General features: G+C 72.4%; 48 protein-coding genes. 23 read left to right on the forward strand and 25 right to left on the reverse strand.

The window, feature by feature from the left end; translation table 11 throughout:
• The 3 genes from AB0M52_RS01400 to AB0M52_RS01410 all read left to right on the forward strand — a co-directional run.
• Positions 1-346 (forward strand): DUF5753 domain-containing protein (locus AB0M52_RS01400; RefSeq protein WP_363947279.1); only part of this gene is annotated, 346 nt, incomplete at its 5' end.
• Positions 339-527 carry a DUF397 domain-containing protein gene (locus tag AB0M52_RS01405; RefSeq protein ID WP_363947282.1) on the forward strand — a complete coding sequence of 63 codons (189 nt, stop codon included), beginning with the start codon at positions 339-341 and terminating at the stop codon, positions 525-527. The genes AB0M52_RS01400 and AB0M52_RS01405, both read left to right, overlap by 8 nt.
• A gap of 354 nt (positions 528-881) precedes the next feature.
• Positions 882-2,255 carry a glycosyl hydrolase family 18 protein gene (locus AB0M52_RS01410; RefSeq protein ID WP_363947285.1) on the forward strand — a complete coding sequence of 458 codons (1,374 nt, stop codon included), beginning with the start codon at positions 882-884 and terminating at the stop codon, positions 2,253-2,255.
• Positions 2,256-2,300: 45 nt separating this feature from the next.
• Here AB0M52_RS01410 and AB0M52_RS01415 read toward each other — a convergent pair whose 3' ends face one another.
• On the reverse strand, positions 2,301-2,846 hold the full coding sequence (locus AB0M52_RS01415) for a GNAT family N-acetyltransferase (RefSeq protein WP_363947288.1): 546 nt from the start codon (positions 2,844-2,846) through the stop codon (positions 2,301-2,303).
• A 56-nt stretch (positions 2,847-2,902) separates the two neighbouring features.
• On the reverse strand, positions 2,903-3,685 hold the full coding sequence (locus AB0M52_RS01420; protein ID WP_363947291.1) for a methyltransferase domain-containing protein: 783 nt from the start codon (positions 3,683-3,685) through the stop codon (positions 2,903-2,905).
• Positions 3,686-3,694: 9 nt separating this feature from the next.
• Between AB0M52_RS01420 and AB0M52_RS01425 the strand changes: the two genes are divergently transcribed.
• Positions 3,695-4,153, forward strand: a complete 459-nt coding sequence (locus AB0M52_RS01425) for a hypothetical protein (RefSeq protein ID WP_363947295.1) — start codon at positions 3,695-3,697, stop codon at positions 4,151-4,153.
• A gap of 18 nt (positions 4,154-4,171) precedes the next feature.
• On the opposite strand, the gene AB0M52_RS01430 is transcribed toward AB0M52_RS01425, so the two are convergent.
• Positions 4,172-4,603 (reverse strand): DUF4259 domain-containing protein, encoded by a 432-nt coding sequence (locus AB0M52_RS01430; protein WP_363947298.1) that lies wholly within the window; start codon positions 4,601-4,603, stop codon positions 4,172-4,174.
• A 186-nt stretch (positions 4,604-4,789) separates the two neighbouring features.
• On the opposite strand from AB0M52_RS01430, the gene AB0M52_RS01435 reads away from it, so the two are divergent.
• A complete protein-coding gene (locus AB0M52_RS01435) occupies positions 4,790-5,287 on the forward strand; it encodes a DinB family protein (protein WP_363947301.1) in 498 nt (165 codons plus the stop codon).
• 19 nt (positions 5,288-5,306) lie between these two features.
• On the opposite strand, the gene AB0M52_RS01440 is transcribed toward AB0M52_RS01435, so the two are convergent.
• Positions 5,307-6,827 carry a hypothetical protein gene (locus AB0M52_RS01440; protein WP_363947304.1) on the reverse strand — a complete coding sequence of 507 codons (1,521 nt, stop codon included), beginning with the start codon at positions 6,825-6,827 and terminating at the stop codon, positions 5,307-5,309.
• Positions 6,828-7,049: 222 nt separating this feature from the next.
• Here AB0M52_RS01440 and AB0M52_RS01445 point away from each other — a divergent pair, with 222 nt between their 5' ends.
• Positions 7,050-7,841 carry an NAD-dependent deacylase gene (locus tag AB0M52_RS01445; RefSeq protein ID WP_363947307.1) on the forward strand — a complete coding sequence of 264 codons (792 nt, stop codon included), beginning with the start codon at positions 7,050-7,052 and terminating at the stop codon, positions 7,839-7,841.
• A gap of 99 nt (positions 7,842-7,940) precedes the next feature.
• Here AB0M52_RS01445 and prfH read toward each other — a convergent pair whose 3' ends face one another.
• Together prfH and AB0M52_RS01455 are read right to left on the reverse strand one after the other, a co-directional pair.
• Complete coding sequence (prfH, locus tag AB0M52_RS01450) at positions 7,941-8,612, reverse strand: peptide chain release factor H (RefSeq protein ID WP_363947310.1); 672 nt, start codon at positions 8,610-8,612, stop codon at positions 7,941-7,943.
• Positions 8,609-9,796, reverse strand: coding sequence for an RNA ligase RtcB family protein (locus AB0M52_RS01455; RefSeq protein ID WP_363947313.1), 1,188 nt, complete (start codon positions 9,794-9,796; stop codon positions 8,609-8,611). The genes prfH and AB0M52_RS01455 overlap by 4 nt, the downstream gene beginning before the upstream one ends.
• Positions 9,797-10,162: 366 nt before the next feature.
• Between AB0M52_RS01455 and AB0M52_RS01460 the strand changes: the two genes are divergently transcribed.
• Complete coding sequence (locus AB0M52_RS01460; protein WP_363947411.1) at positions 10,163-11,014, forward strand: DUF4253 domain-containing protein; 852 nt, start codon at positions 10,163-10,165, stop codon at positions 11,012-11,014.
• Here the strand turns inward: AB0M52_RS01460 and AB0M52_RS01465 are convergent.
• The gene (locus AB0M52_RS01465) at positions 10,963-11,853 is read right to left on the reverse strand and encodes an endonuclease/exonuclease/phosphatase family protein (RefSeq protein WP_363947316.1); all 891 of its coding nucleotides are present in this window, start codon (positions 11,851-11,853) and stop codon (positions 10,963-10,965) included. The genes AB0M52_RS01460 and AB0M52_RS01465 overlap by 52 nt on opposite strands.
• A gap of 166 nt (positions 11,854-12,019) precedes the next feature.
• Entirely contained in the window at positions 12,020-14,392 is a 2,373-nt protein-coding gene (locus tag AB0M52_RS01470; protein ID WP_363947319.1) for an AbfB domain-containing protein, read from the reverse strand.
• A gap of 216 nt (positions 14,393-14,608) precedes the next feature.
• Between AB0M52_RS01470 and AB0M52_RS01475 the strand changes: the two genes are divergently transcribed.
• The gene (locus AB0M52_RS01475; protein WP_363947322.1) at positions 14,609-15,637 is read left to right on the forward strand and encodes a LacI family DNA-binding transcriptional regulator; all 1,029 of its coding nucleotides are present in this window, start codon (positions 14,609-14,611) and stop codon (positions 15,635-15,637) included.
• Positions 15,638-15,643: 6 nt separating this feature from the next.
• Here the strand turns inward: AB0M52_RS01475 and sthA are convergent, their stop codons facing one another.
• A complete protein-coding gene (sthA, locus tag AB0M52_RS01480; RefSeq protein WP_363947324.1) occupies positions 15,644-17,047 on the reverse strand; it encodes a Si-specific NAD(P)(+) transhydrogenase in 1,404 nt (467 codons plus the stop codon).
• Between the two features lie 120 nt (positions 17,048-17,167).
• Positions 17,168-17,560 carry an SCO5389 family protein gene (locus tag AB0M52_RS01485; protein ID WP_363947327.1) on the reverse strand — a complete coding sequence of 131 codons (393 nt, stop codon included), beginning with the start codon at positions 17,558-17,560 and terminating at the stop codon, positions 17,168-17,170.
• 122 nt (positions 17,561-17,682) lie between these two features.
• Between AB0M52_RS01485 and AB0M52_RS01490 the strand changes: the two genes are divergently transcribed.
• From AB0M52_RS01490 to AB0M52_RS01500, 3 genes are all read left to right on the forward strand, one after another.
• Positions 17,683-18,480, forward strand: coding sequence for an ABC transporter permease (locus tag AB0M52_RS01490; RefSeq protein ID WP_363947330.1), 798 nt, complete (start codon positions 17,683-17,685; stop codon positions 18,478-18,480).
• Between the two features lie 84 nt (positions 18,481-18,564).
• Complete coding sequence (locus AB0M52_RS01495) at positions 18,565-19,206, forward strand: biliverdin-producing heme oxygenase (protein ID WP_363947333.1); 642 nt, start codon at positions 18,565-18,567, stop codon at positions 19,204-19,206.
• Positions 19,203-19,517 (forward strand): DUF2470 domain-containing protein, encoded by a 315-nt coding sequence (locus tag AB0M52_RS01500; RefSeq protein WP_363947336.1) that lies wholly within the window; start codon positions 19,203-19,205, stop codon positions 19,515-19,517. Before AB0M52_RS01495 ends, AB0M52_RS01500 begins: the two co-directional genes overlap by 4 nt.
• A gap of 33 nt (positions 19,518-19,550) precedes the next feature.
• Here the strand turns inward: AB0M52_RS01500 and AB0M52_RS01505 are convergent, their stop codons facing one another.
• The 4 genes from AB0M52_RS01505 to AB0M52_RS01520 are packed head-to-tail and all read right to left on the reverse strand — an operon-like array spanning position 19,551 to position 23,210.
• Positions 19,551-20,357 carry a heme ABC transporter ATP-binding protein gene (locus AB0M52_RS01505; protein WP_363947339.1) on the reverse strand — a complete coding sequence of 269 codons (807 nt, stop codon included), beginning with the start codon at positions 20,355-20,357 and terminating at the stop codon, positions 19,551-19,553.
• On the reverse strand, positions 20,354-21,382 hold the full coding sequence (locus tag AB0M52_RS01510) for an iron ABC transporter permease (RefSeq protein WP_363947342.1): 1,029 nt from the start codon (positions 21,380-21,382) through the stop codon (positions 20,354-20,356). The genes AB0M52_RS01505 and AB0M52_RS01510 overlap by 4 nt, the downstream gene beginning before the upstream one ends.
• Positions 21,379-22,398 carry an ABC transporter substrate-binding protein gene (locus tag AB0M52_RS01515; RefSeq protein ID WP_363947345.1) on the reverse strand — a complete coding sequence of 340 codons (1,020 nt, stop codon included), beginning with the start codon at positions 22,396-22,398 and terminating at the stop codon, positions 21,379-21,381. The genes AB0M52_RS01510 and AB0M52_RS01515 overlap by 4 nt, the downstream gene beginning before the upstream one ends.
• A complete protein-coding gene (locus AB0M52_RS01520) occupies positions 22,395-23,210 on the reverse strand; it encodes a hypothetical protein (protein WP_363947348.1) in 816 nt (271 codons plus the stop codon). Before AB0M52_RS01520 ends, AB0M52_RS01515 begins: the two co-directional genes overlap by 4 nt.
• A 135-nt stretch (positions 23,211-23,345) precedes the next feature.
• Here AB0M52_RS01520 and AB0M52_RS01525 point away from each other — a divergent pair, with 135 nt between their 5' ends.
• From AB0M52_RS01525 to AB0M52_RS01570, 10 genes are all read left to right on the forward strand, one after another.
• Positions 23,346-24,869, forward strand: coding sequence for an HtaA domain-containing protein (locus AB0M52_RS01525; RefSeq protein WP_363947351.1), 1,524 nt, complete (start codon positions 23,346-23,348; stop codon positions 24,867-24,869).
• A gap of 33 nt (positions 24,870-24,902) precedes the next feature.
• On the forward strand, positions 24,903-25,916 hold the full coding sequence (locus AB0M52_RS01530; RefSeq protein ID WP_363947354.1) for a DUF916 domain-containing protein: 1,014 nt from the start codon (positions 24,903-24,905) through the stop codon (positions 25,914-25,916).
• Positions 25,913-26,734 carry a hypothetical protein gene (locus tag AB0M52_RS01535; RefSeq protein ID WP_363947357.1) on the forward strand — a complete coding sequence of 274 codons (822 nt, stop codon included), beginning with the start codon at positions 25,913-25,915 and terminating at the stop codon, positions 26,732-26,734. Before AB0M52_RS01530 ends, AB0M52_RS01535 begins: the two co-directional genes overlap by 4 nt.
• Positions 26,735-26,821: 87 nt before the next feature.
• Positions 26,822-27,640, forward strand: a complete 819-nt coding sequence (locus AB0M52_RS01540) for a PrsW family glutamic-type intramembrane protease (RefSeq protein ID WP_363947360.1) — start codon at positions 26,822-26,824, stop codon at positions 27,638-27,640.
• Positions 27,641-27,779: 139 nt separating this feature from the next.
• Positions 27,780-27,938: a hypothetical protein gene (locus AB0M52_RS01545; protein WP_363947363.1), complete on the forward strand. Its 159-nt coding sequence runs from the start codon at positions 27,780-27,782 to the stop codon at positions 27,936-27,938.
• Between the two features lie 257 nt (positions 27,939-28,195).
• Positions 28,196-29,191, forward strand: a complete 996-nt coding sequence (locus AB0M52_RS01550; protein WP_363947365.1) for an SRPBCC family protein — start codon at positions 28,196-28,198, stop codon at positions 29,189-29,191.
• Positions 29,188-30,363 (forward strand): zinc-dependent alcohol dehydrogenase, encoded by a 1,176-nt coding sequence (locus AB0M52_RS01555; protein ID WP_363947368.1) that lies wholly within the window; start codon positions 29,188-29,190, stop codon positions 30,361-30,363. The genes AB0M52_RS01550 and AB0M52_RS01555 overlap by 4 nt, the downstream gene beginning before the upstream one ends.
• 120 nt (positions 30,364-30,483) lie before the next feature.
• On the forward strand, positions 30,484-31,107 hold the full coding sequence (locus AB0M52_RS01560) for a class I SAM-dependent methyltransferase (RefSeq protein WP_363947371.1): 624 nt from the start codon (positions 30,484-30,486) through the stop codon (positions 31,105-31,107).
• Positions 31,108-31,209: 102 nt separating this feature from the next.
• On the forward strand, positions 31,210-31,572 hold the full coding sequence (locus AB0M52_RS01565) for a metalloregulator ArsR/SmtB family transcription factor (RefSeq protein WP_363947374.1): 363 nt from the start codon (positions 31,210-31,212) through the stop codon (positions 31,570-31,572).
• Positions 31,569-32,072: an SRPBCC family protein gene (locus tag AB0M52_RS01570; RefSeq protein WP_363947377.1), complete on the forward strand. Its 504-nt coding sequence runs from the start codon at positions 31,569-31,571 to the stop codon at positions 32,070-32,072. The genes AB0M52_RS01565 and AB0M52_RS01570 overlap by 4 nt, the downstream gene beginning before the upstream one ends.
• A gap of 289 nt (positions 32,073-32,361) precedes the next feature.
• On the opposite strand, the gene AB0M52_RS01575 is transcribed toward AB0M52_RS01570, so the two are convergent.
• From AB0M52_RS01575 to AB0M52_RS01590, 4 genes are all read right to left on the reverse strand, one after another.
• Positions 32,362-35,013: a DUF6493 family protein gene (locus AB0M52_RS01575; RefSeq protein WP_363947380.1), complete on the reverse strand. Its 2,652-nt coding sequence runs from the start codon at positions 35,011-35,013 to the stop codon at positions 32,362-32,364.
• Positions 35,010-36,347, reverse strand: coding sequence for an SWIM zinc finger family protein (locus AB0M52_RS01580; RefSeq protein ID WP_363947383.1), 1,338 nt, complete (start codon positions 36,345-36,347; stop codon positions 35,010-35,012). The genes AB0M52_RS01575 and AB0M52_RS01580 overlap by 4 nt, the downstream gene beginning before the upstream one ends.
• A 104-nt stretch (positions 36,348-36,451) precedes the next feature.
• Positions 36,452-37,675, reverse strand: coding sequence for a multidrug effflux MFS transporter (locus AB0M52_RS01585; protein ID WP_363947414.1), 1,224 nt, complete (start codon positions 37,673-37,675; stop codon positions 36,452-36,454).
• Between the two features lie 284 nt (positions 37,676-37,959).
• Positions 37,960-38,085, reverse strand: coding sequence for a hypothetical protein (locus AB0M52_RS01590; protein ID WP_363947416.1), 126 nt, complete (start codon positions 38,083-38,085; stop codon positions 37,960-37,962).
• 135 nt (positions 38,086-38,220) lie between these two features.
• On the opposite strand from AB0M52_RS01590, the gene AB0M52_RS01595 reads away from it, so the two are divergent.
• A complete protein-coding gene (locus AB0M52_RS01595) occupies positions 38,221-39,111 on the forward strand; it encodes an RNA polymerase sigma-70 factor (protein ID WP_363947386.1) in 891 nt (296 codons plus the stop codon).
• Here AB0M52_RS01595 and AB0M52_RS01600 read toward each other — a convergent pair.
• From AB0M52_RS01600 to AB0M52_RS01615, 4 genes are read right to left on the reverse strand one after another with little or no spacing between them, the layout of a single operon-like run.
• A complete protein-coding gene (locus tag AB0M52_RS01600) occupies positions 39,038-39,880 on the reverse strand; it encodes an enoyl-CoA hydratase/isomerase family protein (protein ID WP_363947388.1) in 843 nt (280 codons plus the stop codon). The two genes, AB0M52_RS01595 and AB0M52_RS01600, sit on opposite strands and share 74 nt — an antisense overlap.
• A complete protein-coding gene (locus AB0M52_RS01605) occupies positions 39,877-40,635 on the reverse strand; it encodes an SDR family NAD(P)-dependent oxidoreductase (RefSeq protein ID WP_363947391.1) in 759 nt (252 codons plus the stop codon). The genes AB0M52_RS01600 and AB0M52_RS01605 overlap by 4 nt, the downstream gene beginning before the upstream one ends.
• 26 nt (positions 40,636-40,661) lie before the next feature.
• The gene (gene icmF, locus AB0M52_RS01610; protein ID WP_363947394.1) at positions 40,662-43,871 is read right to left on the reverse strand and encodes a fused isobutyryl-CoA mutase/GTPase IcmF; all 3,210 of its coding nucleotides are present in this window, start codon (positions 43,869-43,871) and stop codon (positions 40,662-40,664) included.
• Between the two features lie 42 nt (positions 43,872-43,913).
• A complete protein-coding gene (locus tag AB0M52_RS01615) occupies positions 43,914-44,999 on the reverse strand; it encodes a CaiB/BaiF CoA-transferase family protein (protein ID WP_363947397.1) in 1,086 nt (361 codons plus the stop codon).
• Between the two features lie 70 nt (positions 45,000-45,069).
• On the opposite strand from AB0M52_RS01615, the gene AB0M52_RS01620 reads away from it, so the two are divergent.
• Positions 45,070-45,870, forward strand: a complete 801-nt coding sequence (locus AB0M52_RS01620; protein WP_363947400.1) for an enoyl-CoA hydratase/isomerase family protein — start codon at positions 45,070-45,072, stop codon at positions 45,868-45,870.
• Between the two features lie 38 nt (positions 45,871-45,908).
• On the opposite strand, the gene AB0M52_RS01625 is transcribed toward AB0M52_RS01620, so the two are convergent.
• The 3 genes from AB0M52_RS01625 to AB0M52_RS01635 are packed head-to-tail and all read right to left on the reverse strand — an operon-like array spanning position 45,909 to position 48,873.
• A complete protein-coding gene (locus tag AB0M52_RS01625; RefSeq protein ID WP_363947402.1) occupies positions 45,909-47,066 on the reverse strand; it encodes an acyl-CoA dehydrogenase family protein in 1,158 nt (385 codons plus the stop codon).
• Positions 47,063-48,088 carry a phosphotransferase family protein gene (locus AB0M52_RS01630; protein ID WP_363947405.1) on the reverse strand — a complete coding sequence of 342 codons (1,026 nt, stop codon included), beginning with the start codon at positions 48,086-48,088 and terminating at the stop codon, positions 47,063-47,065. The genes AB0M52_RS01625 and AB0M52_RS01630 overlap by 4 nt, the downstream gene beginning before the upstream one ends.
• Entirely contained in the window at positions 48,085-48,873 is a 789-nt protein-coding gene (locus tag AB0M52_RS01635; protein WP_363947408.1) for a crotonase/enoyl-CoA hydratase family protein, read from the reverse strand. The genes AB0M52_RS01630 and AB0M52_RS01635 overlap by 4 nt, the downstream gene beginning before the upstream one ends.
• Positions 48,874-48,948 lie beyond the last annotated feature (75 nt).

Raw genomic sequence — 48,948 nt, forward strand, 5'->3', positions numbered from 1 at the left:
CCGGGTCGTCGGTAATCCCGCCACGATGGCCGATCAGTTGCGACATCTGCTCAACATGAGCAACCGCCCCCACGTCTCGATCCGGGTGCTCCCCCTCAACGCCGGTCTGCACTTCGGTGCAGTAGCCGGCCCCTTCGTCATTCTGGATTTCCCGCTGCGCAACCGGGTTGAGCCGGATCCGTCGGTCATCTACAGCGAATCACTGACCGGAGCGCTCTACCTCGACCGCAAGGACGAAGTCGCGATCTACGAAGAGGTATGGGCGAGCCTCACCGCACTTGCCCTCGATGAGCAACAATCGAGGCAACTGATCAACAAGATCATCGGAGAGGTCCACCATGGCTAAGCTAAGCGGCGCCCACTGGCGCAGAAGCACCCGCAGCGGCGACAACGGCGGCAACTGCGTGGAGGTCGCCGACAACCTGCCCGGCATCGTGGCCGTACGCGACAGTAAGGACCCGGCGGGGCCTGCCCTCACCTTCTCGCCCTCGGCTTGGGCCGCCTTCGTCCGAGACGCGAAGCACTGAGCCCAGAGGGCCGACGTCGAGCCTCCTGACCGCGGCTACGCTCCGCCTGCCGTGGCGGTCCGGCAGGTCGTGCTCGATCCAGGATCGAGTTGCTTCCAAGTGGTGACGAGGCCACTGGATCGTGGATCCAGCGGGATCTTGCTGCGTCGGATCGATCTGCCGCTTCGTCAGCGTGAGTTGACGCTCCGTTGACTCATCGAGCAGTGTCATTGACCGCTACGGTTAACACTCTTTAAGATTTGGCTGCCTCGAGGAAACCGACCCTGTCCACCCGTACGCCCGGCCGGCGCTGGCAGCACCACCAGCGCCGGCCGTGGCCGCACGGTGCCGCAACCTGCCAACGGGAAGGCCTCGATGTCCTCACCGCGTCCCCGCCCCCGCTCGGCCCTGGCCGCCGGCCTGCTCGCGCTGGTCACCGCCGGTGCGACCCTCGTGACCCCGACCGCCGCCCAGGCCGTGGTCCTGCCAAACAACTTCAAGAGCGTCGGCTACATGCCGTCCTGGACCGGCAACGTCAACACGGTCCAGTACGGCAAGCTCACCCACATCAACTACGCCTTCGTGCTGCCCAACAGCAACGGCACCCTGCGCCCGGTGGAGAACCCGAGCAAGCTCTCCTCGCTGGTGTCGCTCGGGCGGGCCAACAACGTCAAGGTGTCCATCGCGATCGGCGGCTGGAACAACGGCGACGACTCCGCCTTCGAGGCGCTCGCCGCCAACGCCGGCACCCGCACCACGTTCGTCAACAGCGTGGTCAGCTTCGTCAACCAGTACGGTCTGGACGGCGTCGACATGGACTGGGAGTACCCGGACCCGGGCACCTCAGCCAACAACTTCAGCCTGCTCATGCAGCAGCTCAGCAACGCGCTGCGCCCACAGGGCAAGCTGCTCACCGCCGCCGTGGTGGCCGAGGGCTACTACCGCGACGGCGTACCGACCGCGGTCTTCAACTACGTCGACTTCCTCAACATCATGGCGTACGACGGCGGCAGCCCACACGCCAACTACGACTGGTCGATCAACGCGGTGAACGGTTGGAAGGCACGCGGCCTGCCGGCCAGCAAGGCCGTGCTCGGCGTGCCCTTCTACAGCCGACCCGGCTACTACACCTACTCGGCGCTGGTCGGCATGGACCCGGCCAACGCCAACCGGGACTGCACCACCGTCGGCGGCGCCCAGCAGTGCTACAACGGCATCCCGACGGTCAAGCGCAAGACGCAGTGGGCGATGGCCAACGCCGGCGGCATGATGAACTGGGAACTCACCCAGGACACCACCGGGTCGACCTCGCTGGTCAGCGCGATCTACGACACCGTCATGGGTGGTACGCCGCCGCCGAGCGGCCGAACCGGCCAGATCACCGGTATCGCCGGCAAGTGCGTGGACGTCGCCGCCGCCGGCACCGCCAACGGCACCGCGATCCAGCTCTACACCTGCAACGGCACCGCCGCGCAGCGCTGGACCGTCGCCAGCGACAGTACGCTGCGGGCCCTCGGCAAGTGCATGGACGTCACCAGTGCCGGCACCGCCAACGGCACCGCCATCCAGCTCTGGGACTGCAACGGCACCGGCGCCCAGGTCTGGCAGGCCCAGTCCAACGGGACCCTGCGCAACCCCGCGTCGAACAAGTGCCTGGACGCCACCGGCAACAGCTCCGCCGACGGCACCCGGCTGCAGATCTGGGACTGCTTCGGCGGCGCCAACCAGGTCTGGCGCCTGCCGGCCTGAGCACGACGGCCCCGTCCACACCCGATCGGCGTGGACGGGGCCGGCTCACGTCCCGCCGTCGCCCGGGTGCGCCGGCAACCAGTAGCGCCGGGTGCGGCCCAGCTCGGTGTCGCGTACGTCTTCGAGCACGCCGCCGTTGCGCTCGATCGTGCGGGCCGACGCGGTGTTGTGGTCCGCGCAGGTGACCAGGCACCGGTCGATTCCACGCGCGTGCGCGTGCGAAAGCACGACCCCCAGCGCCCACGTCGCCAGGCCCTGCCGCCGGGCCGACGGGCGCAACCCGTAGCCGATGTGGCCACCGGCCCGCAGCAGGAAGTCGTTCAGCCGGTGCCGCAGCGAGATCGCGCCAAGGTATGTGTCCTGCTCGACGATCCACCAGTACGTCGCATGAACCAAACCGTCGGCTACCGGGATCGACTCGTCGGCCTGGCGGCGCAGCCGCGTCACCCACTCCGCGAAGCCCGCGACGGTGTCCACCTCGTCGAAGTCCCGCAGGCCGTTGCCGTCCTGATGGACGCCGCGACCCCACTCGTCACGCGCCGCGAGCCATGAACTCCGCAGCCGGGTGGTGGGGGCGATCAGATCGGGCACGCGCCGATGCTAGTCCCGAGTTCTCGAACGTCGCGCCCATTTTCGGTCGAGCACCGTCACCGGATCCGGCCCACCAGCACCGTCACCCGGATGTCTTCGCGGAATCGGGTCTCGGGATGCAGCGCGCGACGAATCCGCTCGGTGAGCTCCGACCGCTGCTCCGGCGCGGGCAGGTCGTCGACGGAAAAGGTTGAGTAGACGCCGCCGACGAGTTCGTCGAAGGTCATCTCGTCGGTGTAGTCGACCGTGGTCTGGTCGACCTCGTAGCCGGCGGCGACGAGGCTGTCCCGGTACCGCCGCTGGCTGGCGGCATCAGTGCCACAGGTCCGAGTCAGTTCGACGCCGCGCCACTGCTCAAGAACTGCGCGCAGCGCACCGGACCAGGCGGTTTCCTGGAGCCACAGCGGTGTCCCGTTGGTCACCACGGCCACCCCACCACCCTTTCGGAACAGTGGAGCGAGCCGGGGGAGCAGGGTGTCGTGGTCCATCCAGTGCAGGGCCTGCCCGATGGTGACCGCGCCGACCGTCCCACCACCGAGCAGCGCGCCGAGCGCGGGCACGTCGACGTCCGCGCCGAGCAGCCAGCTGATGTTGTCGACCTGCTGCGCCCTGGCCGCTCGCCGGGCGAGCACCAGCATGTCGGGCTCCGGATCGACTCCCACCACCGCTCGCACCCGTGCCGCGATCGGCAGGGTCAGCTGGCCCGTGCCGCAGCCGAGATCGATGACGGTGTCGTCCGGCGTCAGCGCGTCCGCCAGTGCGTCGAACACGGCCGGCGGGTAGCCACGCCGGTACCGCTGGTAGAACTCAGCCACCTCGCCACCGAAACCCAGGTCCATGGCCCCAGCATGTCCGGCCGGACCACCGCCGAACACGGCGTTCTGCTCACAGCATGTCCGTCTGCCTTACTCGGCCGGCTCACGCTGCGCCGCCAGGCGGTCGAGCGCCGCGGTGAAGTCGCCAGGGGAGAGGTGACCGAAGTCGAGTCGGAACACCCGGTCGTGCTCGCCCGCCGATGCGGCCGTTTCTCGACTGGCTGCCGGCGTAGGATTGAGGTGGCGAAGGGGCTGTCGATGATCCCCACCCTGATCCTGTTCGGCTTGGTGTTCGGTCGCTGGTGGCGGTCGACCCTCGTGGTGGCCGCCCTGGGATGGCCCGTCCTGCTCGTGGCGACCGACGTGCTGGACGTGGAGCCGAGACTGCTCACCGCGGCCGTGCTTGCTGTGGGCAACGCCGGCGTCGGCGTTCTGATTCACCAGGGCGTCCGGTGGATGGTCCGGAGAAGCGGGGATCAGCGGGGGTCATGATCGGGGAGGGCGGTGAATCTACCCCCGACCGGGCCCCGATCCGTTCAGGACCGAGCGGATGGCGGCCACCTCGTCCAGCGCCTGGTCGTAGTAGCTGGTCTCCTCCCACAGCTCGCGCCACTCGGAGTTGTCGGCGACAACCCGGTCGAGGGCACGCAGCGCGAGGCCGTCGAGCCGGTGATCGAGTGCCATCCGTTCGCCCTTGAGCAGAAAATTCGGCGCGTACGGCGACTCGATCACCGGGCCACCAGGCCGGTGGGCGGCGATGATCGCTGCCGCGGCGATGGCCTCCACGGCCAGGTCGCTTTCCAGATAGTCGGGCTCGGCCAGCACCGCCGTGAGCGCCGCCTCCACCAGCGCCGGCCGCTGCGCGGCGGCGGCATCGTCGAGGTCTCCGCACCAGTCGGCCGCGCGGTCACTGTCGAACGGTCCTACGTCCCACGTTCCCACGCGAACTCCAAGCGTCTGTGCCCACCACACCTGCGGTGAACTGCCCGGGCACGGTATCCAGCCGCTCCGACATTTCCCGGCCGTGCCGGCAACGCGGCGTCGGACACGATCGGCGCCGGTCGGTGGGATGGCATCCCACCCCGTGTCGCCGTTGCCACCGGTTGGCCACCTTGGGATGCTGCGCGGGTGTCCTCCCAACCTGTGAGCGCCGCCGAGGCCGTGCTCGACCAGCCGATCCGGGCCCAGTTCGAGGTCTTCCTCGACCAGCACCGGGCCGCGCTCGACGGCTGCCTGGACGGCCTCACCGAGGAGCAGGCGCGCCGGTCGCTGGTGCCGTCCCGGACCACCCTGCTGGGCCTGGTGAAGCACGCGACCTTCGTGGAGAAGGTGTGGTTCGACGAGGCCGTGACCTGTCGGTCGCGCGACGAGATCGGCATCCCCGCCACGCCGGACGAGTCGTTCGTCCTCGACGACACCGACACCATCGCCGGTGCTCAGCGGGCGTACCGGCAGGCATGCGAGGCGTCCCGCCGCGCGACGTCGTCCCTCGACCTGGACGACCTGCTGCCCGGCAACCGGCGTGGCCCGATCCCGCTGCGCTGGGTCTACCTGCACATGCTGCGGGAACTCGCCCAGCACTGCGGGCATGCGGACATCCTGCGCGAGCAACTCCTCGCCGAGTGACGCGCCGGGGCGCGTCGCGCTACGGCCGCACGGCGTAGAAGCCTCGCCACGGCGCCCCGCCGACCCACAACTGGTAGGCGCCGATCAGCGCCAGAAGGTAGGCGCTGCCCACCGGCCCGGCCAGCAGCCAGCCCATCGCCGCCAGGACGGCGAGTCCGCCGACGAGCTTGAGGTCCCGGCCGTTCGGTTCGGCAGAGCGGAACTGGCCGAGACTGAAAGGGCGCAGGTCGTAGTTGCGGGGCGGCCGGCGGCGGGCGGTGCTCGCCGGCCAGAGCCGGCCCACCCCTGCGGCGTCGACCAGGTACATCCGCCGCAGCCCCGGGCACCGCCGCAACTGGACCTGCAGCGGGGTCAGGTCGGCATCCCACAGGCGGCCGTCAAACCAGTGCACCAGCCGACGATCCCAGGCGACGCGTTGATACCAGGTCCGCCCATCGCTCTCCAGTTCGAGCCAGAAGGCGGTCGGCTCGGTGCTCCAGGTCAGTTCGGCGACGTGGACGCGGGCCGTGGCCGGCGCGCGCCGTCTCACCGAGCCCAGCGCCCAGCGCCCGAGCCGCCACGTCCAGGCCCAGAGGAGCACGATGCCGGGCGACAGTACGAGCCCGGCCCAGATGTTGCGGTCCCGCGGATCGAGTGAGAACGACTCGGGGTACACCGGGACGGCGTGCTCCGGTTGCGCCGGGTCGTACCGGAGCGGGACCTGGCTGCCCTCCAGGAACCGATCGTTGTCGAGGGGTGTCAACCGCACCCACCAGTCGGCGCCGTCGTCGTCGCGGAACACGACCTCGATCCGGTTGTCCGCGCCCAGATGGTCGGCGGAGACCGTGCCCACCGCGATGGCGCTCAGCAGCGCGTCCTGGTCCCGGTTCCACACCGCCAGGTGCCACAGCACGCCGCCGATGGTCAGCACCAGCAGCAGCCAGGCCGCCGCGACCTTCCAGATGGCGATGTTGGCCCGGTTCTTCCCGACGACCGCCGCCGCGGCCAGCGTCGGTGCGGCGGCCACCGGGGTCAGCGGCTGGAACTCGTCTGCCCGGTCCCCAAGGTGCCGCTTCGCGAACGCGGCGGCCGCGGTCGCGGGATCAACCGGGAACCGGCTCTCGTCCCCACCGGGCTCTCCCCGAAGGGCAGACACCAGGAAAGAGACGCTGAGACCGAAGAAGAAGATCGTGGCCGCCCCGACCAGGAGCCATCGGGTGTCATCGGTGTAGGCGGTGTCCGCCGACGAGCCGGTGACCTTGGCCGCAACCGTCGAGCCGTCGGCCGGTGGTTCGTGGAAACTCTCGTTGAGCGTGACGCCGTCGATGCGGACGGCACCGTCGTCGGAGACGAATCGGCCCGAGCACTCCCAACTGGGGCCGCCCCTGCCCGAGTTGTCCAGTACGCAGTCCTCGACGGTGACCTGACCGGCGATCCCGCCGTGCTCCGCGCGGTACGAGTCGATCGCGCCGCTGGCCAGCCACAGCCCGCAACCGATCAACACGGCGGCGAGCGAGAGCATCAACCAGTCGTGCAAATCCAGATCGCGTGGCCGGCGCACCAGATCCCTCCCGTCTGCGCCGCGCCGCCCATCACCGACGGCGGCACGGTGGCCGCCACTGTAGGCGACCGCAGCGACCGCAGCGACCGCACCGCTGCCTCGCCGTCGAGCGAGGGAACCGCCACCGTAGCCTGATCGACGGGCATCGCAAGGCGACCGCGGCGAGATCCTCCGGACCACCGTCGACCAGGATTGCCCCGCCCAGGAGAGGAGCACGGCCAGATGGCGAAGTCGGATACGGCCGAGGCGGCGGCGATGCTCGGACAGGCCCGCCGAGTCGTGATCTTCACCGGTGCAGGCATGTCCGCCGAGAGCGGGGTGCCGACCTTCCGCGACGCCCTCACCGGGCTGTGGCAGCGGTACGACGCCCACGCGCTCGCCACGCCCGAGGCGTTCCGCGCCGACCCGGCCCTCGTGTGGGGCTGGTACGAGTGGCGGCGCTGCGCCGTCCGGCGGGCTCAGCCGCACGAGGGGCACCTGGCCGTGGCCGCGATCGAAGCCCGCGCCCCGCACGCCGTCGTGATCACGCAGAACGTCGACGACCTGCACGAACGCGCCGGTTCTGCCGCCCCGGTCCACCTGCACGGCAGCCTGTTCGCGCCGCGCTGCTCAGCCTGTGCGCAACCGGTGCCGGTGCCGGACGGCGCAGCGGAGGAGCCGGACGAGGGCCGGCGAACACCACCGCCCCGATGCGCGTACTGCTCGGCATCTGTCCGGCCGGGCGTGGTCTGGTTCGGTGAGGCGCTGCCGCAGCCGGCGTTGGAGACCGCCGCCGAGGAGGCCGCCTCCTGCGACCTGCTGTTGACCGTGGGCACCTCCGGCCTGGTGTATCCGGCCGCCGAGATCCCCCAGGTCGCCGCCCGGCTCGGCGCCACGGTGATCCAGATCAACCCGCGGCCGACGCCGCTGGACGCGGTGGCCGACGTGAACCTCCGTGGCCCGGCAGCCCAGGTGCTGCCCGCTCTCGTACAGGCCGCCTGGGGCGACGCCGATCAGCCGCCGCAGTCTGGCTGACCAGCCGGAGCTGGTGGAATCGGCCGGCGAACGGCCCGCCGGGCCAGCCGGTCGGCGGCTGCGGTGGCCTGCCGGGGTACCGCCTGGCGGGCGAGCGCGTCAGTGATGCCGCCGCGCCTGCGGGCGCGCCGGCCGCGACCCGGCCGGGTGCTGATCCGACGTCTCCGGGCGTTCGGTGCGGGTGGGGTTGCCGCGTACCAGCTCGTCGTGGACGTGCCAGCGAGCGGTGGCGGCGGCGTGCGCGAGTGCCTCGTCGTCGCGTTCGATGCGCTGTCGCAGCAGTCGCAGGGCGATGCGCCGGTTGAGGCTGAACTGCCGCTCGGTGTCGACCACCACGACGATCCCCGACGGGCGGTGCGTCGCCCGTACCGCCGTGCTGGCCTTGTTACGGTGCTGCCCGCCGGGACCGCCGGTGCGGCAGGCGACCATGTCGACGTCCGCCTCCGAGAACGCCGTACGTGGAGTGTCGACCCGAATCGGTCGGGCGGTGACGTACCAGTTCTTCCGGCCGGTGCCGGTCCGGTAGGGGCTGGCAGCCTGCCAGCACAGCGTTCCGGTCCACGAGGCGGCGAACGGCGCGGCGTCGGCTCCGGCAATCTCGACCAGGACCGACCGGTAGGTGTCGGGCCGGTCACCGGGCACGGTCTCGACCCGACGGGTGCGCAGCTGGTGCCGGACGGCGTCGGCCTCCAGGCGCCGGAGCAGCCGGCTGAGCGCCCAGGCACACTCCTGAGGGCCGCGCCCGGCCGACATGAGCAGGTGGACGCTCACCGCCGGCCCCGCCCACGGCGGTCGTCCCGGCGATCCCGCTGCGGCATGGAGCCGACGTCGGGCGTCTTGTACGTGACCAGGGGAACGGTGGTGGCCACCGGCGTCGCCAGGTCGTGCTCGACGAGGTCGGCGATCACCTGCTCGATGCGCTTGTAGGCAGTCGGTGCCTCCTCGAAGAGCAGTTGGCGGTCGCCGCACACCACCAGCGATCCCACCGGCGTACGGCGCAGCTCCTCGACGGTGTGCTTGGCCCGACCCCGGCGCAGCGCGTCGGCGCGCGACATCTTGCGACCCGCGCCGTGTGCCACCGAGTGGTTGGCCTCCGGCCCGGCGTGGGCGGCCACCAGATAGGACGGGGTGCCCCGGGTACCGGCGATGAGCACGTCGCGGCCGTCGCCCGGTGCCGCCCCCTTGCGATGCAGGTAGACCCCGTCGCGGATCTCGACCAGGTTGTGACACTGGTCGACGACCGGTTCGGTCGGCTCGGCACCGAGGGCGTGGGCGACCCGGGCCGCTAGCAGCCGTCGGTTGAGCGATCCCCAGCGGACGGCGTCGTCGTGCATTGCCAGGTAGGCGGCCGGGTCCGCAGCGGGACCGGCGCCGTGTATCTCGGTGTGCGCTCGCAGGATCCGCTCGCCCAGCCCTCGAGAGCCACTGTGGACGACGAGGACGAGGTCCCCGACGCTGAGCCCGAGCTGGCTCGTGTGGCCCGGCTCGAACACCGTTCCGATCCGCGCCAGCTCGACGAAGTGGTTGCCCCGGCCGACCGTCCCGAGCCCGTCGACGTGACCGGCGGGGATGTCGCCCGTCAGGACGGCCCAGGCCGGGTCGTCGGCGTCCCGCTCCGGGTCCAGCGGACGGTCGAGGTCGGGGAATCGGGCGGCGAGCTTCTCGGGTACGGCCCGCTTGAGCTTGATCGGGAAGACGGCGATGCCGCAGCCGATGTCGGAGCCGACCAGGAACGGGTACAACACGGTGGACGACATCGCGGCGCCGATCGGGGCGCCCTTGCCCGGGTGCAGATCCGGCATGGCGGCGACGTGGATCATGCCGTCGAGGGCCGCCACCTGGCGACACTGCGCGACGGCGTCGGACTCGATCCAGCTGGCGGGGGAGGCGAACACGGTTACCGTGGCCGGAGTGGACCCGGGCAGGACGACCCGCGGAAGGGGCGGCTGAGACAAGGACGTTCTCCACTGGTGGGAAGACAGGGCGGACGGAACTACGGCGTGAATGGGCACCCCTGGTGCCGGTGCAACGTGGGCGCTGTCCGTCAGAACGTCATGGACCAACCTTCCCGGAGCCGATCCGCCGCAGCAAGCGACTTTCGGCGTCCGGGCGCTCTGAGCCCCAGGCGGGAAGGGGCGCGGGATCAGCTCACGGCGTGAAGTACGGAAGCCCGCTCGCCGCCTGCGCCAGGTCGCCGGCGCGCACCATCTGGTGGCCAGTGTCGCGCGAGATCGTCATCCTGGTTTCGCCGTGGGGCGGAACGGTGCGGCGTGGCGTACGGCGTCGAATGTCCGCCCTGACCGCTATCCTCACGCCTCGTGATGTCGCCGCCGAACGCCTTGCCGGTCGAACTGTTGGAGTTGTTCCCGGACGGGGTCCCGGGCCAGCGTTCGTTGTCCGTGCCCCTGCCACCCGGACGGACGGTGCGCGGTGCGGAGGGCGCCGGTGAGCGGCCCGCGCTGTGGGTGAGCGACGGTCCGGCACCGGCCGGGCTGTGGTCGCAGTTGCACGCGATGCACCAGCGTTCCGGGCTGTGGCCGTTGCTGCTGGACAGCTACCACGGGGACGCGGCGCGCCCATGGGACGAGGGCGAGCTGTGGCCGGAAGAGGTGTCCTCGCCCGCCGAGCACGATCCCGAGCGACTGCTCGCCCGCTGGTGGGCCTCCCGCACCCGGATCGACGAGGACGATCAGCTGCCAGGGGCGGAGCGGATCGCCGTTACCGCCCCGTACGGTCAGGACTGGCCCGGCCTTGCCGCCCCGATCCGGCTGCGGGTCGCGCCCGAGCAGCACGCAGACCACTGGGCCGAGCAGTTGTCGCAGGCCCAACCCGCGATGCGCCTCGGACTGGTCGCCGCGGACCGGAGCAGTGACGCGCTTGCTGTCGCCGGCTGGCAGGGCGCGGTCAACTACACGGGCGACACCGCCGAGCTGGCCGCGGTGCTGCGCAGCTGGGAGGACCGGTTCGGTGCCCGGGTGATCGGCGTCGGTTTCGCCGAGCTGTACCTGAGCGTCGCCGCGCCGCCGTCGGACACCGACGAGGCGTTGCGGGTAGCTGCCGAGCACTTCGCCTTCTGCCCGGACAACGTCTGGCAGGGGCAACGCCCGTGTACGCTCGCCGGCTACGCCGACCGCCTCATCGACGCCCCGACCTGGGCGTTCTGGTGGGACTGAACGTCCGGCGTACGGGCGACGGTGAGGGTGACCAGGAAGCCTGAGTGGTCGGTCGTCCCGGCCATGCCGATCGACCTGCTGGACCGGATCGTGACGTCGGCCGTGGCCATGAACTGCTGCACCCCGCCGTCGTGCAGGTGCAGGTAGTCGGCCGGGACGCAGGACCGCACGTCGGGTGAGCCGCCGTGCCGGAGGTTGAGGTCGCCGCTGACCACGGTGGGCTGGTAACGGGTGCGGGCGTGCAGCTCCGGGATGGCCGTACCGAGCAGGTGCCCGCACTGGGCGAGGGCCAGGGTGGCGCTGGTGTAGGCCAGGTGCGTGGTGCAGGCGTAGAAGACGGTGGTGGCGTCGACGCAGAGCCAGGCCCGCTGCTCGGGGTCGGCCGGGTCCTGCGCGGGGTAGATCCCGCGGTGCACCTCGTGACCACGGTACGGCGCCGGGATGTGCGCCAGCACGCCGACGCCGTACTGCTGCCCGTTGACGCAGCGGTAGGGGGCGCCGTTGCGGCCGTTGCGGGCCGGCTGGAAGGCCGCGACCACGGTGCTGCCGTGCACCTCCGCCAGCACCCGCTCCAGCGCGTCCACGTCGCCGGAGCAGATCTCGTTGAGAGTGACCACGTCGGGCGCCTCGCTGCGGATCACCTCGGCGGCCCGGGCGACCGCCCGGCCGGTGTAGCAGCCGGTGGCCATGCCGCTGTTGCAGAGGTTCAGCTGGAGCACCCGCAACTGGGTGGGCCCGGCCGCGTCGGCCACCGAACACCCGACCAGCAACGCGGCGGCGCAGATCAGGCGGACGACGGCCACCAGGGGCCGCGGGATGCGGTACGGACGACCAGCCATGCACCTGCCCTGCACTACCCGAGGGGCTGAAAGTGTATCGGCACCGCCGGACCCGCCGGCCACGGTCGTGACGGTGCGGAACCAAGGCACGTCGTCAGCGTGACCATGGGCGAGGCCCGGACCGGCCGTGTCGGGCCGGTCCGGGCCTTCGATCAGAACGGTTCGGTCAGGGCGCCCAGGGCGCGGCGATGTTCCAGGTGCTGTCCACGGCCCACAGCGCGGGCGAGTTGTACGCCGGGCCGCCGGCGCCGTTGCTCATCCAGACCTCCGAGTCGTAGTGGCGCAGGAACGAACCCCGGAAGTTGTACGACTCCAGCGACACGCCGTTGCCGGCGAGCCCGGTGCGGGCGCACCAGGTGGCGTCGGCGCGCATCAGCGCGGACCCGTCGTTGGGCGAGTTGCGAACCCGGGAGTTGGCGTGGCGCAGGTACTGGCCCGGGAAGTTGACCGATTCGAAGGAGTAACAGGCCGGGTCGGCCAGGCCCGGCCGGATCGTGTAGGTCGCGTCGTTCTTGAGCAGCGCCGAGCTGCTCTCGGTGACCACCTCGGTGTAGGCGAGGCTGTTCTGGTGCCGCAGGTACCGCTGGGTGTGTCCGGGCCTGGTCACCTGGAGCGACCGGCGGGCGTTCAGCGGAAGGGCGACCGGCTGGCCGCCGACGATCGACCTGGAGGCGTCGATGAGCGCCTGGTTGGCCGCTCGCACCCGGGCCTCGTCCATCTTGACCACTCGACGGTCGTAGGTGAGGAAGCCGTTCAGCTCGCCTTCCAGGTCGGTGATCTCGGTGTACACGGAGGCGCTGAGGCCGGTGCCGACCATGAGGTTCTGGGTGCCCTGGACCAGCCCCACGTACCGGTCGGTCAACGCGGTGGAGTTGGGCTGCCACTCGTAGGCGAAGAAGCCGCCGCTCGGGCTGTACTCGTGCCCGGGCATGCGCAGCCCCAGGCCGCCGAACTCGCCGAGCACGGCGATCCGGGAGGCCGACGGGCGGGGGGAGGCGGGGCCGAGGTAGACGTGCCAGTCGTCGATGTCGCCGTTGCCCGGATCGCCGAGCGACTGGCAGCAGTTGTAGCCGCTGTGCACGTTCACCAGGCGGGTCGGGTCCTGGTCCTTGACGTCCTGCCCGACCCGGCGGGTGTCGGCGAGGGCCCGCTCACCCCACCCTTCGTTGTAGACGGTGTAGGCGACCACGGCCGGGCTGCTGCGATGCTCGTCGACGATCTCCCGCGCCTCCAGCTCGAACTGGGCCTGCTGCGCGTCGTCGGCGTCGATGTTCTGCGCGGTGAGCGACGGGATGTCCTGCCAGACCAGCAGGCCGAGGCGGTCGGCGTGGTAGAACCACCGCTGCGGCTCGACCTTGATGTGTTTGCGGACCATGTTGAACCCGAGGTCCTTGTGTTTCTGCAGGTCGAAGGCGAGCGCGGCGTCGGTCGGCGCGGTGTAGAGACCGTCCGGCCAGTAGCCCTGGTCGAGGGTGCCGGCCTGGAAGACGAACTCGCCGTTGAGCAGGGGGCGCAGCACGCCGTCGACCAGGCCGGTGCTGATCTCCCGCATGCCGAAGTAGTGCGTGGTCCGGTCCACCTGGAGGCCCCGGTTGCCGTGGCGCAGCGTCACCCGCAGGTCGTAGAGGAACGGGTCGTCGGGGGACCAGCGGCGGGCGTCGGGCACCGGCACGCTGAACTCGGTGAAGCCGCCGTCGGTCGTCCCGCCCACCCGGCCGATGGCCGACCCGACCACCGTGGTGCCGTCGAGGGCCTCGGCGAGCACCCGGTGCCCGGCGATCTTGCCGCGGGTCCAGACGCGCACCCGGAGGGTGTTGTCGGCGAGGTTCGGGTACGTGTCGACGCGGCTGATCGCGGCGGTCGGCACCGGTTCCAGCCAGACGGTCTGCCAGATGCCGGAGACCGGGGTGTAGAAGATGCCGCCGGGTGTCCTGGTCTGCTTGCCGATCGCCGGGAGGCTGCCGTTCTGCCGGCTGTCGGTGGGGTCCCAGACCTTCACGACGATCTCGTTGGTGCCAGCCTTGAGGTGATCGGTGATGTCGAAGCTGAACGCGTCGTATCCGCCGGTGTGCCCGCCGACGTGGGCGCCGTTGATCCACACCGTCGCCTGCCAGTCCACCGCGCCGAAGTGCAGCAGGGTCTGGCGGTCCGACCAGTTGGCCGGCACGGTGAAGGTGCGGCGGTAGAACAGGTAGGAGCGGTCGTCGTTGGCGGGGCGCTGCACACCGGACAGGGCGCTCTCCACCGGGAACGGCACGTTGACGCGCTCCGGCAGGTCGGTGTCGAACTGCGGCGCGTCGTCGGTGGCGGACTGGCGTAGCTGCCACTCGCCGTTGAGGTTGAGCCAGTCGGGCCGGGTCATCTGCGGTCGCGGGTATTCGGGCAGCGGCGTGCCGGTGAGCGCCTCGCTGGTCCAGGGGGTGGTCAGCGGAGGTGTCTTGGGGGGTACCGCCTGGGCGGCGGTGACCGGGGCGAGCAGGCCGGCCAGCAGGGTGAGGGCGGCCAGCGGGGACAGGATGCGGATGCGATGACGTGTCATGCCGTCTCCGGGTGTGGACGTCCGCCGCGGGCGGTGTGTGGGGCTAACGCGACGGGTGGTGGCGGTCGGGCCGGTCGGCCGATCCCGGTCGAGCGCTCACGCCGGGGGTGGGCGGCGGGATCTTGTCGGCATCCGTGAGCGCCTCTATAACGTTATCGATCCCTGGTGGACACTGCGTCAATAATGTTCGTCGATGGGACCGGAGGAGGTCGGTACGTGGGTGTGAGCCTGAAGGACATCGCCGAGCGGGCCGGGGTTTCCCTGGCCACGGTCTCCAATGTGGTCAACGGGTACCGGCCGGTGGGGGAGCGGACCCGGCAGCGGGTGCAGCAGGCCATCGACGAGCTGGGCTACACACCCAACCTGAGCGCCCGGCACCTGCGCCGCGGCCGGACCGGCCTGATCGCCCTGGCCATCCCGGAGCTGACCAACCCCTACTTCGCCGAGCTGGCCGAGATCGCCATCCGGGAGGCCGGTCGGCTCGGCTACACCCTGGTGATGGAGAACACCGCCTCCGCGTACGAGGCCGAGATGTCGCTGCTCAGCGGCGCGCAGCGGCACGTCATCGACGGGCTCATCTTCAGCCCGGTACGGGTCGGCCGCGACGAGGTGCTGGCCCGGGCCAGCGACACCCCGCTGGTGCTGATCGGCGAGGAGGTCTACGACGCCCCGTACGACCACATCGCCATCGACAACGTCGCCGCCAGCCGCCTGGCGGTGCGGCACCTGGTGGCGTTGGGTCGCCGACGGATCGCCTTCATCGGAGCCCGCGTCGACGACGATCGCCAGGCCGCCCACCTGCGGCTGCGCGGGTACCGGGAGGCGCTGGCCGAGGCGGGGCTGCCGTTCCGGCCCGAGTTGGTCGCGGTCACCGCGCAGTTCGGCCGGCGCGACGGCGTACGCGCGATGCGGGACCTGCTGGCCCTCGACGAGCCGCCGGACGCGGTGTTCGGCTACAACGACCTGATCGCCATCGGGGCCCTGCGCGCCGTGACGGAAGCCGGCCGTGCGGTGCCGGCGGACGTCGCGGTGGTCGGTATCGACGACATCGAGGAGGGCAGGTTCGGCACGCCCTCCCTGACCACCATCGCTCCGGCCAAGGAGGAGATCGCCCGGCTGGCCGTGCACCGGCTGGTCGCCCGCATCGAGGGCACGGCGGTGGCTGGACCGCTCACCCTGCAGACGCCGTTCCGGCTCATCGAGCGGGAGAGCACCGTCGGTGCGGCAGACGGCGCCGTACGCTGACGCCGCTCAGCCGTCGATCCGGGTGATGTTGCGGATCTTGTTGGCGGCGTCCAGCGCGGCCACCTTGTACGCCTCGGCCAGGGTCGGGTAGTTGAACACCGTGTCGACCAGGTAGTCGACCGTACCGCCGCAGCCCATCACCGCCTGTCCGATGTGGACGATCTCGGTGGCGCCGGTGCCGAAGACGTGTACGCCGAGCAGCCGGCCGTCGTCCGGCGAGACGAGCAGCTTCAACATCCCGTACGAGTCACCCACGATCTGGCCGCGGGCCAGCTCGCGGTAGCGGGCGATGCCCACCTCGAACGGCGTCGAGCTGTCGGTCAACTCCTCCTCGGTCTTCCCGACGAAGCTGATCTCCGGAATCGTGTAGATGCCGATCGGCTGCAACCCGTGCATCGCACGGGCCGGCTCGCCGCACGCGTGCTGCGCGGCCAGCCGGCCCTGCTCCATCGAGGTGGACGCCAACGCCGGGAAGCCGATCACGTCGCCGACCGCGTAGATGTTCTCCACTGCGGTGCGGTAGTTCGCGTCCACCTCGATCCGGCCGCGCCGGTCCGCGGACAGGCCGGCGGCGTCCAGGGCCAGGCCGTCGGTCTGGCCCTGGCGGCCGGCCGAGTACATGACGGTGTCCGCGGCGATCTTCTTCCCGCTCTTCAGGATGCACAACGCCGCCGTCTGGTGTTTCTCCACGGCGGCGACCTCCTCGCCGAAGCGGAACGTCACGGACAGGTCGCGCAGGTGGTACTTGAGCGACTCGACGACCTCCTCGTCGCAGAAGTCGAGCATCTGCTCACGGCGCTCGACCACGGTCACCTTGGTGCCGAGCGCGGCGAACATGGAGGCGTACTCCATGCCGATCACGCCGGCGCCGACCACGACCATGCTGCGGGGTACCGCCTGGAGGTTGATGACCCCGTCGGAGTCCACGATGGTCCGCTCGTCGAAGTCGACGCTGTCCGGGCGGGCCGGGCGGGTGCCCGCGGCGATGATCGCCTTGTCGAAGGTGACCTTGGACTCGCGGCCGGAACCGCCGTCGACCCAGACCGCGTGCGCGTCGGCGAACCGCCCGGTGCCCGTGATCATCGCGACCCGGTTGCGGGCCAGCTGGTTGCGGATCACGTCGGTCTGCCGGTTGATCACGTGCTGGGTCCGGGCGGCCAGGTCGCTGACCGTGATCTCCTCCTTGACCCGGTAGCTGCTGCCGTACAGGTCCCGCTGGCTCAGGCCGGTCAGGTAGAGCACGGCCTCCCGCAGGGTCTTGGACGGCACGGTGCCGGTGTTGATGCACACCCCACCGATCATGTCCCGCCGGTCCACGATGCCGACCCGCCGGCCGAGCTTGGCGGCGGCGATCGCGGCCTTCTGCCCGCTGGGTCCGGAGCCCAGCACCAACACGTCGTAGTCGTACACGCCGATAGGGTCGCAAGATGTAGCGGTCCGCGCCAGGGTCGGTCAGGTGCCGCGGTCCTCGGCGACACCGGCGGCAACCCGGTCCAGATCGGGGCGCCGACGGCGTGATCCCCGGCTGGATCAGCAGTTGCGCAGCTCGGGGGACTGGTTGAGCAACTGGCCGCGGGTGGAGACGAAGCGGCGGTAGGTGTCGGAATCGACGGCAGAGGGCCGGAACGCCGCGACCCGGTGGCAGTTCTGGAAGGCCAGCCGGACGCCGAAGTGGCGCTCCAGACTGGACCGGATTGCGTCGCTGGCCAGCGCGCGCAACAACTGGCCCCGCTCCGCCTCGCCGGGCGGAGGTACCTCGTTGTCGGCGAACTCGGCGTTGGAAGACTCCAGCGCCGCCGCCACCCGGCTGACGGTCTGCCAGGCGTACGGCAACGAATCGCGGACGCAGGCCACGAACTCCTCGTCGGCGACGGACCCGGACTCGGCGGCTCGCAGCAGGCTCGACGGCACGGTGAGAGACATGTTTCTCCTCAGATCGTTAACGAACACGGTTGTCATTACCGCTACGGCTGAGTGCATCATGTCACCCACCGTGATGTCAACATCCCTGCCTGCGTCGGCCTGTCGCGGTCGACAATGGCGCGATGAGCGGCACGGTGATCAGCGTCGGACCGGCCTATGCCGGGGTCCTCGTCCTGCTCGCGCTCGTCGGCGCCGGGGTGGTGGCCTGGTTCCGGGTCGGGGCGCCCGGTGGGGTGGCGACCGCCGCGGCGCGGGCCACCGTCCAGTTGGCCACTGTCTCGCTGGTCATCGTGGCGGTGCTGCGCTCCTGGTGGCTGACCGTCGCCTTCGTGGTCGCGATGTACGCCGTCGCCACGGTGACCGCCGCGCGCCGGATCGGCACGCTGCGGACCGGCTGGCCCGCGATGCTGCCGATCGGGCTGGGGGTGCTGCCGGCCGTCGCCCTGCTGCTGGTCGCCCGGGTGCTGCCGCTCACCCCGCTCGTGGTGCTGCCCACCGCCGGCATCCTGATCGGTGGCGCGATGACCGCGACCACGCTCGCCGGGAAGCGGGCGCTGGACGAACTCCGGAGCCGCCACGGCGAGTACGAGGCGGGGCTCGCGCTCGGCCTGCTGGAACGTGACGCCGCGCTGGAGGTCTGTCGGCCGGCGGCCAGCCAGGCGCTCATCCCGGCGCTGGACCAGACCCGCACCGTCGGCCTGGTCACCCTGCCCGGCGCCTTCGTCGGCGTGCTGCTCGGTGGCGCATCCCCGATCCAGGCCGGTGCGGCGCAACTGCTGATCCTGGTGGCGCTGTTGGCGGTGGAGGCGATCGCGGTCGCAGCCACCGTGGAGCTCGTCGCCCAGGGCCGGCTTCGGGCCGCCGCGCCAAGGGTGGCCCCGGATCCACCGGCGGCCCGGTCACCTGGTCAACCCGCCTGACGGAGGGCCCACGCTGGCCCTTTCGGCCGTCTCCCCACCGTGCGATGATCCTGATAGGTTAGCCTTACCTAACAGGAGGTGCTCATGGGGTTCGCTGCGCAGGTGCGGGAGCTGACCAGGGTGGACCACCGGGCCGCCCAGAACGCGACATATTTCGACTCCTTGCTTGCCGGTCAGCTGGACCGGTCGGGGTACGCCGCGCTGTTCGAGCAGCTCTACGTCGTGTACCAGACGCTCGAAGAGGCCGCCGAGGCGATGCGTGACGATCCGGTCGCGGGCCCCTTCGTCGTCGACGAACTGCACCGGCTGCCACGGATCACCGCCGACCTCGCGTTCCTGCACGGCCCGGACTGGGCCAGCCGGATCGCGCCGAGCGAAGCCACCCGGCAGTACCAGGCGCGGCTGCGGGAGGTCGCCTTTACCTGGCCGGCGGGCTTCGTCGCCCACCACTACACCCGGTACCTCGGTGATCTGTCCGGCGGCCAGGTGATGGTGCGGGCGCTGCGCCGGTCGTTCGGATTCGACGAGGACGGCGTCCGGTTCTTCCTCTTCCCCGGGCTGGAGCCGCGCGCCTTCAAACAGCACTACCGGGACCTGCTCGACGCGGCGCCGTGGGACGAGGTCGAGCGGCAGCGCTTCCTGGACGAGGTGTCCTGGGCGTACCGGCTGAACACCGCGATGCTGGACGAGGTGGGCCGGACCGTGGTGCGGAGCAGCGCGGCATGACGGCACCGACGCCGTTCCCGCCCGACGTGGTCGCGGCGGTCATGCGGCACATGAACACCGACCACGCCGACGACTGCCGGGTGATCTGCCAGGGCCTGGGCGGGCAGTCGACGGCGACCGCCGCGACGATGTCCGGCATGGACGCCGACGGGATGGACTTCGTCGCCACCGTGGACGGCGAGCCGGTACCGATACGGGTTCCGTTCTCCACCCGGCTCGCCGAACGCCGGCAGATTCGCGCCGAGGCCGCCCGGATGTACCGGGAGGCGTGCGCCGCGCTGGGGATCGCCCCGCGACCCGAGGCCAGCTGACGGCTCGGCCGGCCGGCCGGAACCGCTGGCCGGTCAGCCGGCCGAGCGCCTCGGCACCACCAATGGGATTCCGGTGCGCGGATGCGGCAGCACCTCGATCTCGTGCTGGTAGACCGCGCTGAGCCGGTCCGCGGTGAGCACCTCGACCGGCGGCCCGTCGGCGACCAGCCGGCCGTCGGCCAGCAGCGCGATCCGGTCCGCGTACGCCGCGGCGAGACCCAGGTCGTGCAGCACGACCACGACGCTGCCGCCGAGCCGGGCCCGGTCCCGGGCCAGCGTGAGCACCAGTTCCTGGTGGTGCAGGTCGAGTGCGGCGGTCGGCTCGTCGAGCAGGAGCATCGCGGTGCGCTGGGCCAGCACCCGGGCCAGCGCCGCCCGGGCCTGCTCGCCGCCGGAGAGCGCCGAGAAGACCCGGCCGGTGAAGGCCGCCATCCCGGTCAGCCGCAGGGCTTCGCCGACCGCGTCGTCGTCCTCGGCGGCGTACGCCGTGCCGACCCACGGCGCGCGTCCCATCGCCACGACCTCGGCCACCGTGAACGGGAACGACATGGTGGCGCGTTGCGGCAGCATGGCCCGGCGGCGGGCCAGCTCGATCGCCGGCCAGCCGGACAGTGGCCGCCCGGCGAACTCGATGGTGCCGGCCGCGGGTGGCAGGTCCCCGCAGATCGCGCTGAGCAGGGTGCTCTTGCCGGCCCCGTTCGGCCCGACCAGCGCCAGCAGTTCGCCGGGCCGGATCTCGATGGTCAGTTCGGACAGGATCGCCCGATCGCCCCGCTGGATCCGTAGCTGATCGACGCGCAGGCCGACGTCGCCCGCCTCGGAGAACACCGGTCGCCTCATCCCCAGCCTCCCGCCTTCGCCCGGGTCCGCCGCAACAGCCAGAAGAAGCAGGGTCCACCGACCACGGCGGTGAGGACGCCGAGCGGCAGTTCCTGATAGTCGACGAGGGTGCGGGCGGCGAGGTCCCCGGCGACAACCACGATGGCCCCGCCGAGCGTGCTCGCCGGCAGGAGCAGCCGGTGACCGGGCCCGGCCACCATCCGGACCAGGTGTGGCACCACCAGCCCGACGAAGGAGATCACCCCGGTGAAGGCGACGGCCGCGGCCCCGAGCAGCGCGGTCACGGCGATCATGCCCAGGCGTAGCCGCTCGACTTGGACGCCGAGGTGCCGGGCCGAGCGGTCACCGAGGGCGAGCAGGTCAAGGCGTCGCGCGGCGGCGACCGCGATCGCGATGCCGGCCGCCGCGCACGGCGCGGTGACCGCCACGGCCGCCCAGTTCGCCTGGGCCAGGCTGCCGAGCTGCCAGAACGCGATGGCCCGGACCGCGTCGGCGTCGCCGAAGAACATCAGCAGGCCGATCAGCGCGCCGGCCACCGCGTTGACCGCGATGCCCGTCAGGATCAGGGTGACCACCTCGGTCCGACCGCCGGCCCGGGACATCGAGTAGACCAGCCCGGTGGCGGCGAGACCGCCGAGGAACGCCCCGACGGCGACGGTCCAGCCGCCGAGCGCGGAGACCCCGGTGATGATCACGGCGGCGGCGCCGACCGCGGCTCCGGAGGAGACCCCGATGACACCCGGCTCGGCCAGGGGATTGCCGAAGATGCCCTGCATCAGCGCGCCCGCGCAGCCGAGCGCCGCCCCGACCACGACGGCGAGCACGACCCGGGGGAAGCGCACCACCCAGAGCGCGCTCTCGCCGTGGGTGGCGCTCGGCACCGGTCCGATGTCGAGCCCGACGCGGTGCAGGATCGAGCCGAGCACCTCGGCCGGCGGCACCCGGACCTGGCCGGTGCCGGCGGCGACGAGGCAGAGCAGGACGAGGGCCACGGCCAGGCCGGCGACCAGTGCCGTGCGTCTCATGAGCAGGATCCGTAGACCGCCTCGGCCAGCGCCTGGATGGACCGGCCGGTGCGCGCGCCGAACGTCAGCAACAGCCCGTCGTCCATGTCGACGATCCGGCGGTGCTGCCCGGCAGGGGTCTGCCCGACACCGGGCAGGGCCAGCAACCCGTCGACGCCCTTGACCGACTCCAGCCCGTCGGTCATCACCAGGATGACGTCGGGCGCCGCGTTGATCAGCCCTTCGCTGGTCAGCGGCCGGAACCGGGACAATCCGATCTCCGTGCCGGCGTCGGTCGCGCCGATGGCCCGGATCATCTCGTCCGAGCCGGCGCCCTTGCCGCCGATCAGGTACACCCCGGCGGTGCCGCGCACGTACAGGAAGGCGATCCGCAGCGGTGCGGTGCCGGCCGGCGCGCTGCGGCGGGCGGCGTCGATCTCCGCCTCGATACGGGCCACCAGCCGCTCCCCGGCCGCCGGTACGCCGAGCGCCGCCGCGATGGCCCGGACGTGCTGGGGGATCGCGGCGAGGGTCTGCTCGTCGTCGATCAGCACCACCGCGATCCCCGAGCGGCGCAGCTGGTTGAGCGCCTCGGGCGGACCGATGCTGTCGTCGGCGAGCACGACGCTCGGGTTGAGCCGCAGGATGGCCTCGGTGGACAGGTCGTGTCCGGCCGGGGTGACCACCGGCAGGTGGGCGGCGGCGGGGAAGGTGGTGGAGGTGTCCCGGCCGACCACCCGGCCGCCGAGGCCGAGGCTGAACACGATCTCGGCGATCGAGCCGTAGAGGTTCACCGGCAGGATGCGGCTGGCGTCGCTGACCGTGACCGACGCCCCGTCGGCCGAGGTGACCGTCGCCGGCAGGGCGCTGCCTGGATCACCGCCGACCGGCTCGACGTCGGTGTCGGTGACCACCGCGGTGGCGGGTCCGCAGCCGCTGGTCGCGGCCGGTGCCGGACCGGTGCCGGCAGCGCAGGCGGTGAGGCCGAGCAGCGCGGGGAGGGCGAGCAGCGCGGCAAGCGCGAACCGTCGTCTCATCGCTGGTCCCGGCGTCGGCTCCGGGCGCGCAGCAGCACGAGGAGGACCAGCAGTGCGGTGAGGCCGGCCAGCGCGGCGGTGAACCAGCGGCCGGCGGGGCTGCTGTCGCTGACCTGGGTGGTGAGAACCGGATGGTCGGCGTCGGCGGCGGCCGGGGCGACGGTCGCGCCGGCCTCGGCGGACGCGGCGGCGGTGGCCGATGGTGCCCCGCCGGCCGGCGCGCCGGTGGTCGCGGTCGGCTCGGCGGAGGGTGCCGTGGCGGCGCGCGTGGTCGCCGCCGGGGTGGCGGCGCGGGTGGTCGGGGCCGTCGCGGTGGCGAAGGTGACCGGCACCCGGACATCCTGCGACCGGTCCGAGCTGCGGGTGTGGTCGTTTCGGCTGGCCAGTACGCAGCGCCGGGTGGTGCAGTCCACGTCGCCGATCCGTGCGGTGACCTTGATCTTGACGGTGAACGATCCGCCGGATCCGTACGGCACCGCCAGGCCCTCGCCGTAGGAGGGCGGGTTGGAGGAGATCCAGTGCGAGGCGCCCGAGGCGCCGCTGGTGTCGATGCCACCGCCGCAGGGCCCCGGCGGCGTGCCGGCGCCGTTGTCGACGCAGTACGCCACGTAGATGCCCTTGGTGGTGTCGTAGCCGGATCCGGAGACGGTGACCTCGGCTCCGGCCAGCGGCAGCCCGGCCGTCCGGCTGGCGGTCATCCGCTGACCGTTCGGTCCCTTGCCGACCGTGTCGGCGTGAGCGGGGCTGACCGTGAGGGTGCCCACGGCCAGCAGCGCCGCGCTGGCCAGGGCGGCGGCGAGGCGGGCAGACATCAGTGACCTCCCAAGATTTGGTTAGGCTAACCTAAGTAGATCTTGGGGTTCGCGCAAGAGGGTGTTCGGAGGATTTCCTAGGAGATTAGGTGAGCCTAACCTAAGACCGCCCTCCCCCTCCCGAGAGGAAGACACATGTCCGCACCCCGACCCGGCGGCATCCGTCGACGGTCGTACCGGTGGGCGACGGCAGCCGTCCTCGGCGCCGCCGCCTCACTGGCAGTGATCAATCCCGCGATGGCGGCACCCGCCGACATCACCGGGGGAAGCCTCGACTGGGGCTTCAAGAGCTCGTTCCGCGCGTACGTCTCGACCGGCAACGGCAACCCGCCGATCGCGGTCACCGGCGGCGCCACCCGCAACGCCGACGGCACCTTCCGGTTCCCGACCGCCGGCGGCTCGTACGACAGCGCCACCGGCGCGACCACCGCCCACTACGGCGGCACCGTGGTGTTCTCGTACCCGGCGCACTTCTTCACCATCACCCTGGCCAACCCGACCGTGGTGGTGGACGGCGCCGGCGGCTCCCTGCTCGCCGACGTCGACCTGCAGGTCAGCGGCGGCGGCTTCGAACCGGTGCAGATCAAGCAGGCGGCGATCGCCACCCTGGGCACCGGCGCGACCAGCCCGACCGGCTCCGGCGACACGGTCACCTGGAGCAACCTCACCGCCACGCTCACCGAGACCGGGGCCACCGCCTTCGCCAGCTTCTTCTCCGCCGGCACCGCGCTGGACCCGCTGTCGTTCAGCCTGACCACCGGATCCGGCGGTGGGCCGGCCACCCCGTCGGTGACCGTCGACCCGTCCGCCGCCCTCGACCGCGAGGGGACCACGGTCACGGTGACCGGCTCCGGGTTCGACCCGGACGCCAACGGCGGCGTCGGCTTCTACGTCGCCTTCGGCCCGAAGGGCGACAACTACTGGACGAACTCCCGCCCCTACAAGCCGGTCAAGTGGGTGCACAAGAACGCCTCGTCCTCCGCCGCCCAGGTCAAGCTGGGTGCCGACGGCACCTTCTCCACCACCCTGGACCTGGTCCCGGCCTACACCGACGGCAACGGCGACACGGTGGACTGCACCGCCGTGCAGTGCTACGTGCTGACCTTCGCCGCACACGCCTCCAGCGACCGCAGCCAGGACACCTTCACCCCGATCACCTTCGGCGGCGGTACGGGTGCCCCGGGCGGCGCCGAGCAGGAGATCAGCGCCCAGGTGCTGCAGTCGGGCCCGCTGACCCTGACCTCGTCCGGCAGCGCCGTGACGCTGTCGGCCGTGCACCCCGGCGCGGTCGCCGACGGGGCGCTCAACGCGGTGACGGTCAGCGACCTGCGCGGCACCAACGCCGGCTGGAACGTGATCGGCCAGGTGGAGGAGTTCACCAGCGCGCTCGGCGGCACCATCGCCGCCGACAACCTCGGCTGGGCGCCGAACGCGTCCGTGCTCGCCGACGGGCTGGTGGGCGCGGCCGGGGTGGTCAGCCCCGGCGGGCGGGCCGATCCCGGTGACGGCACCGGGCTGGGCAGCGCCCGTACGCTGTGCAGCTCCGCCGCCGGCGCCAGCGCCGGCAGCTTCCGATGCGGCGCGGACCTCGACCTCGGGGTGCCGGCCGGCACCGCGCCCGGCGACTACGCCGCCACCCTCACCCTGACCCTGTCCTGACGCATGGAAGGGCACCTTGTTGTGCGCAGATCGATGACGAGGTGCCCTTCCCCGCACCTGGTCGCCGCGATCGCGGTCCTCGCCGCGCTCGCCACCGCCCTGGCCGGCGGCCCGGCCGCCGCCCTCGCCGTGGCCCCGGCCCCCACCTCGTCCCCGAGCGCCGACGACGGCTTCACCTGGGCGGTCCAACCCTCCGGGCCGGACGGCCCCACCGGCCGCAGCTACTTCGTCCACGACGCCGAGCCCGGCCAGCGCATCGAGGACCGGGTCGCCATCACCAACCTGAGCGACACCCCGATGACCTTCGCGGTGTACGGCGCCGACGCGTTCACCACCGCCGACGGCGGCTTCGGCCTGTACCCGGCGAGCCGGCCGGCCACCGACGTCGGCTCCTGGACCGTGTTCGCCGAGCGGACCTACCGGGTGCCCGCCGGGGAGCGGGTGATCGTGCCGTTCCAGCTCACCGTGCCCGCCAACGCCAGCCCCGGCGACCACGCCGGCGGCGTGGTGGCCTCGATCGCGCAGGTCCAGCCCACCGGCGGCGGCCAGCGGGTCAACCTCGACCGCCGGGTCGCCGCCCGGATCTACCTGCGGGTGGCCGGTCCGGTCCGCCCCGCGCTCCAGGTCGAGGCGATGCGGATCGGCTACGACAACCCGCTCAACCCGTTCGGCAGCGGACCAGTCGTGGTCAGCTACCGGCTGCGCAACACCGGCAACACCCGACTGACCGGCACCGGCCAGGTACGCGTCAACGCCCCGTTCGGCATCCGACTGGCCGACACCGCACCCGTCGCGGTGCCCGAACTGCTGCCCGGCGCGGCGATCACCGTCACCGAGCAGATCAACGGGGTGGTGCCCACCGGCCGGCTGGCCGTGGACGTCGTGGTCGACCCGGCCACCCCCGACCGCATGTTGCCGACGGTGACCCGTACCGTCACGACCTGGGCGATGCCCTGGGTCTGGACCGCCGTGCTGCTCGCCGCGCTCGGCTGGCTGCTCGTCACCCGGCTGCGGGCCCGGCGACGGCGAAGGTCGACCGCCACATGAGGCTCCCGGCGTCCGGTGCCGTCCTGGTCGCCGGACTGGTCCTCGCCGGCGCTCCGAGCCCGGCCCCGGCGCACCCGCAGCTGGTGGTGGACCGGGCCGAGGCGAAGCCGGGCGAGCGGGTCCTGGTCGGGCTCACCGGCTGGCCCACCGGCACCGTCGTGATCGAGCTGTGCGGCGCCGGTACGCCGCCCAGCTGCGCGGTCGACACCTCGGTGCAGACCCACCTGCCCACCGGCGGTGCCGGCGGCGCACCACTGACCGTGGTGGTGCCACCGGCCGGCTGTCCCTGCCAGGTACGGGTGACCACGCTGGACCGTCGGTTCACCGCCACCGTTCCGCTGGTCGTCACCGGCGCGACATCACCTCCCGCCAGCAATGTCCGGCAGATGGCGACCCGCCCGCCGGCCGTGACCGAGGCGCACGTCGAACGCGACGGTGGCTGGGCCGGCCAGTTCGGTGCCCCGGCCCGACGTACCGTCGTGCTGCGGCTGCGCAACGAGGAGTCGGTGCCGGCCGCGGTCGCCCTGTCGTTCAGCGTCGGCCGGGATGCGATCCCCACCGGTTTCGTCGCGCCGCCCGTGGTGCCCGACCTCGCCGCCGGAGAGGAACGCGTGATCCGCGTACCGGTCACCCTGCCGGCACCCGCGGTCGGCGGCTACCAGATCCGGGGCGAGATCGTCACGGCCGGCACCGCGAATCTCGTCGAGGTGAGCACCGACCACCAGCCGTGGGGCCTCGCCGGCCTGTTCGGCCTCGCCGTCCTCGCACTGGCACTGACCTCGCGGCGCCCCCGCCGGCGACCGAGCTCAGCGCCCTGAGCAGCGGACCGCCGGTGTGCGGGTCGTGGCCTTCTGATCGGAACGTAACGGCCCGACGGGAGGGGGCGACGTTGCGATACTCGCTGCATGGCAACCGTCGGACGGCGGTGGGCGTGGCTCGTGGTGCTGCTCGTCGGCATCGCGCTCTACCTGCTGGTGCTCCTCGCTCTGGTCACGACCCGGAACGTCATCTTCCTGCTGCTGCTGATCGTGCTGGGCGCGTCCATCGCGCCGGCGGCGTTCCTCACCTTCGCGCAGGCTCGCTCCGGCGGGTGGCGGGTCCCCGGTTCGATCGTGACCGTGGCGGCCGTCTTCGGCGGGGTGATCGGCGTCGCCGCCGCGGGCTGGCTCGAGTACGACACCCTGCGCCGGCTCGGCGTGCTACCGATCGTGTACGTCGGGCTGATCGAGGAGGCGGCGAAGCTGGTCGTACCGGCGGTGATCCTGCTGCTGTGGCGCCGGCGGCCCCGATCCCCGAGCGACGGCCTGGTGATCGGGGTGGCGTCCGGCGCCGGCTTCGCGGCGCTCGAAACCATGGGATACGCGCTCAGGGCGCTGGTCACGTCGAAGGGAAGCCTCGGCGCCGTCGAGGAGGTGCTGCTGTTCCGGGGCCTGACCGCACCCGCCGCGCACCTGTCCTGGACCGGGGTGACCGCCGCGGCGTTGTTCGCCCTGGCCGCCGCGCCCAGCGCCCGCCGGTGGCTGCTGTTCGTGGTCACCTACCTGGGCGCGGTGATCCTGCACGTCTGCTGGGACGCCGTCAATGCACCCCTGGCGTACGTCGTCATCGGGGTGGTGTCGCTCGGCTGGGTGCTGCTGGAACTCCACCACTACCGCGCCTGGGCACCACGATCGACCGCGACAGGCGGGCCCGTCACCGGACCCCGCGGCGACGTAACGCCATAGCTGTCACCTTCCGCCCCGGTCGGGAGAATCGGCCCTCGGCCTGCGCCCCGGCGACCGGCCGAGGCTGTTTGCCGTACGTCGGGCCGGGAATGCGACGTCCGCGCGGACACGCCGCCGCCGACTGTACGGGGAGGTCGACATGGGTGACCGGGAGAAGCTGCACGAGCTGCGGCAGCAGGCACACAGTGCGGGCATCGAGGGCAACTCCAAGATGACCGAGGACCAGCTGCGCGAGGCGTTGCGAAGGGTCGGCAAGGGCGAGCAGCCGCAGATGGCCAAGCAACAGGCCAAGCGCTGACCCGTCGCCGTCGGCGCCGGCACCCCGGGTGCCGGCGCCGTCGGCTGCGTGCCGTCCGCCCGGCCGTACTCCACCACGCCCCGGTGCTCGCCGGAACGCAGGTCGGCCTCCCAACCCCGAGCGCACCCACCGCGGCGCTCGGGGTTTGTCGCGTGATCACGCGATTTCCGGGAAGACGCGCCCCGCCGCCGTCGACGGGGTGCGCTGGCACCTGCGCTGCCACCTGCGGTGGCACCACAGATGAAGGAGTGACGGGTATGAGCCGACGTAGCACGACGGGCGTCCGGTCGGTGACGGATTCCCTGGGTATCGAGCGGGCGAGCCAGAGCACGGGGGCAGCGGGGATGGCCCGCCTCCGGGGCTGGCTCAGTCTCGGCCTCGGCGCGGCCTCCCTCGGCGCCGGGCCCCGGGCCAGCTGGCTGTGCGGGGTGGACGACTCCGGGGTGGCCCGGACCGTGCTGCGGATCGCCGGCCTCCGGGAACTTGGGCACGCCGCGGCGCTGCTGGTTCCCCGCCGCGCGGGGTGGGGTGCGTGGGCCCGGGTCGCCGGGGATGCCGTCGACCTGACCGCGTTGGCGGTGGCCCTGCGCTCCCGCCGGGGACCGCGACGGCGACGCCTGTTGTTCGTCACCTCGGCGGTGGCCGGCCTCACCGCGGTGGACCTGTACGCGGCACTGCGCGCGCCGGGTCGACCCCGGCTGTCGGCGGGGGAGCGGATCACCGCGTCGGTGACGGTCAACCGCGGTGTCGAGGAGACCTACCGGTACTGGCACGACTTCTACAACCTGCCGCGCTTCATGTACCACCTTCAGTCCGTGCGGCGCAGCGGGGACGGGCGGACCCGCTGGGCGGCGAAGGCCCCGGCGGGCCGAACCGTCGAGTGGGAGGCGGAGATCGTGGAGGACCGGACCAATCAGCTGATCGCCTGGCAGTCGGTCGACGGATCGCCGGTGCCGAACTCCGGGCGGGTGGAGTTTCGGCGCGCCGCCGGTGGGCGGGGCACGGAGGTGCGGGTGGAACTTGAGGTCACCCCGCCCGGCCGCAAGGTGGGCGCCCTGGTCGCGAGGGCCTTCGGCGAGGACCCGCAGCAGCAGGTCCGCGACGACCTGCGGCGGTTCAAGCAGGTCATCGAGACCGGCGAGATCACCCGGTCGGACGGCAGCCCCGACGGCATCAGCGGGCAGCAACAGCTGAGGCAGCGCCCCGGGCAGCCACCGGCGACCCGGGTCGAGTGGCCGGTGGCGAGCCGATGAGGGCGAACTGCTGGATCGCACCCAACCGGGTGGCCGTCGAGGACGTGCCGGACCCGCAGATCCTCAACCCGCGGGACGCGATCGTCCGGGTCACCTCGTCGGCGATCTGCGGCTCGGACCTGCACCTCGTCGACGGATTCGTACCCGCCATGCGTAGGGGCGACGTGCTCGGTCACGAGTTCATGGGCGAGATCGTGGAGCTGGGCCCCGGCGTACGCGACGGCTTCCGGGTCGGCGACCGGGTGGTCGTCGGCTTCCCGATCGCCTGCGGCGACTGCGCCTCCTGCCAGCGTGGGCTCTACTCCCTGTGCGAGAACTCGAACCCGAACGCGGGGATCGCCGAGCTGGCCTTGGGACACTCTCCGGCCGGCATCTACGGCTACTCGCACCTGCTCGGCGGGTACGCGGGCGGACAGGCCCAGTACGTCCGGGTGCCCTTCGCCGACGTGGGCGCCCTGAAGGTCGACGACAACCTCTCCGACGAGCAGGTGCTGTTCCTGTCCGACGTGCTGCCCTCCGGATACATGGCCGCCGAGCTGTGCGACATCACCCCGGGTGACACCGTCGCCGTCTGGGGTGCCGGGCCGGTCGGCCAGTTCGCCGCGGTCAGCGCCTTCCTGCTCGGCGCGGAACGGGTGATCGTCATCGACCGCTACCCGTACCGGCTGCGGATGGCCGGGGAGAAGGCCGGCGCGGAGACCATCAACTACGAGGAGACCGACGTCCTCGACGCGTTGCGGGAGACGACCGCCGGACGCGGTCCGGACGCCTGCATCGACGCCGTCGGCATGGAGAGCCACCACGCCTCGGCCGCGCTGTACGCGTACGACCGGGTCAAGCAGGCGGCGAGGTTGGAGACCGACCGGCCGCACGCCCTGCGGGAGGCGATCCTGAGCTGCCGCAACGGTGGGACCATCGCCGCGATCGGCGACTACGGCGGCTTCATCGACAAGTTCCCGATGGGGTCGTTCATGAACCGGTCGCTGACCCTGCGCTCCGGGCAGGCGCACGTGCAGCGCTACATGCGACCGCTGCTGGACCGCATCCGCCGGGGACAGATCGACCCGAGCTTCATCATCACCCACACCATGCGGCTGGACGACGCGGCGGAGGGTTACGACATCTTCAAGAACAAGCAGGACGAGTGCATGAAGGTGGTCCTGAAACCCTGATCAGCCTGCCCCGGGAGGCCTGGCGCGCGGACCGGGAGTTGGGTCGAGCGTGGCAGGATGGGGCCCGCTCGGGACTGTGGAACCCGGGCGAAGGCGGACCAGGAGGATCGGGGGCCCCAGGTGCCACGACGCGCGCGACTCATCCACTACTGGGACGACCGGGCCGCCGGCTACGAGCAGAAGACGGCCACGATGGAGCGTCGGTTGCTCGCCGACAGCCGCCGCTGGGTGTGCCAGCGAGCCACCGGCGCCACCCTCGAACTGGCCGTCGGCACCGGGCTGAACCTCCCGCACTACCCCGATGACGTGCAGGTCATCGGCGTCGACTGGAGCCCGGAGATGGTGCGGGTCGCCGCACGGCGGGCCAGCAGGTCGGCCCGGCCGGTCGCGCTCGCCCGGGCGGACGCCGCGGCGCTGCCCTTCGCCGACGACCGGTTCGACACCGTGTTGTGCACGTTCAGCCTGTGCTGCGTCCCCGACGAACGGGCCGCCCTCACCGAAGCGGTGCGGGTGCTACGGCCCGGCGGCAGCCTGCTGCTCGCCGACCACATCGTCGCGTCCCACCCGGTCGTACGCGCCGTCCAGCATGTCGCCGAAATGGTGAGCATCCCGTTGCAGGGCGAGCACTACACCCGACGCCCGCTGCACACCGTCCGACGACTCGGCCTCGAGACGGTCGACACGCAACGCCTGACCTACGGCGCCATCGAACGCGTCCACGCCCGCAAGCCCGCCCGCCACTGATCCCGCCGCCTCCTGGCCTCCATTCGACACGGACCGAAGCGCCGTGGCCTACCGGCGGGCATGCGGCCGGCAAACACGTAACGCATCGGTTACGCTTATGCGGTGGACGAGGTAGCTGCCGCCATCGCGGACCCGGTCCGTCGGCGCATCCTCGAGCTGTTGCGGGAGCGCCGGCTGCCGGCCGGTCAGATCGCCGACCAGTTCGAGATCAGTCGCCCGGCGATCAGCCGCCACCTGCGCGTGCTCCGCGCCAGCGGCCTGGTGCGCGACACCGTGGTCGGCCGTCAGCGGCTGTACGAGCTGGACCCGACCCGGTTCGCCGACCTGGTCCGGTGGCTGACGCAGTTCACCCGGGCCGACGGCTGGGAGCGCCGGTTCGACGCCCTGGAGACCGAGGTCTACCGTGCCCGCCGCGACCGCCGCACCGGCGGCGCGCCCTACGCCGCAGAGGAGCGATCCGCGTGACACGCATATCAACCGGGCAACTGTTCGGCGCTGGCGGCGGGGGTGACCTGGTCGTCACCCGCACCTTCCGGGCTCCCGCCGAGGACGTCTGGGCCAGCCTGACCGAGCCGGGGCGCACGGCACGGTGGTTCGGCCCGTGGGAGGGCGAGGCGGCGCCCGGCGCGAGCATCCGGGTGCAGATGGCCTTCGAGGAGGGAACGCCCTGGTCTGAAGTGCGGATCGACGCGTGCGAGCCGCCTCGACGGCTGGCCCTGTCGATGCGCGACGAGTCCGGCGACTGGCGGATGGAACTGCTGCTGACCGAGCGCGGCGACCGGACCGAGTTGCGCTTCGTCCACCACCTGGACGACGTCGGGGGCATCGGCGAGGTCGGGCCCGGCTGGGAGTACTACCTCGATCGTCTGGTGGCGGCCCGCGAGGACGCGCCGATGCCGTCGTTCGACGACTACTACCCGGCGATGAGGGCGTACTTCGAGGGGCTGCGAACGGCGTCGCGGTAAAAATCAGCCCGCGGCCGGACATTACCTGGTGTGAGCGAAGACCAGGCAGCCAAGCGGCAGGAACAGCGGTTCGCGCTGTGGACCGAGCATGGCCAGCGGGGTGATGGCGTACGCGTTGCGACACGTCGACCCCGACACCGCGCAGGAGGTGGTGTCGGAGCGCATCCCCTCCGACACCGGCGATTGATCCTGACCGTGCGTTCAGCAAGTGCCGACGAGCCGTCGGCGACGAGGTGAACCACCGCACCGGGCGCGGGATCGGCCACGGCCGGCCCCGCGCCCGGCACGGTCACAGCGTGGCCAGAGCGCGGTGCAGGCGACGAGCCTCGGTGACCAGGCGACTCGACCCGCTCCGCCCGGCGACCTCGGCCAGGCCGGGCACCTCGATGCGCACGCCGGTGGCGGTAGCCGTCTCGGTGGCCAGGGTCAGCAGGTCCGGTACGCCACGCGGCGCGGTGAGCGCCGTCGGCAGCGCGGCGGCCAACAACCGCCACACGGTCAGCGGCGCGCCCGCCGCGGCGGCGTCGCGCAGCGGCTCGACCGCCCGAGACAGCTTCACCAACCCCCCGGCGACCAGCGTTCCCAACCGCTCGCCGGTGCCCGTCGCGTCGAGCTGGCCGGCGGCGGCGAGCGCGAGCAGAGCGTCCAGGGTGGCGACCCGGTCCGCGCTGTGCCGGGCGCCGAGACCGTACGCCACCGCCAGGTCGAGCGCCACCCCACCCGGGCCGGTGGCCTCGGCCAGCAACGGCAGCACCGCGGTGCCATCGCGCTGGTCCATGTCTGCGGTGGCGGCCACCATCGGCAGCACGTACGCGGCGACCACGCCCCGGTGCCCAGGCAGGATCGACGGCCACAGGTTCGCCCAGCCGGAGTGCTCCATCCCGATCGGTGCCGGGTCGGCGGTGAGCAGGCCGTACCGGTCGTGGTACCCCTCGGGCGGGCGCAACTCGACCAGGGACCGCTGGGCCGGCAGCTGGTCGAACTCCCAGTCGTAGCCGGACCGACGCGCTCGCCGGTTGACCGGAGTGGCCCGCATGACCGGCTGCGGCAGCCCGCCGTCGCGCAGCCATGCGGCGAGTCGGTCCCCGGCCGGCGTACCGAGCGCTGCCGCCTTGCCGGCCACCGCCTCGTCGGTGTCGGCGGGCAGCCGCAGCAGTGCCTGGGCGAGATCCCACGTCCACGGCGTGTGCTCGCCCAGCGCGGCCAGCCGCTCCACCAGGGCGAGTGGGTCGAGCGCCCCGTTGCCGGAGGTCGGGGCGGAGAGCAGGCCGGCCAGCCCCGGTTCGCCGAAGCGGATGCCGATCTCGGCGAGCCGGGCCCGCAGCAGGCGGTGCGGCGGCGGCATCCGGGGGTCGGTGGTGGCCAGTTCCGGCGTCGACCGGGCCGGGTCGACGCGGCGTACGGCGGCGAGCAGGGCCTCCCAGCGGCTGCGCCGGCGGGGATGCCGGTCGACCACGGACCGGAGCAGGTCGACCACCACGGCGCACAGGCACATCGGCTGGTAGCTGTGCTCGTGGCCCCAGGACCAGTGCCGCCGCTCGATGATCGGGCCCAGGGCGTCGGCGACCCCGGTGCTGTCGCTGGCGGTGAGCCGGACCAGCCCGTCGAGGATCCGCTCCAGCCCGGTGCCCGGCGACGGCGTGCCGAGCAGCGCGGCGACCTCCTCGGCCAGCTCGTCCACCTCGGTGATCGGGGCTGGCACCGGCTGGGGCGCCGGGGGCGGGGGCAGGTCGTCGCCACGCGGCCGGCTGACCACCGGGCCGGGACCGGCCGGCGCCGGTTCGAAGCCGTGCCGGGCGGCCAGGGTGGTCGCCCGGTCCCGCAGCTCGACGGCGGGATGCTCGGTGGCGACCGCGATCACCTCGGCGATCTCGGCGGCTCGGTCCCGGTGCTGGCGGGCCAGCCGGTCGAGCCAGGTGAGCTGCCCCCGGACCAGGGCCTTGTCGGGCCGCGCGAGCACCTGCCGGGACGCGTCGAGGACCGCCTCCAACTCCAGCTCGGGTAGCTCCCGCAGCGCCTGCTGCGCCATGGTGGCCACCGGGGCGGGTGCGTCGGTGAGCAGACGCAGGTAGTCGGTGCTGCGGGCGGCGATCTCGGTGGTGGTCGGCTGGAGCAGGCCGAGCAGGGTGGTGAAGGCGCGCAGCGCGCCGGGCCGGTCGCCGCGCAGCAGCCGGCCGATCGAGCCGTCGAGCAGCAGCACCCGGTCGACCACCCCGTCGGCGGCCAGCCGGGCCAGCGCGGTCAGCAGGGCGTGCCGCTCGCGGTTCTCCCAGTCCCGGTACACGACGTCGAACATCATCAGGGCGCCGAGGCCGTCCACCTCGAACAGCCGGGGCAGCATGGCGGGCAGGAACGGGTCGGCGCGCAGCCGGTCCGCCACGGGCACTGGTCGGCCCCGGCGAAACCGGTCCGGGAACTCCACCGCGTTCAGCCACAGCTGCACGGACCGGTCGTCGGTCGGGGGCGCGGCGCCCTCGGCATGCAGCAGCGCGGCGACGAACTGCCACCGATCGACCCAGGTTTCCTGGTTGAACCTTCCGGCCAGCCGCTGGGCCAGGTCACCGAGCCAGGTGACCCCCCGCTCCGCGGCGACGCCGCGGACCAGCTCCGCCGCCCGGACGCCGTCCAGGTTGACCGAGGCGCGGCCGAGGATCGCCGCCGCCTGGGCGGCGGTGGGCAGGCAGCCGACCACGGCCACCGCCAGTGCGGTGCCGGTGCCGGAATCCCACCAGGTCTCCCGGTCGCGCTTCTTGAACCAGGCGGTCAGCTCCACGCCGATCTCTCGGCGGCGCTCCTCGGGCAGCCCGGCCAGGGCCGCCGCGATCGGATCGGCGGAACCCTTCGACACCAGGTCGAACAGGTCGCTCGTGCCACCGGCTGCCAGCTCCCGCTGGCGCCGCACGGTGCTCATCATGATGGCGAGCTGCTGTGCTGGTTTCACACCCGCTCCTCGACCTGGTTGGTGACCAGCATCCGGACGGCCAGGGCATGCCGGCACGGCCCCCGCTGCCCGCGGTGCTTGGCCCACCAGGGACAGGTGCAGGTGAGGCCGCCGTCGGGCAGCTCGCGGACCCGGTACACCTCGTCGCCGCTGCGCACCGTGGCGGCCGTACCGTCCCGCTCGACCGCCCCGGCGTCGAGCAGCGCCCGCGCGCCCACCAGACGCGGATTGTCCCGCTCGGCCCGGCCCGCGTCGTACGGCATGACCCGGTGGAAGTACGCCGCCTCGGCCACGTCGTAGCCGACCCGGCCGGCGGTGCCGAGCTGCGCCAGTGCGCCCCGGACCCGCCCCGCGTCGATGCCGGCCTGGCCGGCCAGCCGGTCCACGTCGATGGTCGGGTCCCAGGACAGCAGCGCGGAGATCAGGTCGGCGTCGTCGACCACCTCGTCGCCGGCCAGCGCGGTGAGCGCGGCACCCTCGCCGGAGAAACCCCGGTACGGCTCGGGGGAGAGGGTGAGGGACAGCCGGAGCGCGCCGGTGTCCAGTTCCCAGACGCTCGGCACGGGGGCGGAACCGGGAGCCACGGTCGGCCCGTACACCCGCAGGGTCTTCGCGAAGCGCAACATCGGGCGCAGCGCGGTCAGCCGGCTCGCCCCGGCCAGGCAGACCGCCCCGGCGACCGGCCGGGAGGTCAACCGCAGGGACCGGCCGGCGGGCACCACCCAGAGCACCGACCGGTCGTTGCCGGTCGGCAGCCGGCGCAGGAACGCCGCCGCCTCGGCCGCCGGCAGCTCGGCCCGGGGCTCGAACCGGGCGGCCAGCACCTGTACCTCGGCGAAGCCGCGCAGCCAGCGCACGGGCAGCGGAACCTTCTTCTCCACCACCTCGACATCCATTGTGGACACTGTGAGGTCGTCGGGGCCGACCGACAGGTGCAGCGGGTCGAGGCCGCCGACCCGGGTCAGCGCCTCGCGCAGCGGAGTGTTGACGTCGACGTTGGTGGTGCCGTGTTCGACCACGTCACCGTCGAGCCCGGCCGGCAGCGCGTCCAGCCGGGCGTACACCCCGCAGCACCCGGAGAAGGACTCGAAGCGGAGCCGGCCCCGGCTGCCGGTGACCACCGGGTCGAGGCTGGCCGGGCTGATCGGCCGGTGGTAGCGGGTGCGGGCCACCTCGGCCACGGCCAGCAGGCCGACCGCCGCGGCCTGCGGCGTGGTGAGGAAGCCGGTGAAGAAGCGGGGATTCGGTGCCGGCCCGCCGCTGGTCTGCAGGGCGAGCGAGCCCTGGCCGAGCACGGAGGAGGCGAGATAGCGGTACGTCTGCACTGCGTTCACGCCGCCGGACGGTAGAGCACCCCACCGACATTGCCCACGTACGCCACGGCGGACCTGCGCCGACGCCGACGCCGGCGGCGCCGGCGCAGGCGGCGGCGTGTCGGTCAGTGGGCGGCGACGACCACCGGCTCCGGCTCCGGCGCGGCGAGCCGGGCCGGCCGCACCACGAGGTGCAGCACGACCAGCGCCGAGACCAGGCCACCGGCCACCACCAGGGCCATCGCGACCGCCCCGGTGCCCAACACGCCCACCAGCGGCGCGGCCAGCGCGCCGATGCCGAACTGCACCGCGCCGAGCAGGGCGGAGGCGGTGCCGGCTGCCTCGCCGTGCCGGCTCAGGGCCAGGGCGGGGGCGTTCGGCAGTGCCAGGCCGGCCGCGGCGAGCACCAGCCACAGCGCGGCGAGGAGGGTCGGGAGCCCGCCGAGCCCGGTCGCGGCGAACCCGAGCAACGCCAGGCCGGCGGCCGACCCCACCAGCAGGGCGGTCGCCAGGATCCGCTGCGGGGAGTAGCGGCGCAGCAGCCGGACGTTGGCCTGGGTCGCGGCGATCAGGCCGACCGCTCCGGCGCCGAAGGCCAGCCCGAACTGCTGCTCGTCGAGCCCGTACTGCCCCTGCAGAACGAACGAGGACCCGCTGACGTAGGCGAAGATCGCGGCCATCGCCAGCCCGGCGACCAGCACCAGCCCGACGAAGGTGCGGTCGCGCAGCAGCGAGCCGTAGAGCCGGGTCGTGGGCAGCACCCCACCACGCTGGCGTCGCGCCGGCGGCAGCGTCTCCTGGAGGCCGAGCAGGGCGATCAGCATGAGCAGCACGCCGAAGACGGCCAGTGCCGCGAACACCCCGCGCCACTGCGTCCACCGCAGCAGCTCGCTGCCGAGGGTCGGGGCGAGGACCGGGGCGGCTCCCATCACCAGCAGCAGCCGGGAGAGCAGCTGGGCGAAGGCCGCGCCGCTGAACAGGTCGCGTACCACGGCCATGGCGATCACGCTGGCCGCGGCGGCGCCCAGCCCCTGGATGACCCGCAGCCCGCCGAGCACCACGATGTTCGGCGCGAGGGCGCAACAGACCGAGGCCACGACGTGCAGCGCGGTGCCCGCGATCAGCGGCTTGCGCCGGCCGACGGCGTCCGACAGCGGGCCGATCAGCAACTGGCCCAGGGCGAGCCCGACCAGCGTGCCGGTGAGGGTCAACTGGACCGCCGCCGAGCTGGTGGCGAAGTCGTCGACGATCGCGGGCAGCGCCGGCAGGTACATGTCGATGGTCAGCGGTCCCACCGCGATCAGCGAGCCGAGGACGAGGATGAGCCGCAGGCGTTGCCGGCGGCTCATCAGATCACCCGGCATCAGCGCCGCCGTCGGGGTGGCGGTTGCGGCGGTCACCGGGACCGCTCCGGGCGATCCGGGCGTGGCAGGGCAGGCAGTCGTGCGATGGTCACATCTGGCTCCAAACCCGGAGCCGGTGGGCTGATTCCCGGTCCGCGGATAGGTAACGCAGGTCACAGCCCGTGGGTCGCGGTCACCGGACGGTCAGAGGCCGTCGGCCCAGCTGCCGAGCCGTTCGCGGTCGGCGACGACGACGCCACGGAACGTGTGTCAGGCGGTGTCGTCGCGGGTCAGCCGCGCTCCACGAAGTCGGGTCGCGGGTTGATCACCGTGATCCGGGCAGCCTTCAACATCCTGCCCAGCCGGTTCGCTGCGAAGGTGCCTGCGTAGCCCGCGCCCACCACTACGATCCCCATGTTGGCCTCCCGTCGGGGTAACTGGTCGAACATGAGATGCCGGCAACTCGATCCCTGTGACATGTGGTGTCACAGCACGGCGACGCCCGGCGTCTTGTGGTGACACGGTCGAGATCGAGCGGACAGGAGCCCACCATGGCCGGCAGTCCGGATCCCGCCACCGAGGCGTTCGTCGCCCACCGCAATCTCCTCTTCACGGTCGCCTACGAGATGCTGGGCTCGGCGGCGGACGCGGAGGACGTCCTCCAGGAGACCTGGCTGCGGTGGGCGGGCGTTGATCTCGACATGGTCCGGGACCAGCGTGCCTACCTGGTCCGGATCGCCACCCGCCAGGCGCTCAGCCGGCTGCGTACGCTGGGCCGGCGCAAGGAGACGTACGTCGGCTCCTGGCTGCCCGAGCCGCTGCTGACCGCGCCCGACGTGGCCGAGGACGTGGCGCTCGCCGACAGCCTCTCGATGGCGATGCTGCTGGTGCTGGAGACGCTCGGGCCGACCGAGCGGGCGGTGTTCGTGCTGCGCGAGGTGTTCGACCTCGGGTACGACGAGATCGCGGAAGCCGTCGACAAGAGCCCCGCCGCCGTCCGCCAGATCGCCCACCGGGCGCGGGCACACGTCGCCGCGCGTCGGCCGCGCGGGGTCGCCTCCGCGGCCGAGACCCGGGCCGCGCTCAAGGCCTTCCAACGGGCGGTCGAGACGGGCGACCTGCAGAGCCTGCTCGACATCCTCGCGCCGGACGTGGTCGCCCTGAGCGACGGCGGCGGAGTCAAGCAGGCCGTTCCGCGACCCACTGTGGGGGCCGACAAGGTGGCTCGCCTGTTCGGCGTCGGCCTGCGCCAGGTCGGTGCCGAGATGTCGGTCGAGCCGGCACAGATCAACGGCAGCCCGGCTCTGATCGTGCGGCTCAACGGAGAGTTGGACGGCGTCCTCGCGGTCCGGGTCGAGGACGGCCTGGTCAGCGGGCTCTACTACGTGCGCAATCCCGAGAAGCTGTCGCGCGTGGAGCGGGAGACCACGGTGAGCCGCTGAGGAACGCGTCGATGCGTTCGCTCGCCTCCGGGCCGGTGACCAGCGCGGCGATGGTGCGTGCCTCGTCCTCCGCCACCTCCTGCGGAGACTGGTGCCACGAACCGCGCAGCAATCGTTTCGCCTCGCCGAGGGCGCGGACCGGGCCGGCGGCCAGCTCGGCCGCGAGCGCCTCGGCCCGAGCCGTCAGCTCGTCGTCGTCCACCACCTCGGCGACGAGGCCCCACTCCAACGCCTCGGCCGCGCTGAGGCTGCGCCGGGTGAGCGTGAGGTGCAGCGCCCGAGGTTGACCCACCGCCCGGGGGAGCAACCGCGAGAATCCACAGTCGGGGGTCAGCCCGACGGCGGTGTACGCGGCGGCGAACTTCGCCGAGCGGCCCGCCACGGCGACGTCCGCCGACAGCACGGCGGCGAGCCCGGCCCCCGCCGCAGCCCCCTGCACCGCCGCCACGACCGGCTTGGGCAGGTCGGCCAGCGCGCGCAGCCCGAGGTCGAGCGTGCTGGCGAGGGCGTGGACGTACGCCCCACGGTCGGCGGCGGCAGCCATGGCGGCGAGGTCACCGCCCGCGCAGAAGCGGCGACCCGCGCCGGTGAGCAGCACGGCGCGTACGGTCTCGTCGGCCGCGGCGCGCGCCACGGCGGCGGCGAACGACTCGGCAGTCGGCAGGTCGATCGCGTTGGAGGCGGCCGGCCGGTCCAGGGTGATCCGGGCCAGGGCGGTGTCCACCTCGTACCGCACGGGTCCACCGGCGCTTGCCTGGCGCTCGCTCATCGCGGGGCCATCCGCAGCGCGCCGTCCATCCGGAACACCTCGCCGTTGAGGTAGTCGTGGTCGATGATGGCCAGCGCCAACTGGGCGAACTCGTCGGGCCGGCCGAGGCGCCGGGGGAACGGGACGCCGTCGGCCAGCGCGGCCCGGAACTCCTCGGAGACGGTGGCGAGCAACGGCGTGTCGATGATGCCCGGCGCGATGGTGTTGACCCGGATGCCGTACTGGGCGAGGTCCCGGGCGGCCGGCAGGGTCAGTCCGACGATTCCGCCCTTGGAGGAGGAGTAGGCTGCCTGGCCCACCTGGCCGTCGTAGGCGGCCACCGAGGCGGTGTTGATCACGACGCCGCGCTGGCCGTGCTCGTCACCCTCGGTCTTGGCGATGTGCTCGGCGGCCAGCGCCAGCACGGTGAACGTGCCGATCAGGTTGACCTGCACGATCTTCGCGTACAGGGCGAGGTCGTGGACGCCCTTGCGGCCGAGGATCCGGGCCGACGGGCCGATCCCCGCGCAGTTGACCACGATCCGCAGCGGGACTCCGGACCCGGCCGCGGTGTCCACGGCGGAGCGCACGCTGTCGGCGTCGGTGACGTCCGCCGCGAGGTAGGTGACACCGTCGACCTGGGGGGCTCGGGCGATCGACGATTCGAGGTCGAGGGCGAAGACGGACGATCCCCGGGCGGCCAGGGCCGCGGCGCTGGCCGCGCCGAGTCCGGAGGCGCCGCCGGTCACGACGGCGGCGGTGGTGGCGATCCGCATGCTGATGACTCCCTTGTTCGGTGGTGCTAGACGTTGCGGCGGTACTGCCCGCCGACGGCGAAGAAGGCGTCGGTGATCTGCTGGAGCGAGCAGACCCGGGCGGCGTCCATCAGCACGGCGAAGACGTTCTCGCCCGCGATGGTCGCCTGCTTGAGCCGGGCCAGCGCCGCGTCGGCCTCGGCGCGGTGGGTCTGGTGGAACGCGCGCAGCCGGCGCAGCTGCGACTCCTTCTCGGCCTCGGTGGCCCGGGCCAGCTGGGGGACGGCCGCGGGCGCGTCGGGGTCGTCGCGCAGGTACGTGTTGACCCCGATCAGCGGCAGCGTGCCGTCGTGCTTGCGCTGCTCGTAGCGCATCGACTCGTCCTGGATGCGACCGCGCTGGTAGCCGGTCTCCATCGCACCGAGGACGCCACCACGGTCGTTGATCCGGTCGAACTCGGCCAGCACGGCCGCCTCGACCAGGTCGGTCAGCTCGTCGATGATGAACGACCCCTGCAGCGGGTTCTCGTTCATCGCCAGGCCCCACTCGCGGTTGATGATGAGCTGGATCGCCAGCGCCCGGCGAACCGACTCCTCGCTCGGGGTGGTGACCGCCTCGTCGTACGCGTTGGTGTGCAGCGAGTTGGCGTTGTCGTAGATGGCGATCAGCGCCTGCAGGGTGGTGCGGATGTCGTTGAAGTCCATCTCCTGCGCGTGCAGCGACCGCCCGCTGGTCTGGATGTGGTACTTCAGCTTCTGGGAGCGCTCGTTGGCGCCGTAGCGGTCGCGCATGGCGATCGCCCAGATCCGCCGGGCCACCCGGCCGAGCACCGAGTACTCCGGGTCCATCCCGTTGGAGAAGAAGAACGACAGGTTCGGCGCGAAGTCGTCGACGTGCATGCCACGCGCCAGGTACGTCTCCACGTAGGTGAAACCGTTGGCGAGGGTGAAGGCGAGCTGGCTGATCGGGTTCGCCCCGGCCTCGGCTATGTGGTAGCCCGAGATGGAGACCGAGTAGAAGTTGCGCACCTCGTTGGCGATGAACCACTCCTGGATGTCGGCCATCATCCGCAACGAGAACTCGGTGGAGAACAGGCAGGTGTTCTGCCCCTGGTCCTCCTTGAGGATGTCGGCCTGCACGGTGCCCCGGACCTGGCGCAGCGCCTCGGCCCTCAGCGTGGCGTGCTCGTCGGCGCCGGGCGCCCGCCCGTGTTCGGCCTCGAACCGGTCCACCTGCTGGTCGATGACCGTGTTGAGGAAGAAGGCCAGCACCGTCGGCGCCGGGCCGTTGATGGTCATCGAGACCGAGGTGGTGGGGGAGACCAAATCGAAGCCGTCGTAGAGGGCGCGCATGTCGGCGAGCGTGGCGACCGAGACGCCCGAGGTGCCGACTTTGCCGTAGATGTCCGGGCGGAGGTCCGGGTCCCGGCCGTACAGCGTCACCGAGTCGAACGCGGTCGACAGCCGGGTGGCGGGGGAGCCGGCCGAGAGCAGCTTGAACCGGCGGTTGGTGCGGAACGGATCGCCCTCGCCGGCGAACATCCGGGCCGGATCCTCGCCGTCGCGTTTGAACGGGAAGACCCCGGCGGTGTACGGGAAGTGGCCGGGCAGGTTCTCTCGCCGGAAGAAGCGCACCAACTCGCCGTGGTCGGTGAAGCGGGGCAGCGCGACCCGGGGGATGGCGTTGCCGGACAGCGACTCCCGGGTCAACGGGGTGCGGATCTCCCGGTCCCGTACCCGGAAGACGTGTTCGGTGCCGCGGTACGCCGACACCACCTCGGGCCACTCGGCGAGTTGCCGGCCGACGTCGACCGGCAACTGCGCCCGGGCGGTCGCCAGCAGGTCGTGCACCGGTGGCGAGTCGACCTCGGCGGCGACCAGTTCCAGCCGCTGCACCCGCCGCGCCTGCTCGGCCAGGCGTTCGGTGCCGGCGTGGTAGGTGCGTACCGCCTCGGCGATCTCGGCGAGGTACCGGATCCGCGAGCCGGGCAGCAGTTGCCGGATCATCGTCGAGGCCCGCCCGTCCACGCGGGGCAGCACCCCGTCGCCGGCCGGCAGCCCGGCGTCGACCAGCAGCGTCCTGAGGTGCTGGTAGAGCGCGGTCACCCCGTCGTCGTTGAAGGTGGCGGCCGAGGTGCCGAACACCGGCATGTCCCTCGGTCGGGCGCCGAACGCCTCCCGGTTGCGCACCAGTTGCCGCCGCACCTCGCGCAGCGCGTCCTCGGCTCCGCGCCGCTCGAACTTGTTGATCGCCACCGCGTCGGCGAAGCCCAGCATGTCGATCTTTTCCAGCTGGGTGGCCGCACCGTACTCCGGCGTCATCACGTACAGCGAGGCGTCGGCGTACGGGACGATCGCCGCGTCCCCCTGCCCGATGCCGGGTGTCTCCACCACGACCAGGTCGAACCCGGCGGCCTTCAGCAGGTCGATGATGGTGCCGAGAGCTTCGGGCAACTGGTGGCCGCCCCGGGTGGCCAGCGAGCGGAAGTAGATGCGCTGCCCGTCCAGCGCGTTCATCCGGATGCGGTCGCCGAGCAGCGCGCCGCCGGTGGCCCGCCGGGTCGGGTCGACCGCGACGACGGCGACCCGCAGCTCGTCCCGTTGGTCCATCCGCAGCCGGCGGATCAGCTCGTCGGTGAGGCTGGACTTGCCCGAGCCGCCGGTACCGGTGATGCCGAGCACCGGTGTGCCGCGGCGTTCGGCGACGGCCCGCAGCTTGTCGAGCATCGGGTCGGGCAGCGCGCCGAGTTCCGCGCCGGTGATCGCCCGGGCCAGCGCCCGCCGGTCACCGGCGAGCACCGCGGCGGCGTCGACCGGATCCCGCTGCCAGGGATTCACGTCGCACTCGCGGATCATCACGTTGACCATGCCCGGCAGGCCCATCCGCTGGCCGTCCTCCGGGGAGAAGATGGTGACGCCACGGCCGCGCAGTCGGGCGATCTCGGTTGGCACGATCACGCCGCCACCGCCGCCGTAGACCCGCACGTGGCCGGCGCCGGCCGTGCGCAGCGAGTCGACCAGGTACTCGAAGTACTCGATGTGTCCACCCTGGTACGAGGAGATGGCGACCCCCTGCGCGTCCTCCTCGACGACGGCGTCGGCGACCTCCTGGACGGAGCGGTTGTGGCCCAGGTGCACCACCTCCGCGCCCTGCTTCTGCAGGATGCGGCGCATGATGTTGATGGAGGCGTCATGGCCGTCGAAGAGACTCGACGCGGTGACGAACCGGATCGGGTTGCTGGCGACGTGGAGGGGCATCTCGGCACTCGAACCTTCGCAGTCGGGGTGGCGGTGGGGGGCTCAGCCGTCGGCCGGGGCCCACCGGGCGGCCACGTCGGTGACCGTGGCCGGTGTCTCGGCGCTGGCCGGTGGGGGGACGGACCGGGACAGCTGCGGTGCGGTGCCCGCGGCGACGTGGCCGTGCACCGACTGCAGGCAGCCCCGGGCCGCGATGTGTGGCTCCGCGACCGCCTCGTCGAAGGTGAGGACCGGGGTCACGCACGCGTCGGTACCGTCGAAGACGCGGCTCCAGTCGCCGCGGGTGCGGCTCCGGAAGGCCCGCTCGAACTCCGCCGCCAGCGCCGGCCAGCCGGCGCGGTCGTACTGGTCGGGCAGGGGGGCCGAGTCGAGTTCCAGTCCCTTGAGCAGCAGCGCGTAGAACTTCCGCTCCAGCGCGGCGACGGCGACGAACCGGTCGTCGGCGCAGCGGTACGCCCGGTAGAACGGCGCGCCGCCGTCGAGCAGGTTCTGGGCCCGGCCGTACGCCCACGCCCCCTGTGCCTTCATCTCCAGCACGTGCTGGGCCAGCACGCTGACCCCGTCGACCATCGCGCCGTCGACCACCTGACCGAGGCCGGAGCGGGCGCGTTCGACCAGAGCGGCGAGGATCCCGACCACGAGGAACAGCGAGCCGCCGCCGAAGTCGCCGGCCAGGTTCAGTGGCGGCACCGGCGTCTCGGCCGGCCCGATGGCGTGCAGGACTCCGGTGATCGAGATGTAGTTGAGGTCGTGGCCGGCGGTGTGCGCCCGGGGGCCGGTCTGTCCCCAGCCGGTCATCCGGGCGTAGACCAGCCGGGGGTTGCGGGCGGTGAGCACGTCCGGGCCGAGCCCGAGGCGTTCGGCCACGCCGGGACGGAAGCCCTCGATCAGCACGTCGGCCCGGTCGGCGAGGTCGCGTACCCGGTCCCGCTGGGCCGGGTCCTTGAGGTCGGCCTCGACGGTGGTACGCCGGCGCAGCACGTGGCTGGGCAGTTGGTCGGGCCAGGAGTGTGGCCGCTGCACCCGCACCACGTCGGCGCCGAGGTCGGCGAGCAGCATCGCCGCGTGTGGACCGGGACCGATCCCGGCGAGTTCGAGGACGCGGATCTGGTCGAGGGCGCGGGTCACAGTGGGTTCTCCTTCCGCCAGGATCTAGTTATCGTTCGCTAAGTACGCGGGCAAGGAAAGGACGGCAGTCATGACGGTGCAGGTGGACCGGGGCGAGGACGGCATCACGACGCTGACGCTGGACCGGCCGGAGTCGCTCAACGCGCTCAACCACAGCCTGGTCGGCGACCTCGCCGCCGCGCTGGAGGCGATCCGCCGCGACCGGGACTGCCGGGTGGTCGTGCTCACCGGCGCGGGACGCGCGTTCTGCGCCGGTCTCGACCTCGGCGGGTACGGCGACGACGACCAGGTGGCCGCCGGCGGGGAGATGCTGCGTACCTTCGACCGGCAGCGCGAGATCGCCGATCTCGCCCACCGCCTGCACGAACTGCCCCAGCCGGTGATCGCCGCGGTGAACGGGGCGGCGGCCGGGGGCGGGCTCGCCCTGGTCTGCGCGAGCGACGTGCGGATCGCGGCGCCGGAGGCGGTCTTCGCCGTCTCCTTCATCAGGGCGGGCTACTCCGCCTGCGACATCGGGGTGTCCTGGCTGCTGCCCCGGATCATGGGGGCCGGGCGGGCCCACGAGCTGATGCTGACCGGCCGCCGCTTCGACGCCGCCGAGGCGCTCCAGGGTGGACTGCTGGCCCGGGTGGTGCCCGCCGACGAACTGCTGGCCGAGGCGCGCCGCACCGCCACCGAGATCATGCGCAACCCGCCGGCCTCGGTCGAACTGACCAAGGTGGGCATGTGGATCGCGCTGGAGACGCCGAGCTTCCGGGCCGCGGTCGAGTTCGAGAACCGGCAGCAGATGGTGGCGAACATGACCGAGGACCGGGTCGAGGCGACCCGGGCGTTCCTGGAGAAGCGGGCGCCGACCTACCACCGCCGTTGACCGTCCGGGCACGGCGTGCGGGCGTGAGACCTGGCCGGTCACCGGCGACCGACCAGGTCGCGCCCGATGATCTCTTTCATGATCTCGTTCGTGCCGCCGAAGATGCGCTGTACCCGGGCGTCCTGGAATGCCCGGGCCACCGGGTACTCCAGCATGTAGCCGTACCCGCCGTGCAGTTGCAGGCAGCGGTCGATGACCCGGTTCTGCATCTCCGAGGCGGACAGCTTCGCCTTCGCGGCGTCGACCACGGTGAGGTCGCCGGCACCGTGGGCCAGGATCGCCTTGTCCACGAAGGCCCGGGTCACGTCGATCTCGGTGGCCATCGCGGCCAGCTCGAACCGGGTGTTCTGGAAGTCGGCGATCGGTTGTCCGAAGGCCCGCCGCTCGTCGACGTAGCCGAGGGTGTCGGCGAGCACGACGTCGGCCACGGCCACGGCGTGCGCGGCGATGGACAGCCGCTCCAGCGGCAGCAGGCCGACCAGCTGCCGGAGCCCACCACCCAGCTCACCGAGGACGTTCGCGTCGGGTACGAAGACATCCTCGAAGAAGAGTTCGGCGGTGTCCTGGGCGTGCAGGCCGACCTTGTCGAGCTTGCGGCCCCGGCTGAAACCGGCCATGTCCCGCTCCACCACCAGCAGGCTGAGGCCGGGCGAACCGTCGTCGGTCTCGGTGCGGGCGACGACGATGACCAGGTCGGCGTTGATGCCGCTGGTGATGAAGGTCTTGGCGCCGTTGACCAGCCACCCGCCGTCGACCCGCCGCCCCGAGGTGCGTACCCCGCGCAGGTCGCTGCCGGTGCCCGGCTCGGTCATCGCGATCGCCCCGATCAGCTCACCGCCCGCCATCGCCGGCAGCCAGCGGGCCTGCTGCTCGGGCGAGCCGAGCGTGGCGAGGTACGGGATGGCGATGTCGTCCTGAAGCGAGAAGCTGGAGGCCAGGGAGGTGGCGTGCACCCGGGCCAGCTCTTCGAGCACGATGTTGCGGTAGCGGTAGTCGTGGTGCTGCCCGGCGCCGCCGTACTCGGCCGGCGCGGACAGCCCGATGACGCCCTGCTTTCCCGCGGCGATCCACACCTCGCGGTCGATGAGCCGTTCGGTCTCCCAGCGGTCGAGGTGGTCGACCACGGAACGGGCGACGAACGTCCGTACCACGTCGCGGAACTGCTCGTGGTCGTCGGTGTAGAGGTTGCGTTTCATCGCCGTCCTTTCAGGGTTGCCGTGGCGCAGTCGTCGAGCAGCTCGTCGACCATCCGACCGATCCCGTCGAAGCCGTCGCCGAGGGTCTGTCCCGAGGTGTGTCGGACGTGGATCTGTTCGAGGATCACCGCGAGCTTGAACTTCGCGAAGGCCAGGTACCAGGGCAGCGCCGCGGACACCGGACCGTCGAGGCCGCGGCGGGCGCAGTAGCGGGCGACCACCTCGTCCGCGTCGAGAAACCCCTCGAACGCGGTGAGCCCGCCGGTGATCGGGTTGAACGGCCGGCCGATCTCGTCCCAGAACATCACCAGCATGCCGAGGTCGGCGAGCGGGTCACCGAGGGTGGCCATCTCCCAGTCGAGCACGGCCGCGATCCGGCCCGGATCGTCCGGCGCGACGATGAGGTTGTCGATGCGGTAGTCGCCGTGCACGACCGAGGCGCCGACCGGCGGTGGCAGGCCGGCCCCGAGCCGTTCGGCCAACTCGTCGACCAGCACCGTGTGCCGCTGGGAGACGGCGTGGTACTGGCGGTGCCACCGGGCGAGCTGGCGGGCGAGGAATCCGTCCGGCCGGCCGAAGTCCGCCAGGCCCACCGAGTCGATCGGTACGTCGTGCAGGTCGGCGAGGGTGTCGACCATCGCGACCGACAACCGCCGCCGGTCGGCCGGGGCGACCGTCGCCACCAGCTCCCGGGTACGCAGCACGGTGCCCGGCACCTCGGTCATCAGGTAGTACGGCACGTCCGCCTCGGTGCCGAGCGTGACGACCGGCGGCACCGGGACCGGGGTGGGCGCGAGGGCGGCCAGCACCCGGTACTCCCGGGCCACGTCGTGGGCCCCCCGGTGGTACGAGCCGTACGGCGGGCGGCGCAGGATCCACCGGCCGACCCCGTCGGTGATCCGGAAGGTCAGGTTGGACTTGCCGCCCGCGACCAGCGTCGCCGTCAACGGTCCCGCGACGGCGATCCCGCGCTCGGCGAGCGCGCGGGCCAGCGCGGTGAGGTCGACCGGCGGCGCGGTCACGACCCGCTCCAGCGTGGCGCCCGCTTCTCGGTGAACGCGGTCGCGCCCTCCCGGACGTCGTCGCTGACCAGCAGCTCGTCGATCGCGCGGTCCTGCTGGTCGTGCAGCTCGGCGTCCCAGGGCGAGCCGGCCCCGGCGGCCCCGCGGACCAGTCGCCGGCTCACCCGTACCGCGAGCGGCGCGTTGGCCGAGATCTCCCCGGCCAGCGCGAGCGCGGCGGCGAGCACCTCACCGGCGGGCGCCACCCGGTTCGCCAGACCCCAGCGCAGGGCGGTGGCGGCGTCCATCGTGGATCCGGTCAGCGCGAGTTCCATCGCCACCTTCACCGGCAGGTGACGGGGCAGCTCGATCAGCCCGCCGGCGGCGGCGAACAGGCCGCGCCGTACCTCCGGCAGGCCGACGGTGGCCTCCTCGCTGAGCACGACCAGGTCGCAGGCGAGCATCAGCTCCGTGCCGCCGCCCCGGGCCAGGCCGTTCACCGCCGCGATAGTCGGTTTCTGCCGGGGCCGGTCGACGAACCCGGCGAAACCCCACTCCGGATGCTCCGGGTGGTGCAGCGGCACGCCGGCACCGATCGCCTTGAGGTCGGCGCCGGCGCAGAACGCCCGGCCCGCGCCGGTGAGCACGATGACCTGGATCCGCGGGTCGGCCTCGGCTGTGGTGACGGCGTCGCCGACCGCCCGGGAGAGGTCGGCGTTGACCGCGTTGAGCGCCGCGGGCCGGTTCAGCGTCACCACGGCGACGCCGTCCCGGACCTCGAGCTGCGCCGGCTCGGAAGATTCCATCTTCACTCCTGCTTACTTATCGCTCGCTCAGTTGACCGCCGCTGGGGGACGACCCCACGGCGCAGCGGGGGACCG

It is taken from the genome of Micromonospora sp. NPDC051296, from assembly GCF_040682255.1.
Lineage (GTDB): Bacteria > Actinomycetota > Actinomycetes > Mycobacteriales > Micromonosporaceae > Micromonospora > Micromonospora craterilacus.

Coding starts and splice junctions, on each gene's coding strand:
- AB0M52_RS01465 (WP_363947316.1), bottom strand. CDS start 11,853: ATGGCTGGTCGTCCGTACCGCATCCCGCGGCCCCTGGTGGCCGTCGTC.
- AB0M52_RS01490 (WP_363947330.1), top strand. CDS start 17,683: ATGAGCGGCACGGTGATCAGCGTCGGACCGGCCTATGCCGGGGTCCTC.
- AB0M52_RS01555 (WP_363947368.1), top strand. CDS start 29,188: ATGAGGGCGAACTGCTGGATCGCACCCAACCGGGTGGCCGTCGAGGAC.
- AB0M52_RS01625 (WP_363947402.1), bottom strand. CDS start 47,066: ATGAAACGCAACCTCTACACCGACGACCACGAGCAGTTCCGCGACGTG.
- AB0M52_RS01535 (WP_363947357.1), top strand. CDS start 25,913: ATGAGGCTCCCGGCGTCCGGTGCCGTCCTGGTCGCCGGACTGGTCCTC.
- AB0M52_RS01445 (WP_363947307.1), top strand. CDS start 7,050: ATGGCGAAGTCGGATACGGCCGAGGCGGCGGCGATGCTCGGACAGGCC.
- AB0M52_RS01500 (WP_363947336.1), top strand. CDS start 19,203: ATGACGGCACCGACGCCGTTCCCGCCCGACGTGGTCGCGGCGGTCATG.
- AB0M52_RS01505 (WP_363947339.1), bottom strand. CDS start 20,357: ATGAGGCGACCGGTGTTCTCCGAGGCGGGCGACGTCGGCCTGCGCGTC.
- AB0M52_RS01590 (WP_363947416.1), bottom strand. CDS start 38,085: ATGGGGATCGTAGTGGTGGGCGCGGGCTACGCAGGCACCTTCGCAGCG.
- AB0M52_RS01530 (WP_363947354.1), top strand. CDS start 24,903: ATGACGAGGTGCCCTTCCCCGCACCTGGTCGCCGCGATCGCGGTCCTC.
- AB0M52_RS01595 (WP_363947386.1), top strand. CDS start 38,221: ATGGCCGGCAGTCCGGATCCCGCCACCGAGGCGTTCGTCGCCCACCGC.
- AB0M52_RS01525 (WP_363947351.1), top strand. CDS start 23,346: ATGTCCGCACCCCGACCCGGCGGCATCCGTCGACGGTCGTACCGGTGG.
- AB0M52_RS01510 (WP_363947342.1), bottom strand. CDS start 21,382: ATGAGACGCACGGCACTGGTCGCCGGCCTGGCCGTGGCCCTCGTCCTG.
- AB0M52_RS01425 (WP_363947295.1), top strand. CDS start 3,695: ATGTCCGGCCGGACCACCGCCGAACACGGCGTTCTGCTCACAGCATGT.
- AB0M52_RS01540 (WP_363947360.1), top strand. CDS start 26,822: ATGGCAACCGTCGGACGGCGGTGGGCGTGGCTCGTGGTGCTGCTCGTC.
- AB0M52_RS01485 (WP_363947327.1), bottom strand. CDS start 17,560: ATGTCTCTCACCGTGCCGTCGAGCCTGCTGCGAGCCGCCGAGTCCGGG.
- AB0M52_RS01410 (WP_363947285.1), top strand. CDS start 882: ATGTCCTCACCGCGTCCCCGCCCCCGCTCGGCCCTGGCCGCCGGCCTG.
- AB0M52_RS01600 (WP_363947388.1), bottom strand. CDS start 39,880: ATGAGCGAGCGCCAGGCAAGCGCCGGTGGACCCGTGCGGTACGAGGTG.
- AB0M52_RS01605 (WP_363947391.1), bottom strand. CDS start 40,635: ATGCGGATCGCCACCACCGCCGCCGTCGTGACCGGCGGCGCCTCCGGA.
- AB0M52_RS01545 (WP_363947363.1), top strand. CDS start 27,780: ATGGGTGACCGGGAGAAGCTGCACGAGCTGCGGCAGCAGGCACACAGT.
- AB0M52_RS01420 (WP_363947291.1), bottom strand. CDS start 3,685: ATGGACCTGGGTTTCGGTGGCGAGGTGGCTGAGTTCTACCAGCGGTAC.
- AB0M52_RS01520 (WP_363947348.1), bottom strand. CDS start 23,210: ATGTCTGCCCGCCTCGCCGCCGCCCTGGCCAGCGCGGCGCTGCTGGCC.
- AB0M52_RS01460 (WP_363947411.1), top strand. CDS start 10,163: ATGTCGCCGCCGAACGCCTTGCCGGTCGAACTGTTGGAGTTGTTCCCG.
- AB0M52_RS01495 (WP_363947333.1), top strand. CDS start 18,565: ATGGGGTTCGCTGCGCAGGTGCGGGAGCTGACCAGGGTGGACCACCGG.
- AB0M52_RS01585 (WP_363947414.1), bottom strand. CDS start 37,675: ATGAGCCGCCGGCAACGCCTGCGGCTCATCCTCGTCCTCGGCTCGCTG.
- AB0M52_RS01550 (WP_363947365.1), top strand. CDS start 28,196: ATGAGCCGACGTAGCACGACGGGCGTCCGGTCGGTGACGGATTCCCTG.
- AB0M52_RS01515 (WP_363947345.1), bottom strand. CDS start 22,398: ATGAGACGACGGTTCGCGCTTGCCGCGCTGCTCGCCCTCCCCGCGCTG.
- icmF (WP_363947394.1), bottom strand. CDS start 43,871: ATGCCCCTCCACGTCGCCAGCAACCCGATCCGGTTCGTCACCGCGTCG.
- AB0M52_RS01635 (WP_363947408.1), bottom strand. CDS start 48,873: ATGGAATCTTCCGAGCCGGCGCAGCTCGAGGTCCGGGACGGCGTCGCC.
- AB0M52_RS01620 (WP_363947400.1), top strand. CDS start 45,070: ATGACGGTGCAGGTGGACCGGGGCGAGGACGGCATCACGACGCTGACG.
- AB0M52_RS01470 (WP_363947319.1), bottom strand. CDS start 14,392: ATGACACGTCATCGCATCCGCATCCTGTCCCCGCTGGCCGCCCTCACC.
- AB0M52_RS01405 (WP_363947282.1), top strand. CDS start 339: ATGGCTAAGCTAAGCGGCGCCCACTGGCGCAGAAGCACCCGCAGCGGC.